The organism is Desulfoprunum sp. (assembly GCF_053613775.1).
Window position 1 is genome coordinate 57,672 of record NZ_JBSHXH010000001.1, and the last position, 56,148, is coordinate 113,819.

A 56,148-nucleotide genomic window follows, 5' to 3' on the forward strand; every position below is an offset into this window, starting at 1 on the left:
GCCGCCAGGGCGGCAGGAGCTACCGGCATCAACCTGGTCGGCATCTGCTGTACCGGCAACGAGGTGATGATGCGGCACGGCATCCCCGCCTGCACCCATTCGGTGAGCCAGGAGATGGCCATTATGACCGGGGCGGTGGACGCGATGGTCGTCGACTACCAGTGCATCATGCCCTCGGTGGTCAATGTCGCCGAGTGCACCGGCACCCGGATCATCACCACGATGGATATCGCCAAAATCACCGGCGCCACCCACGTCGACTTCAGCGAAGAGGCCGCTGCGGCCAAGGCCCATGAGATCATCGACCAGGCCATCGATCAGTTCCGGCGCCGCCGCAATACGCCGGTTGAGATCCCGGCGGTCAAGACCCCGGTGGTGGCCGGTTTTTCGGTCGAGGCGATCGTCGCCGCCCTCTCCGGAATCGATGCCGAGCAGCCCCTGAAACCGCTGGTCGACAGTATCAAGTCCGGCGCCATCCGCGGCGTCTGCCTGTTCGCCGGCTGCAACAACGTCAAGGTTCCGCAGGACCGGAACTTCGTGCGGATGGCCCGCAGACTGCTCAGGGAAAACGTGCTGGTGGTGGCCACCGGCTGCGGGGCCGGCGCCCTGATGCGCCATGGCTTCATGGATCCGGCCAATGTCGAGGCCCTGTGCGGCGACGGCCTCAAGGCGGTGCTGACCGCCGTCGGCCTGGCCAACGATCTCGGCGGGCCGCTGCCGCCGGTGCTGCACATGGGGTCCTGCGTCGACAACTCCCGGGCGGTGGCCCTGACCGTGGCGGTGGCGCAGTATCTCGGGGTGGACACCCATCAATTGCCGATCGTGGCCTCGGCGGCCGAGGCGGTATCGGAAAAGGCCGTCTCCATCGGCGTCTATGCCGTGGCCGCCGGTCTGCCCACCCATGTCGGGGTGATGCTGCCGGTCCTGGGCAGCCGGCTGGTGACCCGGGTGCTGACCGACAAGGTCAAGGATCTCACCGGCGGCTATTTCATCGTCGATCTCGACCCGGACAGTGCCGCCGACAAACTGCTGGCGGCGATCGACGAGCGGCGCCGGGGATTGGGACTGGGCTGAAGAGAGAAAGCGGTTGTTGCCCGCCTCAGGGTATCGTCTCGTGCGGGGGGTGCCGCTGTATTGCCCCCGCCCGTTGGCAAACGCCAAGCTTGAAGTTTTCTCGGGAGAGTATCATGAACCAACCGAAAGAGATCTTTGTCCGGATCGATCGCTGCATGGGTTGCCATAGCTGTGAAGTGGCCTGCGCCGTGGCCCATTCCGCCGGTCAATCGCTGTATGCCGCCCTGTCCGAAACGCCGACCCCGAAGCCGCGCCTGTATGTCGAGTGGGTGGCGCCGGATACGGCCGTTCCCATCGTCTGCCGCCACTGCGAGGATGCACCCTGCATGCACGCCTGCATTGCCGGGGCAATCAGCCGTACCCCGGGTGGGGTAGTGATGACCGACAGGGATAAATGCATCGGCTGCTGGACCTGCGTGATGGTCTGCCCCTACGGCGTGATCGGCCGCCATCTGGAGGAGCATAAGGCATATCGCTGCGATCGCTGCCCGGATCGCGAGGTCCCGGCCTGTGTCGACGCCTGTCCCGTCAAGGCCTTGGTATATCAGACCGCGACCGCTTTTTCCCGTGGCAAACGCCGTACCGCGTCCCATGAACTGCAGTCCGGACAAAAGGGGTAGTGCCCATGGAGAGCAGACGCTATGTGATTGTCGGCGGCAGTGCCGCCGGCATGGCCGCCGCCGTGGCCATCAGGGATCATGACCCCCATGGTTCGGTCCGGGTGCTGAGCGATGAGGCCGATGCCCCCTATTTCCGGCCGCTGATCCCCTTTGTGGTCAGCCGCAAGAAGAGCGTTGCCGACATGTTCCTGCAGGGACGGGGACCCTATCGGGCCCAGGGGATCGAGCTGTCGCTGGGGGTCCGGGCTGAGCGGATCGACAGCCCGGCCAGGCGCCTGGTCACCGACCACGGGGAAACGATCCCCTACGACCGGTTGCTGATCGCCACCGGCAGTCGCCCCAATATCCCGGCAGGCATCAGTGGCCTCGAGCACCAGGGGGTTTTTGCCCTGCGCACCCTCGAAGACGCCAGACAGGCGGCCCGGCGGGCCGAGGAGACGACCCGGGCGGTGATGCTGGGCGGGGGGCTGCTCAACCTCAAGGCCGCCTTCGCCCTGCTGGAACGCGGCATTGAGGTCACTCTGGTAGTCTATTCCGCCGAGGTGCTCAGCCAGCTGATGGAGCCGGCTGATGCCCTGCTGATCCGCCGGGCCCTGGATCAGGCCGGCCTGCGGATTCTTACCGGCTGCAGTGCCGGACATATCCTCGGCGGCGACCGGGGGGTGTCCGGGGTGGTCCTGGATGATGGCCGGGAACTGCCCTGCCAGATGGTCTGTATCGGCAAGGGGGTGCGGCCCAACACCGAGTGGCTCGATGCCGGTGCAATCAAGGTGGACCGGGGGGTGGTGGTGGATAAGCACACCCATGCCAGCATCCCCGATGTCTACGCCGCCGGCGACGTGGCGGTCACCTATGATCCGATCACCGGCGCGCCGATAATCACCGGCCTGTGGACCAACGCCGTGGAGATGGGCCGCTGCGCCGGCGCCAATATGGCCGGATATCCCAGCGTGTACGGCGGCACCTTCGGCGTCCTCAACGCCACCCAGGTGGCCCGCATGCCCTTCGTGTCGATGGGTATCGTCCACACCGCCGGTACCGAGTACGAAACCTGGTGCCGAGGTTCGGCCGACGCTTATCGCAAGCTGGTCTTTACGCCGGATGGCGACCGTCTGGTGGGCGCCTTGTTCGTGGGTGACATCACCAATGCCGGCCTGTACCGCCTCGTCATTCGTGAACGGATGCAGGTGGGCGGCATGAAACGGCAGTTGGTCGACCATCGTCTGCATTACGGCCATCTGCTCTGCGCCAGAGATCGCGGGTAAAAACCGGAGGGGTGTTGATCGAGGACCGGAGCCGTCCGGGGCAAGAGCGATGGCGTTTTTTGGGTCGGAGATCGGACTGCGGGAAATAAAATCCCTCTCCCCATGGGCGCCTGGCCGCGAAGGGGAGAGGGGGGCTATTGTCGGAGTCTAAAAGGTGTAGGTGAGGTTGACGCCGCCGAAGACCGTGGTGTCGACCGCCTCGTCGGGAAGGACATCGTCGTCCATCGAATCGGTGTAGTTGATACTGGCGGCCACGCCCAGGGCATCGGTGATCATGTATTTCACCGAGGAGGTCAGCAGGTAGTTGAAGAACCCGCCATCCGTCCCCCCGGCATAGCTGCCGGCAAAATCCTCGCCGGCGTAACTGACGGTGCCGCTCAGGCCCAATGTGGTCTTGGCATTGATGCCGTAGGTGTATCCCAGGCCGGCAGTGACGTAGAAATCTTCCACCTGGTCGAAATCATAGTAAACCTTGGTGGAGAGCGCGAAACCGGCCCCAAGGTCATACCCCAGACCGGCAAACAATTCGGTGGTGCTGCTGTCGGCGCCGGCAGCGGTGGCATCGGTGGTCGGGAAAATGTAGTGGATGATACCAACGCTGGTATCGACTTTGCCCAATGTAAAGGCGTAGGAACCGGTAAGATCGACCTCGGAAAACTCGTTGTCGTCCACGGCGTTGTCGTAGTCGTCAAGGTCGTAATTGGCCCAGACATTGAAGGCGAAACCATTCGCCGACACATCCATGCTGGGCTGGAGGACGAAGCCGTCGTTGAAGGTCAGGCCCCGCCAGACGTAGGCGCTGTTGGCATCGAGTGCCGCAGTGGCGGTAGCTGCCGATGCCTGGGTTGCCGCGCCGCCTGCAGCCAGGGCGACCAGGGCGGCCATGGAAAATAACCGTTTCATCTTCTCTCCTTGTGTAATGATACATGTCCAGTGTGTCGCAGCGCCGTCAACCGGGTAGTGCTCTCCTTCCTCAACAGAGTACAGGGGGAGGCCTTGACCGTCAGGGTGCTGCAATTGCGTTTCCAAGGTATTGAGCACGAATGATGCCATCTTTTCAGCGGCACCACGGTATTTATATTTTAGCAGTGAAAATAGTGGGATGAAGATTTGCGGGGCGATAGGGTGAGGTGTTTTTCGTTGTCATTTCGTTACAAAATTATCATATTTACATTTATGTTCCGACATATATGTAAATATGTTTCATAAAAAAACGCCACCGGCGGCTGTTTTGGACCCTGCCCGATCTCCGAGGAATCTGTCGGGCTCGCCACCTGCCGCCTCGCTGCTGCCGGTCGTTGAGATGATCGCCGGATTATGCTCAGGATACTGGGACAACCGGGGGCTTCATCAATGGCGAAAATCCAACTGACGGCGGGAAATCCGCCGCGCGTTCATTCATCGCCGTGGAGATCGGCGGCCATTGTTTCCAGGTATTCGGCTTGAAGAATGTCCAATTTCGCAAATTGGTCTTTCGTGTACAGCACGAATTCTCCTTCCGATGCGGCGCACAGCCTCCCCTGATCATCGAAAAGCTCGGCGGTCACGGTCGCTCTCCGCTCTCCGGTCAGCTCTTTGATGGAACCGATACCGCACAGGGCCGACTCGACATAAATCGGCCGTTGAAACTGGATGGTCATTTTTTTGGTCAATATGAATCTTTTCGTGAGGATGATCGCCGCCCAACTCATGGTCTCATCCAGAATGGTTGAAATCACGCCGCCGTGCACCAGTTTGCTCCAGCCTCGAAATCGGGAAGGGACCGTGAGTCTGGAGCGGATCTGGCTCCCGTTTGTTTCGAAGGTCATCCGCAGGCCGGAATGGTTTTCCGAACCACAGCCGAAACAATCCTTATCCAGTCTGGGAAGCGGCACCCATACGTTTTCACTGGTATTGTTTATCATAGTGATCTCAAGGTCCTGTTAACCATATCGGGGGCCCCTCGGAATTCTCTGCGCCTCAGGTATCGGAGCCGGGAGCGGCGTTGATCGGCGCCGGGATGGCCGCCATTGACGGCGACAGTATACAACGAAATCATATCGAGTTGTATCCCCGGACGTGGTGAATGGCGGTATATACTTCCCTTTTCAGGATAGACACGGCAAAATACCTCCTGGTCACGACGAGATCCCGGACCGGCGGAGTGAAACGGGCCGGAGGGAAAAAGACGATCGCCTATCCCGGCGCAGGTCTCGCCGCCGTTGGCGCTGGGGTATCTCTCTTGCAAGAGACATCGTCCATCGGCTATGATTTGAACCTCGATATGAAGGTGTGCGATATGACCTGTCGCTCGACCATCCGTTGGTCACTGGAGAAATGAATCATGATCGCACATTTCGCCGAAATTGGTCGGGCAGCCGGAACGAAATACATTCTCTACGTCCGGATCGGCAACCTGATCAACCGCCGCCTTGGATGAACGCAGAGGGTGCTGGTAACCTTTGGTCTACTCTGATGGATGTGGATCGCAGGAAGTCGAATTTTTACTCATTACTCAGGAGACTCCCATGGAAAAGAGAATTCTCGTCCCACTGGCCGAAGGCTTCGAGATGATCGAGGCGCTGAGCATCGTCGATGTCTTTCGTCGGGCCGGGGTCCAAGTCGATCTGGCGGCCGTCGCCGACAACCTCCAGGTCACCTCGTCGCACCAGGTGAAGGTCATGGCCGATGTCCGTCTTGCCGACTGCATTGGCACCGACTACGACCTCATCGTCCTCCCCGGCGGCATTCCCGGGGCCCAGAATCTGCAGCAATCGGCCATTCTCGCCGACCTCCTGAAAAAGCAGAACAGCGAAAACAAGCTCTATGGCGCGATCTGCGCCGCCCCGGCCGTGGTCCTCGAGCACCACGGCCTGCTGCAGGGCAAGAATGCCACCTGCCACCCCCGGTTTGCCGACCAGCTGCATTCACGCGCCCATGCCGGCGAGAGGGTGGTGGTTGATAAAAACTGCGTAACCTCCAAGGGGGCGGGGACCTCCATTGAATTCGCCCTCGAATTGCTCGGTCTGCTCATGGGTGAAGACAAGAAAAAGGAAGTGGCCGCCGGGATGGCGATCGAGGCGTAATCGGTTGTCGGCGACCCCGGGCAGAGGGATGAACCTCGAGGTGCTGCGGCCGGCGGCGGCAACCGGCGGCCGCAGCTGTCATACCTGGGCTGCGAGTTGTTCGGCCAGGCGGCAGAGAGCGGCCGAATTTTCCAGGCCATCGAGAAAACGCGGCGGGATGCCGGAGAGGCCGGTCTGCGCCCCGACCAGCGCCCCGGTCAGGATCGCCCGGGCCTGGTTCTGGCCGCCGCCGTTGACCGCGTGCAGCAGCGCCGATTCGAAATCGTCGTAAAACCGGGCCGCCAGGTAGTAAGCCGCCGGCAGTTGATGATAGATGGCGCAGGGCATGCCGTAGACGAGGGACACCTTCCAGGCCGGCTCGATCCGGATGTCCGGGTCGCTGGCCGCGGCCGCCATGTAGGAAGGGGTCAGCAGGGCATCGGGCGAGGCGAAGCGTCCCTCCCGCGGCGGGTCGGGGTCCCCCGGCCTGGGCGGCTGGAGGTTGTCGCTGGTGACGGCATGGAACGGCAGCTCGCCGGCCTTGACCAGATGCATCAACCTGCCCGACAGCCTGGTATCGAGCCGGTGCCCCTGCACCAGCAGACTCAACACCGCCCCATAGGCGACCGTCATCGACACCACGGTGGCATCGGCCTGGGTCAACACGGTATTGCCGGCGATGGCTGCGGCGAGTTGGCGCGGTTGCCGGGCATAGCGAACGGCAATGGCGAGGGTCCGTTCGATGGCCTCCGTGGTATCGGCATGGCCGCCGGTCTCGGTCCAGGGCAGGTGCTGCTGTACCCGCCGGCGCCAGGCCTCCCGGATCGATTGGCTGGTATAGCCGCCCGGGCCGCTCACCGGGGTGCCATCCAACTCCGGGAACAGCTCTTCTTCCAGTCTGCGGCAGAAATCGGCCTCATCATAGCCGCCGCAATCGCTCAGCGAGTTCAGCATCAGCCTCAGGATCCAGCCGGCCTGTGACAGCTGTCCGGCCTTGAGCCCGGCGTGGTAGCGGTGCGGTTGGGGGTCGGTATAGGCGGTGATCCATTCGCCGTAGTCCCGCCGCATCTCCGCCAGGTCGTAATACCAGTGCGGCCCGAGGGCCAGGGCATCGCCGATGAAGGCGCCCATGATGGCGCCGGCTGCACGATCCTGCAATGTGTTCTCGCTCATATCGTTATCCTGTGGTTGACTGGGTTGATGATCGGTTATGGGTTCCGGGGCGGCGACCGAGGCGATGGCGCCGGTCGGTTTCGGCTCCTGGAAGCGTTATCCCTTCGCCTTGGACGACGGCTTGAGCGCAATCTTCAAGATCAGGAGGACAACGGGGCTGGAGTGCATGATGAGATCGAAGACATCGACCGGTCGCACCAGTGTGCCGGCCACCAGCATCCGCATCTTCTCTACAAGATGCGGCATGGGGGTGAACGGCGCAAGCCCCAGCGTCAACGACAGGATAATGAGCAGGGATGTGGGGATCCTGTCGAGCCAGTTCATGATGCAGCCTCTTCCTGATTTTTCCACGGGTTCCCCGAATGTATCGCCACCTGATCACAGTCCAGCATCGACAGCGGGTCGATGAGGTCGACCTGGTCGGAACTGCAGATGTACTTCCAGTCCAGCCTGTCAGGCGGCACCGTCGGCGGGATCCGCATCAGGGAGATATGGACATGGGCTGGCATTCGGTTCTTCCTGCCCGTGGTATCGGCGACCGTGCCGACAACATCGCCGGCCTGGACCGTCTGCCCGATACTCACCTGCCGATGCAGTACAATATGGGCATAGACTGACAAAAATCTATGGAAATTATCGACCCCATGGTCGATGCAGACGGAATGGCCGAGGAAATCGCGGCAAACGGCAAAGGTCCGGCCCGAGGCCATGACCGGGACGGCAATCCGCGGCGAGAACCTCTGGTCCCTTCCGGCGCCATCGGTGTAATAGCAGATATCGATCCCCTCATGGGCGGTTGGCCGCAAACCGGTATCGGGCCACCATTTGTCGCGGCTGCCGAAGAGCATTCCCGGATAGAAATTGAAGTTCCTGACGCCGGCGAGGCTTTGATTGACGGTCTCGAGGAGTGCGAAATAGGGGACGGGTGTTGCGAACGGGATGGACATCGGTGATCGGCCGCAGGGGGCGTTGAGTGGCGTGTCTGGAAAAAAACAGATATGTCGTTGCTGTCGGATTGCTACCGGCATTGGACCACGTTGGCCGGATCGCCTCAAACAAAATATTGCCACCCGCATGGGAATATTGTCCAGGCGCATCGCCCGGCTGGCTGACTTCTGCCACCTGACCGGTGCCGAACCCGTGTTCTCAAGATGATGCGATCCTGTTCTCCGCCTACATCAGTACCTTGATCTTCTTGATATCTCCCGACTTGCCGAGAATCATCAGGATGTCTCCCACCTGTATTTCGTAATCGGCCGGGGGGACCAGGACGAAGCCCTTCGGGGCCGGTTTTTTGATCGCGATGATGTGGACATTGTACCTGGCCCTGAGGTTGAGGTCCTTCAGGCTGTGGTGGAGAAATTCCTGCGGCGGCTCGATCTGGATCAGATCGAAGTCGTCGGAGAGGGGGATGAAGTCGAGCATATTCGGCCGGGAGAGGGAGCGGGACACCCGGATCGCCATATCCCGTTCGGGATGAATGACTTCGGTGGCCCCGACCTTGCGCAGGATCTTCTCATGATCGGGATCGAGGGCCTTGGCCAGGATCCGTTTCACCCCCAGCTCATTGAGATAGAGGCAGATCATGATGCTGATGCTGATCCGGGTGCCGGTGGAGACGATCACCGCCTCCATCTCCTCCAGCCCCAGCGAGCGCAGGGCCTCCTTGTCGGTGGCATCGAGGACGATCGCCTCGGTGGCATAGGGGTCGATGGCCTGGACCTTGGCCCGGTCGGTATCGATCGCGATGACCTCGTTGCCCTCCTCGAACAGCGCCTTGGCCGCGTGAAAGCCGAAATTGCCCAATCCGATCACCGTAAATTTCTTCATATCGTCTCCCCGGTTTATCCAATCATCATGTTTTCTTCCGAGTATTCCTTACCCCTGGTCGCTTCGGTGCCGACCACGATATAGGAGAAGGTCAAAACACCGACCCGGCCGATGATCATGATGAGGACGATCCAGTACTTATCCCAGGTGGTGAGAAATGGGGTGATCCCCATCGACAGGCCGACAGTGGCGAAGGCCGACACCGTTTCAAACAGGTACTGCAGGGTATGGATCCTGGTCCGGCCGCCGTCGATGACGATGAACGAGTCACTGAGCAGCAGCATGAACAGCACCAGCCCGATGATGCCGATGGCAAGGAGGACCAGCGACATGCTGCGGGTCACAGTTGCCTCGGGGATGCTCTTTTTGAACATGTTGACCCGCTTCCTGTGCTGGATCCGGCTGACGGTGAAGAGGGTGAGCAGGGCCAGAGTCGTGGTCTTGACCCCACCGCCGCAGGAACCGGGCGAGGCCCCGACGAACATCAGAAAAATCATCATGACGATCGTCACCTCCCTGAGCGAGCCGATGTCGACGGTGTTGAAGCCGGCGGTCCGGCAGGTGATCGACTGGAACAGGGGAATGAGGATGTGTTGCGACAAGGACCTGTCGGCCAGGAGCGGGCTGTTGCTCTCCAGCAGGGAAAACATCACCGCCCCGCCGATGATCAGGAGCAGGGTGGTCAGCAGGACGGTCTTGCTTTGCACCGAAAGCCGCATCTTTTTCGGTGCCCGACCCGGGAACCAGGCCTGCAGATCGTAGAGGACCGGGAAACCGATACCGCCGATGACGATCAGCAGACAGATGGTCAGGTTGAGCAGCCAGGCACCACTATAGTGCACCAGGCCGTTGGGGAAAAGAGCGAACCCGGCGTTGCAGAAGGCCGAAATCGAGTGGAAGACCCCGTAATATACCGCCTTCTCCAACGGCATCTCGCCGACCCAGTGCGTTGTCAACAGGATCGCCCCGACGGTCTCGGTCGACAGGGTGAAGATGATGACGCTCCTGACAAGTTGATAGATATCCTGGCGCGGCGTATGGGTGAACAGGTCCTGCATGACCATGCGGTGGCGGACTGAAACCGAACGGCCGAGCCAGGTGAACAGGGCGACCGAGATCGTCATCACCCCGAGACCGCCGATCTGGATGAGGGCCAGGATCACGCATTGGCCGAAGGTGGTGAAACAGCTGCCGGTATCGACCACCACCAGGCCGGTGACACAGACGGCCGAGGTGACGGTGAACAGGGCGTCGATCCAGGGGATGAAGCCGTCGACGGTCGATATCCCGAGGCGGAGCAGAAGGCTGCCGGCCAGGATGAGCAGAAGGAAACTCGACAGAACCAGGGCCGCCGGATGCATCTTCAGCATGTGACTACTATGTGCCATCTCTGTTTACTCAAGGAAAAAAAGGCAGTGTCCAAGCCGGCAACATCAGGACGAGAGTGTCCTGTGGCGCCGCCATCGGAAACGCGGCAATGCTCTCAGCGGTTTGTGCCGGGGCGCCAGGTGTGGTATTTTCCGGGTATTGACGAAGGTGGCAAAAGAAAAACCGGGTCGGCCGTCCGGATAGAATCACCGGCGGCCTGGAGGCGAGTGGGCATAGCGCATCTCCAGAACAAAATCATGGGAAAGGCCTCTATGCAGATTGGAGCGCTTTCCCTTCGATGCCTACGAGGTTAGCTGTCGGGCTCGGGCCGAAGAGATTGCCCTACGCCGGTTTCCCGGTGATACGCCCCTTGGAATCGGGTCCCCCGTTCCCGTCCACCCGGACGGGATTCAGCAGACTGCAGCGCGAGCGATCATCGGCAATCGCGCCCAGTCGTCATGGCGAAGCATATATATCACTTCGGAAAAAAAGAAAACCAGTATTTGCCGACACCGACCGGCGGCGGGGGGCTACGGCAGCGGTTTGAGTTCGACCCGGCGATTGTTGGCCTTGCCCTCTTCGGTGTCGTTGGTGTCGATGGGCCTGCCCTCGCCATAGCCACGGGCGGTCATCCGTGCAGCGGCGATCCCCTTTCCTTGCAGGAATTGCATTACCGCCTGGGCGCGGCGCTGGGACAGGTCGATGTTGTAGACGGCTGACGCGGTGCTGTCGGTATGGCCTTGAATTTCAACTGACAGTTCAGGGTTGTCGCGCAGGATCTGGAGAATCCTGTCCAAAGTCGGAAAGGAACTGGCCATCAATACCGCCTTGTCGCTTTCAAATTTGATGTCCTTGAATATCCAACTGTCGGCTTTGTCGAGGAGCACGGTCGTCACGAAATCGGCCATTGCCGCACCGGTGTTGACATCGTCGGCAGTGATGGCCTGTCCGCACCGCGTAACCTGGCTGATCCCGGAGAGCAGGGTGCGGCCGGCGGCGTCGTCGCCGACCAGCACGGTATAGATGCACAGCCGGTCGCCGTACCGGGCGTTCAATTCCCTGGCCGCCGCCATCGGGGCATTGCCCATGTCCTTGCCGTCACTGACCACAACCATCGCGATTTTGCCCTCGGCGCCCTTTAGATCGTCCGCCACCGCCTGCAGCGATTTTTCCATCGGGCTGGGACCGCCGGCCGGGACAATGGTAGACAGGGCATTGGCCACGCCGGCACGTGAATAGGGGCTCAAGCCATACACCGGGACCGTGCTTGCAAGAGAATAGCTCAGCGAATGGCCGAAACTGCGCAATTCAACGTTGATTGAAAGATCGGGCATGGTTTTATTGAAACGTGACAGCATCCTGCGGCCGATATCAAATTTTTCGAAACCGTTGTAGCCTTGAGACATCGAAGACGAGGCGTCCAGGACGAGTACCAGGTTGTCGGCCTTCGGCGTCCACATCTCCTTGACCAGAGGTTGAACCTCGAAGGTCGACGGTAACGGCACGGGTTGCTGCATGGCGCAACCGCCGATTGTCAACATTATCGCCAGAAAGACTGATCGCCCTCTCGCTCGCAGTGTGCTCATAATTTCCTTTTTTCTGATTTGATCGTTGTATGATCAAGGTTGTTGTCGACAGATAGGTGCGAATAAGAAAGCATACGCAACACCCAGCCTGATCCGTTATTGTTTATCTTCAAACAACCATGAACTTGTTCGTAATGATGATAGACGCCACTAAAATATTCAGCGCATTGTACGAAGGTTCCGATTTTTCGCCTTGCGAAATCAACGCGCGAAACCTCGGATACAGGGGGCCGGAGAGAAAACATCGAGCTTCTCTCCGGGTCTAGAGGAACGGAAGTTTCAGGCATCACTCGCCATCGAGGTTTCCAGATCGATCAATTCCCTGGCCCTTTCCAGCGTACGCTCGATGCTGTCCCCACCCATCGGAAAATGATGGGAATTGCCATAGGGGTCGGTGACGTCAAAGCTGCAGAAACTCCCGGGATTCCTGTCGCAATCGACATCGATATTCCAACCGTTGTATGAGTCACACAGTCTATTGCTCATATTGCACCTCCTTCTATTGCACCTACCGAGACTATCCCGGTAGGTAGAGAATATAAGGCGTCTTCCCGGGATTTCCTCTCGGTTTTTGTTGCGACTGGTTCAGACCGAGGATGGCCTGATAACCGCTTGCAGCGCCCCCTGCGATCTGCCCCCTCTGTGCCGGTACAACAATGGCAGAGCTCGATTGCTGCCAGATCGACAGTCGATCCGGGGCAAGGTCCGATGGGGAGTATGAAATGGAGAGGATGCCGGGGATCATTGCTACCAAATGGTAACATGCTCATTTTCCTGCGTTACCTTCTAGTAACACAATGTGCCATCTGCTCTGTCTTCGTATTGAAATCAATGGAAATATTTTCAGGAACGATATTTGCTAAAGTTACAGAAACCAAGGAGTTTCTCATGTGGTTTCACTCAATCAGAGAGGAGAAAATGAAAAAATCGTGGATGCTGCTGCACTGCAGCCTGGCGACCATCGCTGCGCTGGCCCTGTTGACCTCGCCGTATCCGGCCGGCGCCGCCGGGCAGAAGGGGGAGGAAAAAAGACCGGTGATCAAGGAGGACGGTGTCGAATCGAAAAACGAAGTGTGGGGCAAACATTACCCCCGGCAGTATGCTTCGTGGAAAGAGACCGGCAAGAGTGAAAAAATCGACGACATGCTGAAGAAAAAGCCGCAGCTGCCGATTCTTTGGGCCGGATATCCCTTTTCCAAGGACTATAATGCCCCGCGCGGCCACTTCTATGCCGTCCAGGATGTGGTCAACACCCTGCGGACCGGCGCCCCGGTCAGTCCCATCACCGGGCCGCTGCCGACCGCCTGCTGGAGCTGCAAATCACCCGATGTGCCCCGGTTGATGAAGGAGGTCGGAGAGAAGGAATACTTCACCGGCAAATGGGCCAAATACGGCAGCGAGGTGGTGAACCCCATCGGCTGCGCCGACTGTCACGACAGCAAGACCGGCGACCTCGCTCTTTCCCGCCCCTACCTCAAACGTGGTCTTGCCGCCTCGGGTGTCGATGTCGCCAAGGTCAGCAAGAGTGATATGCGCTCGCTGGTCTGCGCCCAGTGCCATGTCGAGTACTACTTCAAGAAGACCGAGGAGACCGACGCCAAGGGCGGGAAGAAGGCCACGATGACCGTCACCTTCCCCTGGGACAAGGGCTTCAAGGGCGAGGATGTGGAGGCATACTACGACGCGATGAACTTCTCCGACTGGACCCATGCCATCAGCAAGGCGCCGATGCTCAAGGCCCAGCATCCCGATTACGAGCTGTTCGTCAGCGGCACCCACGGCCGACGCGGGGTGTCCTGCGCCGACTGCCATATGCCGAGCAGGACCGAGGGCGGCGTCACCTTCACCGACCATCATATCGCCAGCCCCCTCGACAATATCGCCAATACCTGCCTCAACTGCCACGACCAGAGCGAGGAGGAATTCCGCAGCCATCTCGCCGTCAAGCTCGAGCGTAAGGAGGAGCTGATGGAACTCGCCATGAACGGCCTGGCCCGGGCCCATCTCGAGGCCGGTAAGGCCTGGGAGGCGGGCGCCACCGAGGAGGAGATGAAGGACATCCTCCAGGACATCCGGCACGGCCAGTGGCGCTGGGATTATTCGATCGCCGGCCATGGCAGTTATTTCCATAACCCGGAGGAGACCCTGCGGCTGATCGCCCAGGCCAACGACCTCGCCCAGCAGGCACGGGTCAAGCTGGCGGCGGTGCTCGCCCGCCACGGGGTGATCGGCTACCAGGTCCCCGACTTCTCCACCAAGGAGAAGGCCCAGGCATTGGCCGGCATCGACATGGCGAAAGAGGTCTCGGAAAAACTGGCGTTCAAGGCCGCGCTGGTGCAGGAGTGGAACAAGGAGGCGGTGGCCAAGGGCCGTCTCAACATGGAGTCGCGCCAGGGAATGAGCGATCGTTCCTCGTATTCCAAATAAGCCGGGGGCGACTCTCCCCGTCCGGTCATCCGGTACGCCGTTCAGGGCGGGCCGGATGACTCGGGACCTCCGGGTGAAGGGCTGCAGTTCTGAAAATGCAGCCCTTCGTCTATTCCAGGCTGTACCCCTTCATCTTCTCCCACAGATTTTTCCGGCTGATGCCCAGCAGCCTGGCCGCTTCGGTCCGGCTGCCGTTGCAGTGCCGCAGGGCGGTCAGCAGGCAGTCCCTCTCGGCCACGGCCAGTCTGGCGCTGAGATTGAAACCGGCATCGAGCCGACTCGCCTTGCTGGTGATCTCCAGGGGCAGATCGGCGGGGGTGATCTCCGGTCCGCGGCAGAGCACGGCGGCCCTCTCCATCAGGTTGCGCAGTTCCCGGGTGTTGCCGGGGAAATCGTACTGCCTGAGGCAATCGATGGCCTCCTTGGTGATTCTTGCCGATTTCCAATGTAATGTATTGAACTCCTTGAGAAATGCATTGCAAAGATCGGTGATGTCCTCCTTGTGTTCCCGCAGCGGCGGCATATGCAGGGGAATGACCTGCAGGCGATAGAGGAGATCCCGGCGAAAGCGGCCGGCCTCCACCTCGTGGTGCAGGTCTTTCGAGGTGCAGGCCAGGATCCGGACGTCGACCCGGATCGTTTTGGTTCCCCCGACCCGCTCGAACCGGCTTTCCTGGAGGACCCTGAGCAGTTTGGCCTGCAGCGGCCCCGGCAGATCGCCGAGTTCGTCGAGGAGGAGGGTGCCGTTGTCGGCCAGCTCGAATTTGCCTTTGCGGCGCTGGTCGGCGCCGGTGAACGCCCCCCGCTCGTGGCCGAACAGCTCGGACTCGATCAGCCCCTCGGGGATTGCCGCGCAGTTGATCGAGACAAAGGGTTTATCGTGCCGGGGGCTGGCGCTGTGGATTGCCCTGGCCGCCAGCTCTTTGCCGGTGCCGGATTCGCCGGTGATCAGGATGGTGGCATTGGTCGGCGCCGCCTGGGCGATGAGCGCATAGACCTGCTGCATGGCCGGACTGGTGCCGAACAGTTCCCGCTCATGGTTGTGGCGGCAGGTGTCTTCGAGAATTTCGCACCGGGCCTTGATCGCCTGGTGGTTGAGGAGACGGGTGACCCGGATGACCAGGTCGTCGAGATCGAACGGCTTGAGGATATAGTCGGTTGCCCCCTGGCGCAGACAGTTGAGTGCGTCATCGACCGAGCCGTAGGCGGTCATGATGATGATGTCGGTCTCCTGGTTCTGCCGCCGCACCTTGTCCAGCAGGGACAGGCCGTCGAGGCCGGGCATGCGGATGTCCGAGATGATCAGCTGGTAATGGTTTTTCTCGAACAGGCTCATGGCCTCGAGACCGTCTCTGGCCTCATCCACCTGCCAGCCGTACTTCCGTAATCGGTCGTAAATCGAGATCCGCATGATCTCGTCGTCTTCAGCGAGGAGTATCCTTGGCATAGTCTTTACTCTCCGGTGGCCCGAAGAAGGCCGTTGATGCCGATGCGGCTCAATTCGCCATTGGGTGATCGGCCGGGTCCCTGCGAGGTGCGGTCGGTGACCGGCAGGGTAAGGGTGAACACCGACCCCAGTCCGGGTTCGCTCTCGACGGTAATTTTCCCATTCATCCGTTGCACCAGGGCGTAGGTCACGGCCAGGCCGAGCCCGGTGCCTTCACCCACGCCCTTGGTGGTGAAAAAGGGGTCGAAGATGTGCGGCATGTTCTCCTCTGTGATCCCGGTCCCGGTATCGTGGAAGATGATGAGCAGCTGCCCCGCTTCTTCATGGCAGCGGATGGCGAGTTTGCCGCCGTGCGGCATGGCCTGGATGGCATTGAGGCCGATGTTGATGATGATCTGCTTGAGGGCCTCGGCATCGAGAAGATATTCACCGGCGGCGGTGATGCTGGTGACCAGTTGAATGTTTTTCAGCTTGTAGGAGAGCAGGAGGGTGCACTCGTCGAACAGCGCCTGGAGATTGACCTTTCTGATATTGAGGGGTTCGGTCCGGCTGAAGTTGAGGAGCTGGCGCATGATCGTCTCGATCTGCCTCAGGCCCTTGTCGAGGAGGGGCAGGTAGCGTTCGACCAGTTCCCGGTCGTCGGGATTCTCGCGCATCGATTTGACGCAGTTGAGCATCCCGCCGAGCGGGTTGTTGACCTCGTGGGCGATTCCGGCGGTGAGGATGCCGAGCGAGGCCATCTTTTCGCTGAGGTGGGTCTGGGCCCTGGTCTGCAGCAGTTCGTCCCGGGACTTCTTCAGCCGGTCGCAGAACAGCACGAAGGTGTCGCTGACACTGTCCAACTCATCCCTGATCAGCGACGGCAGCAGGTACTGTTCCGGCGGATCTTCGGGAAAACTGTCCATCGCCTGCGACAACCGGCGGATCCGGTGGACGATGAGCGATTCGAACATCAGGAAGAGCGCCGCGGTGACGATCAGGATGCTGGTTATGCCGATGAACATCAGCGAATGAATGTTCCTTGCGATCAGCTCGTCCGCCCAGTCGATGGGGATGGTGATCGACAGCCCGCCGCGGATATCGCCCAGGGCGTAACCGTGCCGGGCATGGCAGCCGAGGCATGATTCGTTGACCCGCATGGGGGCGATGAAGCGGACTACTCTGCCCGTCTTCGCCTCTTCGACGTCAATTATTTCATCGGCACCTGCGGCGAAGGCCTCGAGGGCCTTTGTTTCAAAGGCATCCGGCCTGTTGTCGGGGTTGACCGGTTTCAGGCTGGTGACCCGGAATTGACCGAGCCCGCCCTTTTGGGCATAGGCCGAGAGTTCCCTGGTGATCATCGCCGGGTTGCGCAGGAAATACGATTGCCCAAGCGCATCGGTCACCACCGGCAGTTCGAGATACGGATTGGCCTCGACCCCCTGGCGTTCGAGGACAAACAGGCCGTTGTGGTCGGCCGCCCATTGCCTGGTCAGCAGGATCTGTTTGTACAGCATCCGGGCCTGCTGTTCCGCCTGTTTGAGGATCATCTTCTCGTCGAACACCGCCGTGCGGTAGAGCATGAAAAGGTAGAAGGCGGAGATGATGGCGCCGATGAACACAACGAATTTGGTGCGGAGCGAAAGCCGGGCGGTGAACGATCTGGGCATGATCTGTCTGCTCTCGGAAGAAACCTGGCCTGCTGTTGAACTACGGGAAGAACGGGCCGTGATTGTTGGTGCGGCGATACAACGGGGCGTCGCAATTTTCGCGCTAGCCCCAACCTTTTATATAAAGAATGATGGGAGTTTGGGGAAGATGGTATCTCGAAGTTGATCGGAGTTCCATGACGATACAACGCCTTGAGGGTTTTCCGGAGCGGTCTCCGGGGGGAGCGCTGTCGTTGATGTTGCGCTCCGATCTCGAAGGAGACCGACCCTCTCTGTTACCGAACGGTAGCAAAAAAGGGCGGAAAACGCTACCAAATGGTTACGTCGCGAAGGAGCGGGACCGGGTAATACCCTGATAACGGACCATAACTGATGATGGAATAGAGATTGCATTATTATCTGCAGTACCGGAATCAGGGTCGAAACAGCGGCCGAGGGCAACGCGGGATACCAAGTGGACAGCACAACCTGAGGAGGAGGGATATGGCGATCAAACGAAGAAACGTAATTCTTGCGGGACTGGTCCTGGTCCTGCTGGGGCTGATGGTGTCGGGTACGACGGCCACGGCGGCGGAAAAAGAAAAAGCAGGTCATCCCCAGCTGTCGCAGCAGGAGATGCTGATCGATTGTGCCGACTGTCACCGTGAGGCAACTCCCGAGATCGAGAAGGAATGGTTCGGGTCGGTCCACGGTATCGCCATGGTCAAATGTTATCAATGCCATGGCACCTTCGAGGAGTTTGCCGTGACCCCGACCAGAGCGACCTGCGGCACCTGCCATGCCGACATGCTGCAGAAATGTCCGCAGGACAGACCGTGCTGGGAGTGCCATGTACCCCATGCGTTCAAAGAAAAGAAATCCGACGGAAAATAAGGAGGCCATGATGGCACAGACGCGACGTGAATTTATCAGAAAGGCGGCGGCCTTGTCGGCGGCCTCCTATGTGAGCATGAATCTGCCGATCGGGCCGATCAACCTGGTTCTGGCCGATGACGGAGTGACCTGGCACCGCGGCAGTTGCCGCCTGTGCGGGGTCGGCTGCCGGGTCGAACTGGGGGTGAAGGGCGGCGTGCCGATGGGGCTGCGCGGGGTTTCCGAATCGCGCACCAACTTCGGCTATGTCTGCATGAAGGGGATGCATTTCTGGAAATGCATGCGCCATCCCGATCGCCTGACCAAACCCCTGTACCGCGACAAAAAGACCGACACGTTCCAGGAGATATCGTGGGATAAGGCGCTCGATATCGCTGCGACCAAATTCGCCGAGGCCCACAAGGCCGGCGGCGCCGCGGCGGTGGCCTATTACGGCTCGGGACAGGCGCTGACCGAGGAGACCTATTTCTTCCAGAAGATCATGCGCGGCGGGCTGCAGTCCAACAACGTCGAGGGCAATCCCCGGCTGTGCATGGCCAGTGCGGTCGGCGGCTACATGTCGTCGTTCGGGGCGGACGAGCCGATCGGCGGCTATGCCGACCTGGAAAAGGCCCACTGCTTCTTCATCGTCGGCTCCAATACCGCCGAGGCCCACCCGGTGCTGTTCCGGCGGATCATGCGGCGCAAGCTCGACAATCCCGACACGGTCAAGGTCGTCAATGTCGACCCCCGGATCTCCCAGACCTCGCGGATCGCCGACATGCATCTCCAGTTCAAGCCGGGGACCGATCTGTCGCTGCTCAATGCCATGGCCCATGTCATTATCGAAGAGAAGCTCTACGATGCAGAGTTTTTGAAGAATTACGCCACGTTCAGGAAGGGCAAGGGCGAGGCGGCGACCTTCGTCGAACTGCAGGCCCATCTGGCCAGGTATACCCCGGAAGAGGCGGCGAAGACCTGCGGCGGCACCTTCAAACCGGAGGATATCCGTACCGCGGCCCGCTGGTTTGCCGGCTCCAAGGGCACGGTCAGTCTCTGGACCATGGGGCTCAACCAGCGCAAGCAGGGGGTGTGGGCCAACAACCTGATGCACAATCTCCATATCCTCACCGGCCAGCTGATGAAGGACGGGGCCGACAGCCTGTCGCTCACCGGTCAGCCCAACGCCTGCGGCGGGGTGCGCGAGGGCGGCGGCCTGTGCCATATCCTGCCCGGGCATCGGCCGATCGAGGCGGAACCGCTGCGCCGTCAGGTGGAGGAGGCCTGGGGGATCCCCGCCGGCCGCATCCCCGCCGAGCCGGGGCTGCACACCATGGCGATGTTTTCGGCGCTCAACGAGGGCAAGATCAAGGCAATCTGGATCAACTGCACCAGCCCGGTCCAGAGCCTGCCCAACTGCAACCTGTACAACAAGGGGATGGACCGGGAGGACGTGTTCATCGTCTGCACCGATATCTTCCACACCCTCACCACCCAGAAGGCCAACCTGGTGCTGCCGGCCTCCTTTCATTTCGAGAAAACCGGGGTCTACGGCTGCACCGAACGCCGCTCCCAGCTGACCAGAAAGGCCATCGACTCGCCCGGCGAGGCCAGGCCCGAGGTGTGGATGATCAGGGAGTGGGCGGCCCGACTGGCGGTGAAGCTGAACGACCCGGTGATCGCCCAGTGCATCAAACCCTTCGTCGGTCTGGAAGAGGGGTATGCGCTGCCGAAGGCGATCTGGGATGAGTACAGCCAGAAGCTGACGGCGGGCCGCGACAGCGATCTCAGCGGCGCCACCTATGCGGTGCTGGAGCAGATGGCCGACGGAGTGCAGTGGCCGGCGCCGACGGCGGAATACGCCCTGACCGGCGGCACGGTGAAAAAGTTCGTCAAGGGCCGCGATCCGCTGGCGACCAAGCTGTCGAAGAACGATCTGCCCTATCAGTTCTACGGTGCGGCCCATGAAGACCGCACCCTGTGGATCTGGCTGCGGGACCAGGCCAACCCGGAGGAGATTCCCGATGCCGAATACCCCTTCTACCTCTCCACCGGCCGGATCATCGACCACTGGCACACGATGTCGATGACCGGGCGGGTGCCGGAGCTGCTGCGGGCCAATCCCTATGCCTTTGTCGAGGTCAACCCCAAAGATGCCGAACGGCTCGGCATCAAGCCCGGCGACATGGTGGAGGTCAGGTCGCGGCGGGGGGTGAACCTGCTGCCGGCCAAGGTCTATGAAGGGCCGATCGAGGGGATGGTCTTCGTCTACTGGCACGACCAGCATGCCGATCGGATGATCAACAAGCTGACCAAGGACGCCTTCGATCCCGGCTCGAAGGAACCGGAGTTCAAGATCTGCGCGGTGCAGGTCAAGCGGGCGTCGGGGCCGCAGCCGCTGCAGCCGTTCATCGTCTGAACCAGGCGCCCGGCCGGAAGGATGGCTCTGCCGGCCGGGCCGCCAAACCCCTATCCATCAACAGGAGCAGCTATGCCGATCAGCGGGGTCGTCATCACCAGCGGGCCGACGGACAAGGCCGAGGTCCTGCGCTCCCTGGCCGCCATCGCCGAGGTCGAGGTGTTCGGCGATGACGATCGGGGCAATATCGTTGCCGTGCTCGAAACGGCGTCGTCGGAAGACATGGAAAAACTCATCGATCGGACCAGCAAGGTCCCGGGGGTGCTCCATGTCGGCCTGACCTATCTCAACACCGAGGACGAGGCCGAACGGATGGCGCGAGGGGAGCCGGTCGCCAAGCCCTTCGGCTTTCGCCGGCCAACCGCGGAAGAGCCGTGAAACGGAGGCAATTTCTCGGATGCATGGGGGCGGGGCTGGTCTGCCTGCCCCTGTGGCCGGGAGCGGTCGGGGCGAAACTGCTGGAGTCGCCGCTTGCCACCAACCGGTTGCGGCCGCCGGGCGGGGTGCCGGAGGAGATCTTCCCGGCGAAATGCATCCGCTGCGGCCGCTGTGTCGAGGTCTGCCCCTACCGTTCGATCGTCATGCTCGACATCCGCGCCGGGATCTCCGCCGGCACGCCGCTGGTCGAGGCGGAGAAGATTCCCTGCTACCTCTGCATGAAGTGTGTCGATGTCTGTCCCACCGGCAGCCTGCGGCGCATCCGCCAGGAGGATACCCGGATGGGGCTGGCGGTGATCAACCGCTTTCATTGCGCCGCCTGGATCGGCACCACCCTCTGCCGGACCTGCTACGACAAGTGCCCCTATAGCGAAAAGGCGATCCGCCTCGACCAGCTGCGGCCGGTAATCGACGAGACGGTCTGCACCGGCTGCGGCATCTGCACCCATGCCTGCCCGGTCACCGCCCCCGACGGCGGCAAGGCGGTGAATATCGAACCGATCTTTGCCCGGAACAAGGTGACGACATGACGGGCGAAGAAACCGGCACAGCGCCGCCCGTCGCAACAGCGGCCAAACGGCCGAAGAGGCGCTACAGCCGACTGCGCTTGACCGTCCTCACCGGGGCCTTCCTGCTCATCGCCGTCAATCCTTTTGTCAACTATTACCTGCACATCGATTTCATCCAGGGCTGGTACCAGTCGCTGGGGATCGGCAGACTGTGGTTCGTCTCGCCGCTGGAAGGGCTGGAAAGCCTGCTGATCACCAAATCACCGTACCTGCCGTCGCTGGTGGGCATGCTGTTTCCGGTTTTGCTCGCCTTCTTCCTCGGCCGGGTGTTCTGTTCGTGGATCTGCCCGATCTCGTTTCTGCTCGAGCTGTTCGACCGGGCGCGCCGGCTGGTCTCGGCAAAGCCCTTCCTGCGCAACCGGCTGCTCGTGGCCAAAAGGCTGCTGTGGTTCGTGCTGATCGCCGAGTTGGTGGTCAGCCTGGTGCTCGGCGCCCCGCTGTTCGTCTTTCTCTCGCCGCCCGGACTGGTCGGCCGGGAAATCATGATGGCGGTGTTCTTCGGCACGCTGGCCCTGGAGGGGGTGGTGGTCATCGCCGTGATCCTGCTCGAGTTGCTCACCCGCCGGTTCTTCTGCCGCACCTTCTGTCCGCTCGGCGGCCTCCTGGCGTTTCTGGGGTTGAAGCGACGGCTGCGGGTCCATCTCCAGGCCGCCGACTGCACCGGTTGCGGCCGATGCAGCCGGGCCTGTCCGATGGGCCTGCAGCCGGAGGCAGGCGAAGGCCTGTCGGCCTACTGCTGGAATTGCGGGGAATGCGTGGACAACTGCCGGTTCGATGCCCTGCACTTTCGGTGGCAATAACGGAGGCCGGGCTGTTGCCGCGTCAGCGTGGCGCCCCGGTACGGGACTGTGTCAGCCCCGCACCCTCCTTTGACCCATGCCGGATCAGGCCGAATGCTGTTTCACCCAGGCCGTGTAACGGTCGATCCAGCCCTGGAGGAAGGCCTTGCCGCCCTCGCCGATATTGCCGGAGGCGTCGAACATATCATCCCGCATCTGCAGAAAGGCCTCCGGCTGGCCCATCGTCGGTACGTCCAGGTAGGCCAGGACATTGCGCAGATGCTGCTGCGCCATCGCCGTCCCGATCGTTCCGACCGATATGCCGATCACCCCGGCGGGCTTGCCGGCCCAGGTATTCTGGCCGTAGGGGCGGGAGGCGTGATCGATCGCATTTTTCAGCACCCCGGGCATGGACCGGTTGTATTCCGGGGTCACGAAGAGCAGGCCCTGCGCCGCTGCGATCTCACTCTTCAACCGCTTGACCGCTTCGGCCTGATTGCCGTCGTCATCCTGGTTGTAGAGCGGCAGATCGCCGATTTCCAGATATTTGAAGGTGAATTCCGGCGGTGCCAGACTGACGAGGGCCCGTGCCAGGGAGCGATTGAAGGAATCCTTACGAAGGCTGCCGACGACGACGGCGATTTGATACTGACTCATGTTTGTCTCCTTTACCTGTTGGGTTAATCGAGCGTGGATTCAAGCGGTGGATGTCACTTGAACCTTAAACGGTTGTGCCGGGAGTCCTGTACCGGCCCTCGGAGGGGATCTCGATATCGCTCCCGGTCATCGATGGCCGTCACTCCCGATACAAGAAACAGCGGCTGCATCCGCCTGGATTTCTGCCCGGCGATTACAAGGTATGTAAGTACGAATAGCGGAAACATCAACTCGCCACGGTGCATATGGCCGAGGTGACGGCGCGGAAAAACGCGCCTTGAGGCAGCGATATTCTGCCGGGAGTGCATATCGTATTGCTTGGGGGGCAAACATGGAGGAAATATGAAGGCCTTGATCATAAGTGCGGATAAATTCGAGGACTCTGAACTGCTGGTGCCCTATTACCGGCTGCAAGAGGCGGGGATTGAAGTCGTGGTGGCGTCGATGCGCCGGGAGGGCATCAGGGGGTTGCACGGGTATGAAATCGCCGTGGACAAGACCCTGGCCGAGGTCAATCCCGACGAGTATGCACTCCTCGTTCTGCCTGGCGGCAAGGCGCCGGCGGCGGTGAGGAAGGAGGAGAAGGCGCTGGAGATCGCCCGCAGTTTTTTCGCTGGCGGCAGACCGGTTGCCGCGATCTGCCACGGACCGCAGATCCTGATCAGCGCCGGTCTGCTGCGGGGGCGACGCGCCACCTGTTATCGCTCGATGGCCGATGAACTGATCGCGGCCGGTGCGGACTATGAGGACCGGGAGGTGGTGGTGGACGGGAATCTGGTCACGTCCCGGCATCCGGCCGATTTCCCCGCCTTCCTGCGCGCGACCATGAAACTGCTCGGACGGTAGCCGGTCGGCCGTTGTCCCGGCCGCTCCACTCGGTTGATAACGAAACGGTCAGTCAGTTGACCCCGCCGCCGTCCATCAAAAAGAGGGCCTGCATGATAAGCGGTTCGACATTTTCCTCCAGGACGATATCCTCGTCGGTCAACGGAACGGTATCGACAAACTCGAATCTGCCTTCTTCCCAGGTAATGGCCTCAAAAAACGCGTTCTTGAGCTGAGTGAAAAAAAGATCCGCGATCTGAGCGTGCTGGATATAACCGTTTTTTACCGCGATCGATCCAAGCCGCTGCCATTTTTTGGCCGTCTTCTGCTCGACCAGACAGTCCCGCAGCTGCTCGGTGGTAATGAGGCGGGATTCGAGGAGGATCCGGCCTATTTTTTTATGCCCTTCCCGGGACAAGGCATAATTGAGTCTCCCCCCGGTGAAGATGAAGATGATCGAATTTTCGGCACAGCGCATTTTCAGTTGCCCGGATAGCGAGGCAAGACCAATCGGCTGAAACAGATTGACGGCGGAGAGCAGACTGAGATCGCCATAAAAGGATCGTTTGTTGGCCATGATCATTCCAAGTAGTTTGTGTTATAGCGTATTGGCCTTCCGCTCAATACCTTCGATCTTGGAATGAGAAAAGCAATTTTCATTCCTCCTGGGAAGGAATATGCACTTATCCTTTGACTACGCGGGCTTTCACGACTGTGGAGCTGCACCCGGTCCAGACGATGATTCAATTCCCGGAAGGAAATATCCGTATTTTCGGAAAAGCGATGGGCGGTGCTAATAGCTGTTTGTTTTTCCGGAAAACGAGAGGGGTTGCTCGAAGCTGTTTCCGGAATTGAGGAGAAGAAGGTGGTGACGTCGCCGGGGTGACGGGCTGGCGACCGCATTGCTGCCTCGACGCCCAATGCGGCCGACACGACATCGGGCGTCCTGAATGAGCAGGCGTGTGCCGTTTCCGGGGGCGGCAGTCAGTGTTTGTGGTCGTGTTCTTCCTTGTCGTGGCCGGAGTGGTTGTGGTCGTGGTTCTCCATATCGCCTGCGGGGTGAGAATGGCCATGATCATGTCCTTGTCCATGGTCGTGTTCATGCTCGTGTCCATGGCTGTGGCCGTGAGCGTGTTCATGTTCGTGCGGATGCTCGTGAATGCGACCGTCATGCTCATGCGGGTGCTGATGCTGGTGATGGTGCTTGTGTTCATGCTCATGTTCGTGTGGGTGTTTTCCGTCCATATCTGCCTCCATAATATCTCGTTGGTTGTTTGCGCGGGATAGCGCCGCGTCGGCACTCGGGGTTATACTCCATATATGCATCATTGCCGACAAACGGAAGGATCACCCTAAATATGCCGGATTGGTGATTCGTCTATTACAATGTATGGATATATGAAATAATGGTTGTTGTTATGGGGAACGGCGTCGGGCTGAACCGGACGGATCCTGCTACTGTGTGGCAGGGGAAGCCCCTCCGTCCGGATCGCTCAATTGTCGTCAAAAAAAGGAGAGAACATGCAGATTATTAAAGAGTTCAAGGAATTCGCGGTGAAAGGCAATGTCGTCGACATGGCGGTGGGTATCATCATCGGCGCCGCCTTCGGCAAGATCGTGTCCTCCCTGGTCGCCGATGTCGTCACCCCGCCGATCGGCTTTCTTCTCGGCGGCGTCGATTTCTCCCATCTGGCCATCACCCTGAAGGCAGCTGCCGACGGGGCGCCGGCGGTGGTCCTCAGCTATGGCAAATTCATCCAGACGGTGGTCGATTTCACGATCGTCGCCGCGGCGATTTTCATGTTGATCAAGGGGATCAATGCCCTGAAGCGGAAGGAGGAGGCGGCCCCGGCGGCCCCGCCTGCTCCGAGCCGGGAAGAGGAGTTGCTGACCGAGATCCGTGATCTGCTGAAGGAAAGGAAATAGGCCTCATTCGCAATGCCTGCGGCCGGGGGGATGGCCTGGCGGCGAACCATGTGTTCTGCGCCAAGCCTCCGCGTCGTCCGGGTGCTGTCCCGGTCCAGCCCCTGGAGAGGCCGGACAAGAATAGTCGAATCGAGGGATTCAGTCGCCGATCGCCTCCACTCGGCAGGGCACGTAGCGATGCAGCGGGGTGCCGAGGGGGTCCCGGTGGCTGCTGTTGGTCAGCCGGTTGACATTGATGCCATATACCTCCCCATCGTAGATCAAGCCAAATCCATGGGGGATGAGCACGGTTCCCCGGCGGACGTCGTCATCCACCTCGACTTCCCCGACCTCGCTTCCGGCCGTGGTCGTCACCCGGACCTGCTGCCCGTCGCGAAGGTTCAAGGCCGCCATGTCATCGGGATGCATCGCCACCGTGCAGGCTCTGGCGCCATTGTTCCACGCCGGATCCCGCATCAGGGTGTTGGCGTTGTATTTCATATGGCGGCCGGCGTTCAGGATCAGCGGGAATTCGGCGGGCAGGCGCAGATCGTCCGCTTCCCGCACGGCGTTCAGGGCCTTGGCCGGTTCCTCCAACTCCGGGATATACACCTCGATTTTCCCCGAGGGCGTGCTGATCCCGGCCATCGGATTGGCGGTGTCGGCCGCACCGACCCACAACCCCTGCGGGTTGTCGATGACCGCCTGGAACAGGCGATCGCCCTGATCGATTCCCGGTTTGAATCCGGCCCGGGCCGCATTGTCCCGCAGGGATTTCGGTGCGGTCATCAGCATCCCCCACAGCGCCGCCTTGTTGGCGCTGTCCCACTCCGCGCCGAGGGTCCTGGCGAGGATGAACGGCATCTTCGAGCGGATGGCCGGCTCCTGCGCCGCCCATTCCATCAGCCTGGTGGCGAACAGCAGCCGACCAGCCCGCGCCGCCTCGCGAACCTCGTGCGGGATATCCGGGATCAAGCCAAGCTTGTCGGCAAGGTCGGTGAAGATCTGCGAGGCCTCCCGGCAGTCGCCCGGCGCTTCGACCAGCGGTTGCCGCATCTGGAAGTAGACCCCGGGGTAGGACCACGGGAAAAAGGTGCCGTCCCAGGATTCATAGGGGGTGCGGCAGGGCAGAACGTAATGGCCGTATCGCGCGGTTTCGCTCATGACGATGTCGCAGACGACGAGCAGGTCGAGTCTGTCGAAGGCCTGCTCGTAGGCGGTGGTGTCCGGATAGGAGCGCAGGGGATTGCAGCCGCTGACATACAGGGCCCGCAACCGTTCCGGGTGCTCGCTCAGGATCTCCTCCGGGACCACCGCCGGCGGAAAGGACCCGGCCGCCGCCGGCGGCATGTTGGTCGCCACGGTCCGCCAGGTCTTCGGATTGCGTTCGTCGGCATGGAAGCCGAGGGGCATGACCATACCGGGGATCATATTGCCGCCGCGGACCCCGAAGATGCCGCACACGGCGCCGAGGATATTCATCAGATAGGAATTGAGGGTACTGTGGCGGCCCATGTAGATGCCGAGGTCCGGATGCATGCACCACCGCCGGGTGGTCATCAGGCGACAGAGCTCGACCACCCGATCATAGTCAAGCCGGCAGACGGCAACCGCCGCCTCGATATCGAACCCGGAAAACCAGGGCCGGATCGCGGCAAGGCCTTCGACACGATGTTCCAGGTACTCCGTGTTTTCCCAGCCCCGTTGCAGGATGATCGCGATCATCGCCTTGATCAGCAGGGCGTCGGTCCCGGGCCGCAGCGCCAGGTGGATATTGGCGAGCCGCGCGGTTTCGCTCTGCCTCGGGTCGATGACCACCAGCAGTTTGTCGGGATGGGCGGCGATCCCAGTCAGCACCCGGGGGGCCTCGGGCATCTGGTGGCTCCGCATCCCGTTCCAGCCCCAGCCGACCAGCATCTCGGTTTCATGCTCATCGGGAATGGCGAGATTGTACTGCTTGCCCAGCATCCGCCCGTAGACCCACCAGGCGCCGCTGAACTCCTGGCCGGCGGAGGAGTAGAGGTATTGCGAGCCCAGCGAGCGGAGCAGGGTCAGGCCGAAGGCGGCTTCGAAATGGCCGCCCTGGGAGCTGGCGCCCATGTAGGCCAGACATCGTGAACCGTGGGTATCGACCAGATTCCGCATCCTGGCGGCGATCTCCTCCGTGGCCTGGTCCCAGGGGATGGGCTCGAACCTCTCCCCCACCCGTTTGAGGGGAGTGGTCAGGCGACCGTTCTGATACTGGTAGCTCAGGATCTTCATGCCCTTGCGGCAGGCATAGCCTTTGCTGCGGGGGTTGTCCTTGTCCGGTCTGACCTTGATCATCCGGCCGTCTTCGACAAGGATCTCCAGGCCACAATTCTGGGCACACAGAATACATCCGGTCTTGCGCCATTCTTTCATCGGTTTCCTCCTGGCATGGGTTGAAGGGACGGGCGGTTGCAGGCATGTGCCTCTACTTACCCCTTGCGGGGGCGGAACAAAAGCGGCATAAATGCCATATACCGTGCAGAAATGGCCATTCCGGCCGCAATCGAATGAGGAGATCCTCCAGTGAAGATTACCTTCCTCGCCGCGGAAGGCTGTCTGGCATCCGGAATTGCCGGCCTGTTCGACATGTTTGCCATCGCCAACATGTGGTCGGCCCATTTGTCCGGCAATCCGGAACCGCCCTTTGCCACCGAGATCGTGACCCAGGGAGGAAGGCCGGTCGTCAGCGGCGGCTGTGTGCAGATGCTGCCGCACAGATCGATGGAAGACGCCCTGGTCACCGATCTGGTGCTGATCCCGCCGTTCATTCCCCTGCCAGGCCAGGATCAGGGCGATACCGTCGAGGTGCGGCAGTGGATCATTGGCCACCACAGGCGGGACACCCCCGTCGCCGCGATGTGCACGGGTGTCTTCCTGCTCGCCGAGACCGGGCTGTTGCAGGGCAGGATCGCCACCACCAACTGGCAGTTCGCGCGGAAATTCCGGCGTCGTTTCCCCGACGTCGACCTTCGCCCGGAGTTCCTGCTGACCGAGGACAATGGCCTGATCTGCACCGGCGCCGCCACCGCCTATTACAATCTCGGGCTGCGGATTATCGGCCGCTACGGCTCGGCCGAACTGGCCTCGGCCTGCGCCAAGGCCCTGCTGCTCGACCCCAACCGCGACAGTCAGACGCCGTATTTCATGCTGCCCCGGCAACGGGAACACAATGACCATGACGTGCAGAAGGCGCAGCACTATCTCGAAGAGAATTTCTCGAAAGGCGTCGTCATCGATGAGGTTGCCCGCCATGTCCGCATCAGCCCGCGCCACTTCAAGCGGCGGTTCAAGCAGGCCACCGGCCATGCCCCGATGCAGTATCTGCAGCTGGTGCGGATCGAGGCGGCAAAGATGAAACTTGAAACGACGAGGGAGACCATCGACGAGATAACGCAGTATATCGGTTATGAGGACAGCAGCACCTTCCGGCGTCTGTTCAGGCAGCACACGCAACTTTCTCCCCGGGAGTACCGGGATAAATTTTCCTGGGTCTAGGTTCCGACAGGCGCCTGGGCGCAGTCGGGGGTGGATGAGCAGTGGCGATCCGGGAGAAAGCGAGGGCGGCAACGGATGAGAACGTCGCTCCCACCGGGCTGTACAGAGGCGATCGAGGCGGCCCTGGTGGCTGCCCCGATCCTTGTTGAGTATTCCTATTTCGTCGTGAGATCCGCCCCGGGTGCCAATCGGCGGGCAGGTCCGGAGCGTAACCTCGATCTCGGATCAGAACCGGTAGGTGAAGATGAGGGCTGCCAGATCTCCTTCGGAGCGGTCTTCGGCGCCGAATTCCATCACGTATCGGAATGTGGCGTTGGTCTTCAGCGGGGCGATGTAATAATTGACCTCCGGCCCGGCGGCAAAGACCCGGTCACGGGAATCGGTTGCCCCCTGGCCGGAATCATCGGTGACCTGCCATTGACAGTAGCCGGCCGCCCCGATCTCCCAGACCTGGGCCAGTTTCTTGCCGATCCCCCACTCGAAATGGAAATCGTCGCCGTTGGTCATGTCGGTGTCGTCGTTCTCGCCGTGAAATTCATACCGGGCCAGGATCGAGGCCGACCAGGTCTTGGGCTGATCGAGATAGTAGGTGGCGCCGGCGGTGATCATCCCGGTCCAGTAATTCAGCCCGGGCGAGGCCGGTTCGGTCTCGTCGTACTCGCCCACCGGCACGTAGGCGCCGGCCGACACCGCCGCATCGTAGCGATCGCCGTGCCACGACAGGCCGAAGGGCTCGACGGCGATATCGCCGAGACCGAACTGATCGTCGCTGAACAGGGTCATATTCCCCATGCCGAGGCTGATGTCGGTGGAGACCAGGGGAATGACGACATCGACAAAATAATCGGCGCCAAGGAGCTTGTAGTTGGTGATCCAGATGAACCGGGGGACGACGGCGAACACGTCGAGATCGAAATTGCCGAAGCCGTCGCCGTTCCTGTCCTTCAGTTCGTCGGCACTGTAGAACACGTTGTACAGCCGGAAGTAGAATCCCGGCGGCGGCAGCGATGCCGCCCGGATGCCCTCGACCCCGTTGGTGTAGTGGGTGCCGAAACCGGCCCAGGCAGTCGTGGTACAGATCGTGATGAGGACGAACAGACTTGCAGCGCATACCCTTTTCATTGCCCCTCTCCTGTTGGTTGTAGAATGATTTTCTCTTCCCTCGACGATCAGCCGGACAATGGCGCCTTGCGGCAGGATTGTCCGGCTGTTGCAACCGTTTATTCATTTTGTCCCTGCATCGGGTGGTAATGGGCCAAGGAGTACCTGATCGGGGGGCTGATACCCAACAGTTTTTCTCCATCGGTCGTTCAATTTTTTCACAACTTATGAACCACTTGCAAAAATGACGAAATTGCTGGCGGGCACCGATGGAAGAGACGTTGGTTTCGACATTTCGAGCGATTCCGAGAAATCTCGTTTTTCCCCGTTGGAGATCTCTCCCTTGCGGTCGAGATGACAGCGGGGGAAGGTCGAGATGACAGCGGGGGCAGGTCGAGATGACAGCGGGGGAAGGTCGAGATGACACGGGGGGAAGGGGCGAATTGACCCGAGGGGAAGGGGCGAATTGACACGAGGGGAAGGGGCGAATTGACCCGGGGGGAAGGGGCGAATTGACACGGGGGGTAGGGTCGAATTGACAAGGAGAGAAAGGGCGAAATGACAAGGCAGGCAGACGTTCATTTTGCAAAAGGTCCTGTTTACAGCATTTATGTGGTGACAATTTGAGTCGCCGATAGGCCCGGCACATTCCGTCGACCGGTCCCGCAGTGTCTTCGGCGAGCCCACTGTTTCGTAAGGATCGAGGATGCATCCACCGGATACCGGCCTCGGCACGAGCAGCAGGGAAAACTGGACGACAGCGGACGACGCTGATAACCTGAAGCATCGGGTTGTGGAAATATGTCCCGGCCATCATCCCGGGGGCTTGCCCAACGACGATGGGAGAGATGGCCTGATTGCTTTCCGCTCCGAATATCCGGAGAAGTGCGCATCCTTGTGCAGGATGCGTTGGCAGTCTATCACATGTGACGATGGAGGAACGCCATGGCGCTCTATCTTGTTCAACACGGCATCAGTGCCCCCAAGGAAATCGACCCGGAACGAGGTTTGACCACGCAGGGAAGGGCGGAAACCGAGCGCATCGCCCAGGTGGCGAAAGGCTATGGGATCAGAGTCGCAAAAATAGTCCACTCGGGAAAAAAACGGGCGCAGCAGACGGCAACCATTTATCACCAGGCCCTGGCCGTCGAGGTGCCTCTCGAGGCGGTCGCCGGTATCGATCCCCTGGATGATGTCCGGCCGTTCGCCGCGGGCCTCGATCCGGGATCAGGATTGCTGGTGGTCGGCCATATGCCGTTCATGCAACGCTTGGTGTCCTGGCTGACCACCGGCTCTGAGGACATGAAGGTCTACCAGTTCCAGAATTCCGGTATCGTCTGCCTGGAGGCGGAGGAGGAAACGGGCGGCAAGCTCGACTGGTTCATCAAGTGGACCCTCAATCCGAATATTTCCTGATGGCCGGGGCGATCGGCGGGGGCAGGGCAACGTATTGAGCGACCTCCCCCGACCTGGCCGGAAATGGTCGGTGCCGGGTCGGCACAGAAGAATGACTCACTCGCCTTTGGCGGGGAGCACGACGGTGAAGGTCGAGCCATTTCCCGGCTGGCTGTCGACGCGGATTTCCCCCTGGTGATGCTGGACGATCCCGTAGCAGATCGACAGGCCCAGGCCGGTCCCCTTGACCTCGGGCTTGGTCGTGTAGAAGGGCTGAAAGAGCAGATCCATCTGCTCGGGCCTGATGCCGATGCCGGTGTCGCTGATCGCCACGGCGACCCGCTGGTCTTCCCTCCGGGTGCTGATGGTGATCACCCCGCCGGACGGAGGGCAGGCATCGGCCGCGTTGGCCAGCAGGTTGAGAAAGACCTGTTCGATCTGGTCCTGAACCGCCATGATCTGCGGCAACCGTTCCGCATAGTTCAGGACTACGGCAATCCGTTTGCTGCGAAAATCGCTCTCTTGCAGCAACAACAGGGAATCGATGGATTTCTGCACATCCATCACCACCTTGCGGCCTGAGGAAGGGCGGTTGAACTCCCGGAGGCTGGAGATCAAATCCTTGATCCTTTTGCTTTCGTCGATCGCCGCGTTCAGCAGTTCCCTGTCCTCCTCCTCGAGGATCGCCCTTTTCTTCAAACCGTTCAGGATCGACATGATACCCTGCAGGGGATTGTTGAATTCGTGGGCGATGGAGGCGGATAATCTGCCGATTGCCGCCAGTTTCTCGGCATGCAGGTATTGTCGCTGCGTTTCCTGCAGTTCGCGGGTGCGCCGTTCAACCCGCCGTTCCAGATCATAATTGATCGCCTGGAGCTGTTTTTCCGATTCAAGCAGCGCCGCCTCGGCCTTCTTGCGGGCCTCGATTTCGAGGCGGAGCCGGCGGTTCGTCTGCTCCGATTCTTGATGGGCGAGGACGAGTTCGGCGGTGCGTTCCGCCACCCGCTGTTCCAGTTCGGCATGCGCCCGGCGCAGTTCCTCCAGCGCCTCCCGGCGCTCCCGCCGGATGCCGGCCTCCCGCAATTCCCGACCCAGCGCCTGCGCCAACCGCGTATAATGGCCCTTCACGATGACATCGTGAAACCCGGCCTTCATCGCCTCCACGACCTGCTCTTCGCCGATTGCTCCCGAGACCAGGAACAGGGGGATGTCCAGGCCCTTCTCCTGGATGATCCGGAGAGCATCCATCCCGGTGAACGACGGCAGGTTGTAATCGACAATGGCGACGTCCCAGTGGTCGGATTCCAGGGCGGCCTCCACTGCCTGCGGCGTGTCGACCCTCGTGCAGTCGGGGGCATACCCCCCTTTGCACACTTCCTCCACCGCCAGCAGGGCGTCGTCTTCCGAGTCTTCGATCAGCAGCAGCCGCAGATTCCTGGTTGTCATGCCGCTCTGCCCAACCCTGGGGTCTCGTTGACGAGCATCCGGTAGTGTACCGGCATGCGGATTGCCGCTGCGAATCCAACGAGCAGAAAGGTGTTTTCGTCGTTCATGAATCAGTTTCCGGAGATGTTGATGAAAGGGTAAAATAAAACGTCGCGCCGCTGCCGACCTCCGCCTCGGCCCACACCTTGCCGCCATGGCGGCTGATGATGCGGTGCACCAGGGACAGGCCGATGCCGGTGCCGGAAAAATCCCGATCCAGATGGAGCCGCTGGAAGGTGCCGAAGAGTTTGTCGGAGAAGGCTATGTCGAAGCCGGCGCCGTTATCGCGAACGAAGTAGGTTGGCGTCCCGTCGATCATATCGGAATCGAATTCGATGACCGCCGCCTCCTTTTTGCCGGTAAACTTCCAGGCGTTGCCCAGCAGGTTGTCCAGGACCACCTTGATCAGACGCTAATCGCAGTGCGCCACGAGCCCCTCGGTAATCAGAAATGTGACCTTCCTGTCGCCCTGGGACCTTCCCAGTTCCGCCGCCACATCTCTGGCCATCATCGAGAGATTGACCGTGGTTTTGTTCAGCTCCCCACTGGTCTGGCGGGAGAGTTTCAACAGATCGTCGATGAGCTGGTCCATCTTCTGCGTGGCCTTGAATATTCGCCGCAGGTAGCCCTACAACGCAACATGTCAATATAGACACAATATGCAGCATTCGTACTCCGAAGCGACCTACAGCATGCGGAACGCATGTTCATAAGTGCCGTTGTAGGGGTAGTCTACCCCCTTTTCGTCCACCAGGTCCTGATACTTTTCGATGAACAGCCGGCTGAAGCCGTCAATCGCCCGTAACTGCAGTTTTTCGATGAAACCTGCCAGCTCCCGGGTACGTTCAGCGACCCGGAACTCCAGATCCTCGTTCAGCTTTTTCAGCGTCGCCTCGCCCTGCTTGCGTTCGGTGATATCCTCGAAAACAGTGGCGAAAAAATTCCGCATCGGTCTGTAGGCGACAACCGAGTACCACACTCCAAGCCGGGCGGAGAACTGTTCGAAGCGGATCTGCCTGCCGGTGAGCGCAACCTTGCCATAGGTCCCTATCCAGTCGAAAGGGTCTTTTTCGATCCCGGGCACCGCCTGCGTTACTCTTTTGTTCGGAATTCCTTCGGCTTTCAACCCCGTAAGCTTTTCGAAACCGCTGTTGACCTCCCGAAATATATAATCAACGGGCCTTCCCGATTCATCGACGACGATTTCATGGAGGGCAAAGCCGTTGATCATGTTTTCAAACAGTGATCGGTACTTGCCTTCGCTTTCCCGCAGCGCCGCCTCGGCCTGCTTGCGCATCAAGGCCGAGCCGATGTGCGCCGCAATCCCTTCCAGGGCTTCGATCGAGTTGCGGGTGAAACATCCTTTGCGCCGGTCGTTCAACTGGATCAGGCCGACAATCCTTTCCTTGTCGCGAATGGGCACCAGCGCCACGGAGGCATAGTTGTAATGGATGCAGCGGTTGCGGGGGTGATATCGAGGGTCTGCTTCGGGGGGAAGGTCGAGAAGCGGCGCCGAATCGTTGATCCAGAAGCTGCCTCCCGGGGTGAAAATGGACTGGCCGGGTTGGTCTTGCCGGAGATGACCAGACCACAGGTGCATTCCAGCCTGACCTCGCCATCCGGGTCGCGGCAGATCCCGCCATCCTCAGTACGCTCGATCAGCGTGTTTTCATGCAGCAGGAAATCCTGGGAAAACCCTCTCTGGGCTTGAAATGGAAAGTCATCTTCACTGCGCAGGCGGATACCGACGGCATCGAATCCGGTTCGCTTTTTCAGCAGGTCGAGCACCTTCCGGATGGAATTCGATATATCTCCCGGATCGTTGAGCAGCTGCAGGATCTCCCGGTTTACTTCCCGGTATCTTTCCATGAGCTGGTGGTCGGTGCAGCCTTCCATCTCCAGATTCGGCTTATCGTCCATTACGCCAGTTTACCCTGGTGAAAAGATCTTCAAGGTCTTGTGAAAAGCCGGCGCCATCATGCAGCCAGCCTTGAAAACACTTGCCCGAGATGCTCGATCTGATTACGATACGCTGGTTTCCGCCGGTAATCAACCTCCGACCGTTGGCGTAAGGTATTTTGTTGCCAAACGGACCTGTTCGTCACCTTCTATCGGTTGTCCACTCTTTTGTCATGTCTCGGAAATTCTGTCGAAGCTGTTGTTGTGACTATGTAAATTCAACTGGTTGTGCGTGAGGATTATGAAAAGCATCGCTCTGTTCTTTGTTGTTTTCATCTTGACCGTCCAGACGGCATGGGCCGGTCGGGCCAAGATCGATACCGTCGCCAGGGATCCCTATGCATCCGCCCTGGTCATGGATGCCGAGACCGGCAAGGTGCTGTTCTCCGATCATCCGGACACCCCGGTGTTCCCGGCCTCGGTGATCAAACTGATGAACCTTCTGGTCATCCTCGACCGGATCGACCAGGGGACACTGAAATTGGAGGACATGGTCCAGGTTACCACGGAGGCGGCGAAGACCGGCGGATCACAGGTGTATCTCGATCCGAAGGAGCGCTTTACGGTCGAAGATCTCCTGTATGCCCTGGCGGTCCAATCGGCCAATGATGCGGCCGTCGCCCTGGCCGTGCATATCGCCGGCTCCAAGGAGGGGTTTGTCGCCCTGATGAACCAGAAAGCGGCGGAGTTGGGGATGAAGAACACCCACATCTACTCCGTCCATGGTCTGCCTCCGTCGGAGGGGCAACAACCGGACGTCACGACGGCGACCGACCTCGCCCTCCTCTGCCGGGCCCTGGCCAACCGTCCGGAGGCCCTCAAATACACCGGCACCAGGGAACGGGGCTTTCGGGACAATACCTTCATCATGCGCAATCACAACCATCTCCTGGGGCAGATCGATGGCTGCGACGGGTTCAAGACCGGCTATTACCAGGCCGCCGGATTTTCGATCGCGGTTACCGCCAGAAAGGGCGGGGTACGGATCATCTCCATTGTCATGGGGAGCAAGGATCGGAAGGTCCGGGACGCCAAGGCTTCGGAATTGCTGGGGAAGGGATTTGCGATGGTGCCGCCGAAACCGGAGCCCGCCGTGGCCGTGAGCAAACCGGCCCCCCCGGCTGCGACCCCGGTACAGAACGCTGCTCCTGCGCCCCCGGCCGCAGTCCCCGCGGCTCCGGAAAAACCGGTCGCCTCTTCCGGCGGCGGTTGGGGGACCTTTTTTCTGGGGTTGGGGACAGGGGTTGTTCTCTTCGGCCTGCTGGCTTTTTTCTTGCTCAGAAAACGTTCCAGAAGATAACCTGCACCGCCTCTTTTTCCCGGCGCGGCTGAGCCGGGAGTGCCGCGTCGGTCTTCACCCCGGCCACCCCCCCTCGGCGGCTGGGGCGTTTTACCCGTCCTTCAGGGCCATGCGGGCGGCGATGACGATCGGATCCCACACCCCGGCGAAGGGCGGGGCATAGCTCAGATCGAGATAGAGCAGCTCCTCCAGCGAAAAACCGGCATGAAGGGCGGTGGCCGCCGTATCGATGCGTTTGGCCGATCCCGGGCCGCCGACGATCTGTACCCCCAGCAGGCGGGCGGAACCCTTCTCCGCCAGGACCTTGACGCTGATCGGGGCCGAACCCGGGTAATAGCGGGGCAGGGTATGGGTCTCGATCATTCCGATCGAATACTCCAGCCCCAGCGCCTTGATCTCCCTCTCGTTCAGCCCGGTCCGGGCGCACTCGGTGTCCATGAACTTGGTGATCGCGGTCCCGACCACCCCGGGAAAGGCGGCGCGCCGGCCTCCCAGGTTCATGCCCGCTACCCGCCCCTGTTTGTTGGCAACGGTACCCAGGGCGATATGCACCGGCCGGCGGCTGACCAGGTGGTAGGACTGGGCGCAATCACCCGCGGCCCAGATATTGGCGGTCCCGGTCTGCTGCAGCTCGTTGACCGCGATGCTGTCTTTCGGCCCGAGCCGGATGCCGGCATCCTTTGCCAGGTCACTGTTGGGCGCGACCCCCAGCCCGAGGATGATCAGATCGGCGGGGATGGTCTGTTTGTCGGTGGTGACGGCTACGGCCAGCCCGTCCTTCTGCTCGAGGCCCTGCACCGTTTCGTTGACGCGGAGATCGATGCCGTTGTCGAGTAGTGCCCGATTGAGGCGTTGGCCCATATCCGGATCGAGGGTGGACATCACCTGGGCGCTGCGCTGGACCATGGTGACGTTCAGACCGCGCATATGCAGGGCTTCGGCCATCTCCAGACCGAGATAGCCGCCGCCGATGATGACCGCCGATCTCGGTTGCTGCTCGGCAAGCGCCCGTTTGAGCTGCGAACCGTTGACGAGGTTGTGGACATCGTAGATATTGCGGCTGTCGATGCCCTCCAGGGGAGGTCGGACCGGTTTCGCCCCGGTGGCGAGGAGCAGCTGATCGTAGTGCTCCCAGCGTTCGGTCGAGGAGGCCAGATTCTTCACCAGGACCCGCTGCTCTTTCGGATCGACGACCGTGACCTCGTGCCTGATCTGGACGTTGATATTGTGCTTTTCACGGAATGCTTCCGGCGTTCTGGCGATAAGCGCCTCTTCCCTGTCGACCAGACCGGCGACATAGTAGGGGATGCCTCAGGCCGAAAACGAGGTGTGCGGTCCGCGTTCAAAAACCGTGATGTCGGTCGCCGGCTGCAACCGGCGAACCAGCGATGCGGCGGTCATTCCCGCGGCATCGCCGCCGATGACGATGAGCATGTTGTTCCCTCGCTACCTGAATTTTGGCGATTCAAAAACAGGTCAGCCGGGACCGACGCTCAGGCACCTGTCCCGCCGCCCTTTTTTTGGCGTCAGAGTCTCTTGCAAAATGAACTGCTGCAGATCCTGTCATTTCGACCGAAGGGAGAAATCTCATGGTCTTGAAAACCGAGATTTCTCGCTATCGCTCGAAATGACAACATACATTATCTCGGCCATTCGAGATGCGAGTGGGACATGCTATGTGATTTTGTCATTTTGCAAAAGGTTCGTCATCTATTCCTTTTTCGCTACGATGAACAGTTCAAGGCTGATGATGTCGTGCACCAGATGCATGCCGAGACGCTCGAAATAGCGGTACGAACCGTAGCAGATGTCCCACAGGGTTCGGTCGATGTCGAAGGCCGCATGGACCTTGATGCTGCCGTCCGGTTGCGGGGCGGCAAGGGCCGGGAACCGGACAGGCCGCCTGAGCCCTCTTATCGTCAGTTCTCCGGTGGCGATCCCGCCGAGGGCGATCGGGAATACTTCATTCTTCACTTCCCACCCGCGTATCGCCAGCGAGGCGGTCGGGAAGCGATCGACGGCCAGGAAGTCCTCCGATTTCAAGTGGGCGATGAGCATGTCACGGTAGGCCGGGTCCTGGAGGTCGAAATCGGTCAGGGCGTGCATGTCGACGATGATGTCGGCGGCCAGTGGTCTGCCGGCGGCAACCACCAGGTTGCCCTCGATGATGGCCAACTGGCCGATATGCCGGTTGTTGAGGCTGCGCCCGATCCATTCGACCCGGCTCTTCTGGGGATCGAGGAGATATGTGCCGTCTGCCGGGGCCGTTTCGGGGAAGGCAGGTTCGGCTCCGCCCTCGACCGGCAGGCCTGCCTCGCGCCAGGCGGCAAGACCGCCGGCGAGGATCGATACCCGCGTGTATCCGGCCTGAAGCAACCGATCTCGGGCCACCTCGGCGGTTTTGGTAGCTCCGGTGGCGTCATAGACGATCAGATCGGTGTCCAGGCCGGAAACGAGTTCCGCTACCCGATCAAGAAAAATTATTTCGTAGATGCAGGCGTTCCGGGCCCCGGCAACATGGCAGGCGGCGTAATCTTCCGGCGTCATCACGTCGATGACCACGGCGCCCTCGTCCAGGCGCTGTTTCAATTCATTACATCGTATAATCTCAGTCATGGTTAGACCCTCCTTCAGTTCACTTTCGACCCGGTGCGGGTCGATCACCTACGTCCGGATACCGGATCGTGGTTCTCCGGGAGTCGGAAATTACCCCTCATTTCTGCTCGCCTGACAATCAAATATACCTTTTGCTTCTTCCTGAATATTGCCAATTATTGATGTTGGGGAAAAATCCCTTATCTTTTATCTCATTTCCAGGGTATGTTATACGAGAAATACTTTAACTCCGGAGAGGATTCAATATGAGCAGAAGAACAGTCCATCAATGGAAGGATTGGCTCCTGGAATATATCGGTGATGACCGATACGAATTAATCAACCTGCATACTCGGTCGGTTCATACGGTCGTGGCCAAGAATGCCATGGAAGCAGAGAATCACTGTCGACAGATGATGATCAAACTCAAGGAAGAAGCGGTTTGATCTGCTCTAAATTCATGTTCAAGCTGATTCAGCGTGCCTAGCATAGGAGTTGGTCGGGAAAAGTTTTCCTCTCCCGAAAACGCCAATTATCGTCATTCAGCTCTTGATTTTCGAATTGTCACGTCGTGAATATTTGTCGGTGCCAGCCTAATAGATAAATTCTAATAAAAGGTCTCCCATTGTCAAGAAGCAACTTTTCGTTTGAAAAACGCCAGAAGGAATTGGAAAGAAAGAAAAAGAAAACAGAAAAACAACAACGGAAGCGAGAAAAGAATAAACCGCAGCCGGAAGAGAGTGAGGACGGAATCGAGGATAAAATCATCGACGAGTCGGAGGGATGACAAACCGTACTCAACTCTGAACCATCATCATGTCTCCTTTTCTTGAGTAACAATAAGAGACTTCATCAAATGAATACCTATTGTATCAAAACAGTTTCATAACAATTTACTGAGAGGTAGCAATAATGGCGATTTTTTCTAAAGGTGAAAATGTCAGACACAATAAAAAATCGGAGTGGGGTATCGGAAAAGTGCTTGATGTGGACAAGTGCGGGACAATCAAGGTTATCTTTGAAGGATACAACGAAATGTCCATTGCCAAGGGGGCGAAATATCTTCTGAAAGTCAATGGGAACGGCAAAGGAGTCAAATGAGGAGTTGCCGGATGGCGATGGTGGTCCTCGCTGTCATGATCGATGATGCGATCACGAACGGGAACGGTTGTATCGGGGGCAGCTAGTAGCTGATCACCAGTGGCGCTGCTCGAAATATGATGCGATATAGGGTAAAGGTGGATTTTTGCAAACAGTAGTGAAAAAATGGTTCCGCGACAAGGACTCGGGGTTCCTCGATAATAAAGGCGGGCCCGACATTGTGGTGCGTAAGGCCGATCTTGTGGACTGTCAGTTTTTAAAGGTTGGCGTTACAGTCGAGTTCGAATGCCACATCGAAAAGCAGATGTTGGTTGCCAGGAAAGTCAGGCTGTCGAACCAAAAAAATTCCGATGGTCAAAATAATAGAAACCATGGCCCTAAGCCATTCCGATTTGGCGTCATGACGTAATCCGGGTTCACCGCATGTACTTGAACAACAGTTGTCAGTGCTGTGCGGTCTGCATTCAAAATAGCTTTGCCGGTCGGAATCCCCAAACCTGAACGACCTTCTGTCGTCGCAATCGACCTTGACGTGATCAAGGGTCGAGAAAGCTCTCTTCAGCGTTGATATGCTGCAATTCGAGGCAGCATCCGCCATCTCGAAATAAAGTCCATTTATTTCAGCATACACAACGTTGCCTCTCATGCAACCACCGTTGAGTGATGATTCATGGCCTCAGCGGTTGCCGTCCGCCCTCCCGGCAGGCAGCGGCAATTCTCTCCCGGTTGAGAGCGGTTAACCGTAACCCAGGGCGATCAGGTCGTCTTCGTCAAAGCCCATGTAGTGGGCGATCTCGTGGACAACGGTGATCTCTATCTCCTCGATCAGCTCCTCGCGGCTGCGGCAGAAGGCCTCGAGAGGTTCCCGATAGATCTGGATGGTGTCCGGATAGAGGGGGGGATCGGCCGGGCTGCGTTCGGCCAGGGGGACGCCGGTAAAAATGCCGAACAATTCGTCATCAGGGGCAAGTCCCATTTCCGCCAGCAGATCCCTGTCCGGGCGCGGCTGCACCGAGATCAGGATGTTGTCGAGATGACGGCGGAGGTCCCAGGGAATGCGGGCGATTGCCTGTTCGACAAGGCGATTGAATTCCCCCGGGCTCAATTTCGGATGGCTACGAGTCATGTTTTTGCAGAAAAATAAATTGACGGCCACGTACTGTCCCTGATTAAATGGTAACGTCGAAGGCGATAAGATCAATGGGGACAAGACCCGGGACACGGTATATCCCTGCCGGGAGCATCCTCCATTATCCCGTGTTTGGCAAGGAATTCCCGGCAATTTCCGGCGATAGGCACCGATATCGTATTGCGGTGCTCCATAGGGTTTGCCGGACAGTGCGGGGAGTTGATTTTTCCGTATTTTTCCTTATTCTCCCGAATATTGTCGGGAGATCGCCGTTTCCCTGTCCCGCCACCTATCTTGTGAAATGAGGCCAGCCCATGAGTATTCTGTTTTCACCTTTGACCCTGCGCTCAATCACCTTCCGCAACCGGATTTTCGTGTCTCCGATGTGCCAGTATTCAAGTCCCGATGGAGTGCCCGGCGACTGGCATCTCGTGCACCTCGGCAGTCGTGCCGTCGGCGGTGCGGGGCTGGTGATGGTGGAGGCCACCGCGGTGAGTCCGGAGGGGCGGATCAGCCCCGATGACAGCGGGATCTGGAATGATGCTCAGGCTCAGGCGTTCAAGGCAATTGCCCGTTTTATCAAGGAGCAGGGTGCGGTGCCGGGGATTCAGCTCGCCCATGCCGGCCGCAAGGCCTCCTGCTCGCCCCCCTGGCTGGGGGGCGGACCGTTGGGTATCGATGAACGTGGATGGCAGCCGCTGGCCCCAGGCGCCGCCGCCTTTGACGCGGGCCATCCTGTGCCGCGGGCCATGACCATGGAAGACATGGGCCAGGTCGAGCACCAGTTCCAGGCTGCAGCCCGGCGGGCGTTGGCTGCCGGGTTCGAGGTGGTGGAACTGCACATGGCGCACGGCTATCTCCTCCATGAATTTCTCTCCCCCCTCGTCAATCGGCGAGAGGATGACTACGGCGGCAATCTCGACAATCGGCTGCGTTTCCCATTGCGGGTGGCGCGGGCGGTGCGGGCGGAATGGCCGGAGCGACTGCCGGTCTTTGCCCGGATTTCAGCGACGGATTGGATGGCGGGCGGATGGGATATCGAGCAATCGGTGATCCTGGCCCGGCAGTTGAAAGAGATCGGGGTCGACCTCATCGATTGTTCCTCCGGATTTGCCGTCCCGAACGAGGCGATTCCCTTCGGCCCCGGCTTTCAGGTCCCCTTTGCGGCCAGGGTTCGGGCTGAGGCTGGAATCGCCGGCGGCGCGGTCGGCTTCATCACCGAACCGGCTCAGGCCGAACAGATCGTGGCGACCGGTCAGGCCGATGCCGTGTTCCTGGGGCGGCAGATGCTCCGCGATCCCTACTGGCCGCTGCATGCCGCCCAGGCCCTGCATGCCGATACGGCGTGGCCGATCCAGTATCTCCGGGCCAGATAGCGTCGCCTGACAATTCCACGCCATGGAAAGGGCCAGGGCGCAGGAGATTTTTTCTGGCTCCTGACCAGTTCATGATTAATAATTATAAATGAAGATGTGTCCGGTCCGGTGCAATTGATTTCAAAATCGATTGAAAAAGGAGGGATTCGATGCACTCAATGACCTACAAAGACATTATCGATGAAAAGACGGCTGAGTGGCGGAACGGCCTGAAAAAACTCGAAGACCTGGCTGCAAAGTCCACTGCTGAGACCAGGGCGATACTTGATGCGAAGATCGAGCAACTCAATTCGGCGATAGATTCGGCCACGGCGCAGCTTCGCCATCTCGATGAACATGAAACCGTCGGGAACACCGTCGAGACCAAAGACAAGATTTTGAAGATCTTCAGCTCAATCGATAAAGATTTTATCGGTCATGAGGAGAAGATCCCGTATATGCTCTGAGAATAGTCTAAGAATTGCGGCCTGATCACATGAAATAATCGCTGCGGGCAGTTGCGGCAGTCAGATGATTGCCGAGGTTCCACGAGGAGCTGCTCGAAGGGGCGTGATGCGTGTCTGTTCGTCTCATGGACACGATTGCGCCCCGAATCGATTTTGGCCCCTTGTTCCGACTCGAATTCAGACAGGATGTGCGCGGTCAAGGGGAGGCGAGTTATCGGGTGAATGGATGATACGCAGAGAAATGATCGCATATTCCAATTTGTAAAAGAAGGGCGTGTTCATTAAGTACAATAGTGTCAGCCCTTGCGTCGGGGTCGATCCCCGGCGATGTGCGATGCCTTTTCCTGTCGGCCCGATACCATTCAATGAATATTCTCCACGTCATCAGCCAGCATCCGGAAAGCACCGGCAGCGGCATCTACCTGCAGAATCTGATGCGCCAGGCGGCGGCTGCCGGCCACCGCAATTTCCTGGTTGCCGGTATTTCAGCCGACCGGGCTCCTCATCTGGAAGGAATTTCTGAGGATTGCTGCCGCGTAGTCCGCTTTTCCGGTGGCGATCTCGATTTTGCCATTCCGGGGATGAGCGATGTCATGCCGTATGCCAGTTCCCGCTTCGGTGCCCTGTCGTCTGAAGCGATCATGGACTATGAACGGGCATTCGCGGCAGTGATTGGTGCGGCCGGCCGTGATTTCCCGATCGATATCGTCCACAGTCACCACCTCTGGCTGGCAAGCGCCGTGGCCAGGCGCGTTCTTCCCGGTTTGCCGCTGGTTGTGTCCTGCCATTCGACGGATCTGCGGCAATTTGTGCAGTGCCCCCATCTCCGGGGCAGGGTGCTGGATGATTGCCGCCGAATCGATTCGATCCTGGCGCTGAGTGCGGGTCAGGCGGAGCAGATCGCAGGTCTTTATGGGGTGGACGGAAAGAAAATCGAGGTCATCGGGACCGGATTCGATGACCGGATGTTCACCTTCAGCGACAAACCGGCAACCGGGCCGGTGCAGTTGCTCTATGCCGGCAAGCTGTGCCATGCCAAGGGGGTTGACTGGCTGCTGCGGGTGTTCGCCCGTCTCGGCAGCCAGCCGGTCCATCTGCATCTGGCCGGTTCCGGGGCCGGCGGGGAGGCCAGGGAGTGTCTCGATCTGGCTGGAGGTCTGGCGCGACGGGTCACGGTCCATGGGGCGCTCAGCCAGATCGATCTGGCCCGGCTGATGCAGCGCTGCCATGTATTCGTCCTTCCTTCCTTTTATGAGGGGGTGCCGCTGGTGCTGCTGGAGGCCCTGGCCTCGGGCTGCCGGATTGTCACGACCAACCTGCCGGGCTGTCTCGAACTGCTCGATAAGGTCAGTTGCGATCTGGTCGAGTTTGTCGATCTGCCGCCGATGGCGACAATCGATCGGCCCGACCCACGGCATTGGGGGCTGCTGGAGGACCGCTTGGCGATGGCGGTCGCAGCGATGATCAGGCGGGCCGAGCAGTCCCCGACGCCTTCCCGCGATGAGGTTGAAACCATCACCGCCCGGTCGGGATGGGGGGTGGTTTTCAGGAAAATCGCCGCGGTGTATGAACGGGCAGGGGGCGGTCGCGGTCCAGGGTGATGGCGATGGCGGCGATGTCGTCGTGCAGCTTGAAGCGGGGATAGCGGCGGCAGGTCGGATCTTCCGACTGGAGGCCGCGGACATGGTCGCGGAGGGCGGGGAGGCCGCCGCGGCGGTAGAGATCGGCAAACGCCTGCCAGTCGCTCGGGGCTTTGGGCTCGGCCTTGGGTAAGGCGAGGCCGTCGGTGAATAGCAGGATGTCCGCGATGCCGTCGAGGCTGCACCGGCCATGACGGAGGAAGTCCATCGATTCCGGCTCGCCGTTGAGCACCCCGTAGCTGACATTCATCTGCAGCCGGATCCTGACGATCTGGTCGGCCAGATGGGCATGGATGGACTGCGCCGTCGTCGGGGATTCCTGCCACAGCTGCAGCGTCTCGCTGTCGATATCCGGCTCCGGGGAGAGCAGGGTGTGGCTGCCGTCGCGGTGCAGCAGCAGGATCAGGCAGTCGCCGGTAAAACAGTAGTCGAAGGAGGACTCGTTCAGCCGGATGACGGCCAGGCTGGTTGACCACAGCCGGTGCCGATGATGCAGCGGTATGCGATAGCGCTGCTGGGCTTCGCGGATCAGGCGGTTCGCCGTCGCGGCGGCCTGCGGCAGACCGCCGCCACAGTCGTGAAAGGTATCGGCGGCGATCGTCGCTGCCCGAAGCCCGCCCGTCGAGCCGTTGCTGTCGTAAAAATGTTCCAGGCTTGTTGCCCCGTCGAACACACCGAAGAGGTCCTCGGCCTGCAGGAGGACATCCTCGTTGCACTCGCCGCTGCCCTGTTCATGAAGTGTTTCTATCATGCAGGGCGGCGGTGATGCCGCTGGACAGTGGATGGCGTATTGGTCGGTTGAAAGGTACATGCCGGCTCCGGACTCGAATGATTGTTCGCCATACAGTACTAATGAATGAAGATAAGCACAAATTGCTTGTTTCGATCATCCTCCGGGTTGCTATAGCTTCGATATATACTGACGCAATGTGACCATGGGGGGGAAAGAGAGGGCCGCGATCCACCCGCTGTGTTTATCGGCAATCCTGCAGCAGAGATGATTGAAATACTACTAAATCCTGATCCGGCTGCCTGGCGCGGTTATTGCGGCCGGCATCACGCCGCGCTGTTTACCCACCTCCGGGGGTGGAGCAGCGCCCTGGCGGCGGCGTACGATCTGCCGGTATTTTTTCTGCTGGCCAGGGCCGCCGCTGCCCCGGGAGACACTGCGGGGATCCTGCCGCTGCTGCTGTTCTCGCCGCCCGGTGGAACGCGACGGCTGATCTCGCTGCCCTATACCGATGCCGCGGGCATAGTCGCCGATTCCGATGCGGTCCGGCGTCGGCTGCTTGCCGCCGCCCTGGAGCTGGCCGCGGCGACGGGGGCGGCGCATCTCGAACTGCGGCAGTACGGGCGGTTCGAGATTGTCCCTCCGCTGTCAGCCCTCACCGACTGGCAATGCACCGCCCACTCCTTCAAGATCGGACTTGATAGGCTGCTGCCGGCAACAACGGCAGAACTGTGGGACGATCTGCCGGCCAAGGTCAGGAACCAGGTGCGCAAGGCCTGGCGCTGCGGCTGTGTCGTCCGGATCGGCGGCGGGGAGCTGGTGGATGATGTTCATGGGGTTTTTTCCGATAACATGCGCGATCTCGGTTCGCCGACGCACGGGGTGGAGCTGTTCCGCCAGGTTATCGGCCAGGATGACCTCCGGGCCCGCTGCATCGTCGTCTATCACCGGGGCGTCCCGGCCGCCGGGGCGATGGTATTCGAACACGGCGGCACCCTGTTCAACCCGTGGGCCTCGTCGTTGCGGCGGCTACGGCCAATCTGCGCGAACATGCTGCTGTATTGGACGATGCTGGCTCATGGCATCCGCCAGGGCTGCCGTCGCTTCGATTTCGGCCGCTCCTCCCCCGGGACATCCACCAGCCGGTTCAAGATGCAGTGGGGCGCCGGCGCCCGGCCATTGTACTGGTATGTATTTTCGAGAAATGGGCATGAGTGGTATCCCTCCAATGAGTCCTTGGTCAGCGAGGACTGGAAAAGGATGGATCTTGCCGACTCCCGGCGCGAGGGACCGGCCATCCGGCGCTGGATCAGTCTCTGAGGGGCGGCGATGATCCTTTATCAAGATGGTGATTGCACCGTTTCCCTGCCGCTGCCGCTGTTTCTGGTGATCGAGGATGTCGGCTGGTGGCAGGGCGAGGACGGGTCGAGGCGCGGCGAGCCGTATCGCAACGGCTTCTGCCGCCGCCATTGCCTGGCCGATTACCGGGCCCTGGTCGACCTGTCGGAACGGCTGTCGATGCGGGTCGCCGTCGCCATGGTGGTCGGCGAATGGGACCGCACCAACCTCCTCAGGGATATTGCCGGAGCGACCTGGTTGGGCCGGGCCTGGGACAACCGTCGCAATCAGGGGCCGTGGCTGGCCGAAGCGGCCAGCTATCTGTGTCGCCACGAGCGCCATCTCGAATTGGCGGTCCATGGGCTCTGTCATGAATTCTGGCGGGACGGGAAGATGCAGCGTGCCGAATTTCATGACGATGACGGCCTCATGCGGTCCAGGGAGATCGTCGCCGGCCATCTCCGGGCCTATGCGGCCATCCTTCGGGACAATGGATTTTCAGGGTTTCCCCGGTTTTTCGTCCCCCCGGCGTTGCGGCACAGTTTCGGCAACGGCGATGGATCGATGCAGGCCGTGCTCAACGACTTCGGCATTACCCATGTGACAACGCGGTTTGCCAGGGCCCGGCAGTATTCTCCCCCGATCCACGACAAGCTCACCTGGGAGTGCGGAGTGGCCCTGCTCGAACGCGGCCTGTCGCCGGTGGCATGGCCCCAGGCCGCGGCGGAGCCGCAAGCACTGCCGCTCAACCCGATCGTCGCCCTGCACTGGGGCAACCTGCTGCACCCCGATCCCGCCCGGAACGGCGAGATCATCGCGCGCTGGGCGCAGCGGATCGTCGCCGAAGCCGCCGACATCGGGAGGATTATGGCCATCGATGTCGATGATTGCTGGCGCCAGGCCGCCGTCTGTTATCTCGCCCGGTTCCGTTTCGGTCAGCGAATGGTGGGCATCGATCTCCGCGACCTGCCGTCGCTCCCCTCGCTCAATGGCCCATTCTCCCTGAAGATCCGGGCAGTGCCGCCGGTCGGGTGGCGCTGCAGCGGGGCCCGGATCATCGGCCGTGGTACCGACAACGGCGGGATCACCACGGTGCGGCTGCAGCCCGAACCCGGTCATTCGGAGATCCGCATCGATATCGTCTGACGAATCGCAATCCCGGCCGATTCCGCCGGGTATCGGCGTCGCCCCGGACAGTCGCGTCTCATTGCATCCCCCCGGACTCGTATTTCCACGCAATTATCAGTTCCAATGCCGGATCGAACTGGCTACAATCGTTTTTGCAGGGTATTCTCTTGTCCTTTCACCTGGTCGAACGGAGAGTTGCTGCCGGCACCCAGCAGGTGCCGGTCCATGATATGATTACCCAAAAGGAGAGATCAATGCGTGAAGTGGTCCTTGTCGGTGCGTGTCGTACGGCGGTTGGCAAATTCGGTGGGTCCTTGAAGGATGTTCCGGCGGTCGAACTGGGGGCCATGGTGATCAAGGCGGCGCTGGATCGGGCCGGTATCAGGCCGGAAATGGTTGACGAGGGTATCCTCGGATGCGTCCTGACCGGGGCGCTGGGGCAGAATCCGGCCCGGCAGGCGATGCTCAGGGCCGGAATTCCCCAGGAAGTACCCGCCGTCACCATCAACAAGGTCTGCGGCAGCGGACTCAAATCGGTGATCATGGCAGCTCAGGCCGTCCAGTGCGGCGACGCCGACATCGTTGTCGCCGGCGGCATGGAAAACATGAGCGCCACGGCCTATGCCCTGCCGCAGGCCCGTTTCGGGTACCGGATGAATACCCCGGCCAACGGCATCATCGACATGATGGTGCATGACGGCCTGCACTGCGCCATGAGTAATTGCCACATGGGGATCACCGCCGAAAATATCTGCGAAAACTGGAATCTGTCACGGGCGGAACTCGATCGTTTCTCGGTCGAATCCCAGAAAAAGGCCGAGGCGGCGATCACCAGCGGCCGCTTCAAGGATGAAATCGTGCCGGTGTTGACCCCGAGACGGAAGGGCGATCCCTTCGTGTTCGACACCGATGAACAGTATTCGCCCGGTTCGTCACTGGACAAGGTCGGCCGATTGCGGCCGGCGTTCAAGACCGACGGCCTGGTGACCGCGGCCAATGCCTCCGGCATCAACGATGGCGCGGCGATCATCATCGTCATGGCCGCCGACAAGGCCAGGGAACTGGGGGTGACGCCGATGGCCAGGCTGACGGGCTATGCCTCCGCCGGGGTCGATCCGAAAATCATGGGCATCGGGCCGGCGGCCGCCTCCCCCAAGGCCCTGGCCAAGGCGGGCAAAAGGCTCGAAGAGATCGAACTGATCGAGGCCAATGAGGCCTTTGCCTCGCAGAGCCTTGCGGTTGCCAGGGAGCTGCAGTTCGACATGAGCAAGGTCAACGTTAATGGCGGGGCCATCGCCCTCGGCCATCCGATCGGGGCCTCCGGGGCTCGGATTCTGGTGTCGCTGCTCCATGAGATGATCAAACGGGATGCCGGCAGCGGCCTGGCCACCTTGTGCATCGGCGGCGGGATGGGGATCGCCGTGGTGGTGGAAAGATAGGCGGCGGGGCGATGATCGCCGGGAAGGATTGCCCCGCTCCCGACCCCTCCGGTCGTACCGGGATGAACCCGCCGGGCTGTCGCCAGGCCGGAGGCGGCGGGTTCATCCCCCCTCTGTCCCCGCCCCGGTCGCCGATGGGCGAAGCCTCCGCCGTCCCGCTCGTCATGTCACCCGACAGTATCTTCATCCCGAAGACCAGCCCGCTTCGGACCCACGCATAATGCTCCGTCTTCTCTTCCTCTCATTGCCCCATGCCGATCTCCAAACTGACCGTTGACGACCTGCGCCTCACCGTCGATCCCGACACGCTGGGATTTGCCGACACCTCGGAATTACTCGACCAGGCGCTGTCCTGGATCGGTCAGGAGCGGGCGGAAATCGCCGTCCGCTTCGGCCTCGGGATGGAACAGGCCGATTACAACCTGTTTGTCCTGGGCGAGGCCGGCAGCGGCCGGTCGTCGCTGCTGCGCCAGGCCATGGAGGTCGCCGCCGCCACCCGCGCCACCCCGCCGGACCTCTGTTACCTGTACAACTTCGATGCCCCGGAACGTCCCCGCGCCCTCCGCCTGCCGACCGGCCAGGGTCGTCTGCTCCGGCAGAACATGGCGCGGATGATGAACGCCCTGTTGGCGGATATCCCGCAGCAACTGGACGGCCCGCACTTCAAGGTCGAGAGCGAGCGGATCGCCAAATCCTACAAGGAGGAGGAGTCCAAGGCCTACGCCGAACTCGATGCCTTTGGCGAGGCCCGGAATTTCACGATGCACCGCGAGTCCGGCCACATGCTGTTCACGTTGCGCGGCAAGGAAGGGCATGGAATGACCGAAGATGAGATGCTGGCCCTGCCGAAGGAGCAACGCGCCGAGATCGACCGGGCCGAGCAGGAACTGATCGACGAGATCAACCGTTATCTGGAAAAGACCCGGCCGCTGGAGCAGGTGATGAACGATTCGCTTGCGGCGTTGCGCCGCAAGGTGGCCAAGCCGCTGCTCGACCGCGAATTGCGGAAGATTCGCACCGCCCTGAAGAACAAGGACCAGGACGCCGCCGGACTCGACACCTATCTCCGCCAGGTCAGGGATGACATCCTCGACAACCTGGAACTGTTCAAGGCCGCCGAGACCGATGACGAGCTGCGCAAGGAGATGTTGAACAAACTGTTGTCCCGTTGCCGGGTCAACCTGGTCGTCGACAACGACGGTCTGGGCGGGGCGCCGGTGATCGTCGAGGACAACCCGCTGTTCCGTTCGCTGTTCGGCAGTATCGAATACCAATCCGAGAATGACGTGCTGGTGACCGATTTTTCCCGGATTCGCGCCGGCAGCCTGCACAAGGCCCATGGCGGCTTCCTGATGCTGCATCTCCGCGACCTGCTGGCGGACGGACTGGTGTGGGAGAAGCTGCGTCGTTTCCTCCGCAGCGGTCGTCTCCAGATCGAGGAACCGGGGACTGCCTTCGCGCCGATTGCCGCGGTCTCGCTCGCACCCGAGACGGTTGATGTCGATGTCAAGATCATCCTGATCGGTTCGCGTGACCTGTATTATGAGCTGCAGGAGGGCGACCTCGAATTTGCCCGCCGTTTCCGGGTCAAGGTCGATTTTGCCGAGCGCTTCGCGGCAAGTGCTGCCACCCGCCACGCCTCGGCGATTTTCGTCGCCCACACCTGCAGGCTGCTGGGGCTGCCCCATTTCTCCGCGGGCGCGGTGGCCCGGCTGCTGGAGCAGGGGCATCGCGAGGCCGAGGACCGGTCCCGCCAGAGTGCGATATTCGGCCATACCGAGGCGCTGATCCTGGAAAGCGCGGCGCTGTGCCGGGGTCGGGCCGGCGGCCTGGTGGCGGCGGTCGACGTCGACCTGGCCCTCGCCGCACGTCGGCTGCGCCACGACTATCCCGAACAGCAGTTGCGGGAATCGATCGCCGAGGGCGATGTCCTCATCGCCCTGCAGGGCGAATCGGTCGGCCGGTTGAACGGTCTGACCGTCGTTGACCTCGGTGATCACCGCTTCGGCTTTCCGGTGCGCGTCTCCGCCCGGACCTATGCCGGCGAGGAAGGGCTGATCAACATCGAACGGGAGGTCAACCTGTCCGGCCCGATTCACGATAAGGGCGTCCTTATTCTCCATCACTATCTCGCCGGGCTCTTTGCCCCCAACGCCCCCCTGGCATTCAACGCCTCCATCGTCTTCGAGCAGGAGTACAGCGGTATCGAAGGCGATTCGGCCTCCTGTGCCGAATTGTACGCCTTGCTCTCATCCCTGTCCGGTCTGCCGCTCAAGCAGGGCATCGCGGTCACCGGGGCCCTCAACCAGCACGGCGAGGTGCTGCCGGTCGGCGGCATCAACGAGAAGATCGAAGGGTATTTCGATATCTGTGCCGCTGCCGGACTGGACGGCGGTCAGGGAGTGCTGATCCCGGCTCGCAACCGCCGCCACCTGATGCTCGATCATCGGGTGGTCGAGGCGGCGGCGCAGGGCCTGTTCCATATTCACACGGTCGAGCACGTGACCGATGGGCTCGAACTCCTCACCGGAGTGCCTGCGGGTCGCATCAACGCCAATGGCGTGTATACGCGCGGCAGTGTGCTGAGCCTGGCCCAGAGCACCCTGCAGGCCTACCGCCGGGCCTGTCAGGCAACGGAGCACAAAAAGAAGTATTGAGAGCGGCATGGAGGCGGGGTGGCGCGGTCACTCTACCACGTCGCCAGGGGCTCGATCGCGGCACCCGGAATCATCGCCTTCCAGGAAAGCGACATCGCCGGAAACGGAATGTTCCTTCCAGGGTGCAGACCGTCCCTTATCGCTTACGGCAGTTGAACCCATCGGCTGATTACCACGCGACACAGTTCGGGCCATATGCCGACACTCCGTCTCAAGTATTCTCGGCAATGTTCGATTGCTGATCGATATGGTGCCGAAAAGAGGAGGGATGGGAAAAAAAATGCAAATTTCGTACTGAAAGAGTAGTCTGCGGGATGTGGATTTCATGGGCCTCGCACAGGAAGGCAAGCTTTGCCGATCGCCGACCCTGATGACGGCCAGGTATGGATACGGTATGAAGGATCAATACAAGACCAGAAAGGTGCTGATTGCTGAAAATGATGACCTGAGGCGGCGGATTCTGGAGTTGGAGCAGACATCGGCTGACGAAGGGAACCGAAGATCTGAACGGACGCGACATCGATCGTCCGATTCCGGTTCGAGTTATCAGGCACTGTTCAGATATTCAAACGATGCGATACTCCTGACCCAGCCGGACGGCACCATCCTCGACGCCAATCCCGCTGCCTGTGAGATGTTTGGCCGCACCCTGGAAGAGATCCGCAGTCTCGGGCGCAATGGCCTGGTCGATCGGACGGACCCGCGATTGCACGAGGCCCTGAGCGATCGGGCCCGGAAATTTGCCGCGCGGGCCGAAATCACAATGCTTCGTGCCGGCGGCGATAAATTCCCGGCGGAAATCACTTCCGCCGTATTCATTGATCAAAACGGTCAGCAGAAGACCAGCATGATCATCCGCGACATAACCGAGAAACGCAGGGCGGAACAGGATTACCGAACATTCTTCCGCCAGATGGCGGACGGCTTTGTCGTGCAGGAGATCCTGCGCGACGGCGAGGGAATGCCGAGGGATTACCGCATCATCTCGGTCAATCCGGCGTTCGCGCGGATGACCGGCCTGCAGGCCGAAAAGATTATCGGCAGGACGGTCGTCGAGGTGCTGCCGGACTCCGAGTGGCACTGGCCTGAGACCCTGGGCAAGGTTGCCTTGAGCGGAAAACCAGCAGTCTTTGAACATTATCAGCAGTTGCTGGACAAGTACTTTGTGGTCACCGTCTTTCAACCCTTGCCCGACCAGATTGCCTGCATTTTCACCGATATCACCGACCGCAAGCGGGCCGAAGAGGAATTGCACAATCACAGCACCTATAACCGGTCGCTGATCGAGGCCAATCTCGACCCTCTCGTCACCATAGATCCCTCCTGCAAAATCACCGATGTCAATTCCGCGACCGAGCAGGTGACCGGGTATCATCGCCAAGAAATGATCGGTACCGATTTCTCCGATTATTTCACCGAGCCGGAGAAGGCCCGACAAGTGTATCAACAGGTGTTCAAGGAAGGCATGGTCAGGGACTATCCGCTTGAGATCCTGCACATGGATGGACGCATAACCTTGGTACTCTACAACGCCACGGTGTACCACGATGGTTCCGGCAGGATCCGTGGCGTCTTCGCCTCCGCCCGTGACGTCACCGGTCGGAAGAAAGCGGAGGAGGAAAAAGCGAAGCTGGAGGCGGTCAACCGACAACTCCGGAAGTCAGCGAGTCTCGGCCGCATGGCGGGAGCCATCGCCCACCACTTCAACAACAAGTTGCATGTGGTGATGGGCCACCTCGAACTCGCCAGAGTGAATCTGGCTCGAGGGGATATGTGTTCCAACAATCTCAATGTCGCCATGACGGCAGCCGATGAGGCGGCGGAAATGAGCAAGATGATGCTCACCTACCTGGGTCGGGTGCCCGGCGACCAGACGTTGCTGGACCTTGCCGCGATCTGCAGGACCGGTCTGACCGTGCTTCAGGAAAGCATGCCGAAAAATGTGTTCCTGGAAACCGACCTGCAGTCAGTCGGGCCGGTGGTCCTGGCAAATGCGAAACAACTCCGCCAGATTTTTACCAACCTTGTTACCAATGCCTGGGAATCAGCCGAAGAAAATAGAGCGTTGGTGATCCGTCTGGCCACCCGAACGGTCCCGGTCGACGCGATCCCCCTGGCTCACCGGTTCCCCATCGCCTGGCAGCCGGAAGCCGGCACCTATGCCTGCCTGGAGGTGCTGGACAACGGTTGCGGGATATCGGAAACTGATCTCCAGGAGCTGTTCGCCCCGTTTTTTTCGACGAAATTTACCGGTCGAGGTCTGGGGTTATCCATGGTCCTGGGCCTCGTGCAGGCGCGCAGCGGAGTTGTCACGGTCGAGAGTTCACTCGGTCGAGGGAGTGCCTTTCGCGTCTTCCTGCCGGTCGCAGCGGAGGGAGGTGCCGAACGGGCAGGGGATACGACCTCGGCCATGGCCGGCCGGCCGGCCGGTAAGATACTGCTGGTGGATGACGACGAAATCATCGTCGATATAACCAGCATGATGCTCGTGAGGCTTGGATTTACAGTGCTCAGCGCCGGTGACGGCATCGAGGCGGTGGAGATGTACCGCCAGCATCGGCCGGGTATCTGCCTGGTGCTGAGCGATGTCTACATGCCGAAGATGAACGGCTGGGAGACCCTGAGCGCTCTGCGCCGGATCGATCCCGACATTCCCGTGATCCTGATCAGCGGGTACAGCGAAGAGCAGGTGATGGAGGGCGACCATCCCGATCTCCCTCAGGCCTTTCTTGGAAAACCATACAGTTTCGAAGTACTCAAGGATGCCATTCGTCGCGCGCTCCAGGATACTTCCGGATATGAGTCCTATCGTGGCCTTCTCGAACAGACCGGCACCTGACCAGGGAACCGGCGGGACACCGGTGAGCGGAAAGGATACCGACACATCGGGGATCTGACCATCAACCGATTTTTTGTCATGCAGTTTTCACCGCGGCAGCAGCCATCTCGCACCCAGGGACAAAACCGGAGAGCGATGCGGTACACGCAAGAGGAGATAGTATGGAATGGAATGTAGAGGAGGTTGTCTTTCTTCATCCTCCCGACGTATATACCGGATCGTTCGACAATGCCAAAATGCAGGCCCGGCATGAACGGCAGATGCAGGACAAGTTCGAACAGATCAAAAATGCCATACAGCGGGAAACCGATCCCCTCAAGGCGATGAAAATCCTGCATGTCAGGGACCACCTTCAATTTTTTCGTAACAATCTGGTGCAGTTTCGCCAGGCCGGCAGGCTTGAGGAAGCGGTGCTTGTCCTGTATGGCAGGTTCAACAGTCCTTTCTCTTCAGGCGGTGATGCCGGGGTGTGGAACGAGCTGTTTGCCGTCTGCGATCCTGGACGGCTGCATGCCCTCGGCGAACCTGTCGGTTTTGCTTCCGCCACTGTCTACGGGGGATCGGTCTCGGGTATCAAGAGAAGTCTCAGTTGGACGCCTGACCGGCAAAGAGCGGAGGGGTTCGCGGAACGCTGGAAGGACCATTCAATGGGTGGCGGCGAACTGTGCGAGGTGGATATCGTCAAGGCCGATGTCATGGTGTACCTCGGGCATCGGCATGAAGATGAGGTCATCCTCAAGCCGGCGTTCATCAACGTGGCGGAGATCCGTCCTTTCCGTAGGAGCGGAATGTGACCTGCGGTCATCCTGGGGTGTTGCCAAAGGGGCGCGGTCCGGAATCCAGGCGGTATGTGTTGAAAAAATCAATTCTCTTCGCGCCCCATCAGGTTTGCGGTTGTAAAACTTGTCATAATTCTTGACCATTCCGTGCCTGTTTGTCATGCAGCCCCCCTTTTTCAATGGGATCTTGCAATTTCTCCACTATCGAATACAATATTGTAAACGGCATCGTCTTTTTTCCGGTCTTCCGGACTTTCGA

The 56,148-nt window shown here is 60.3% G+C and carries 54 protein-coding genes and 1 riboswitch (1 of these 55 cut by a window edge); of the genes, 30 read left to right on the forward strand and 24 right to left on the reverse strand.

Features of this window, described 5'->3' with window-relative positions; translation table 11 throughout:
* The 3 genes from cooS to ACWGKN_RS00255 all read left to right on the forward strand — a co-directional run.
* Positions 1-1,074, forward strand: the 3' portion of a protein-coding gene (gene cooS / locus ACWGKN_RS00245; RefSeq protein ID WP_452094457.1) for an anaerobic carbon-monoxide dehydrogenase catalytic subunit. Its footprint begins 846 nt before the window's first position; 1,074 of the gene's 1,920 nt are visible here — the last part of the coding sequence; its start codon lies off the left edge, out of view; it ends in the stop codon at positions 1,072-1,074.
* Positions 1,075-1,187: 113 nt separating this feature from the next.
* The gene (locus ACWGKN_RS00250) at positions 1,188-1,694 is read left to right on the forward strand and encodes a 4Fe-4S dicluster domain-containing protein (RefSeq protein WP_452094458.1); all 507 of its coding nucleotides are present in this window, start codon (positions 1,188-1,190) and stop codon (positions 1,692-1,694) included.
* Positions 1,695-1,699: 5 nt separating this feature from the next.
* Positions 1,700-2,959 (forward strand): NAD(P)/FAD-dependent oxidoreductase, encoded by a 1,260-nt coding sequence (locus ACWGKN_RS00255; RefSeq protein ID WP_452094459.1) that lies wholly within the window; start codon positions 1,700-1,702, stop codon positions 2,957-2,959.
* A gap of 147 nt (positions 2,960-3,106) precedes the next feature.
* Here the strand turns inward: ACWGKN_RS00255 and ACWGKN_RS00260 are convergent, their stop codons facing one another.
* Together ACWGKN_RS00260 and ACWGKN_RS00265 are read right to left on the reverse strand one after the other, a co-directional pair.
* Positions 3,107-3,862, reverse strand: a complete 756-nt coding sequence (locus ACWGKN_RS00260; RefSeq protein ID WP_452094460.1) for an MltA-interacting MipA family protein — start codon at positions 3,860-3,862, stop codon at positions 3,107-3,109.
* 491 nt (positions 3,863-4,353) lie between these two features.
* Positions 4,354-4,863 (reverse strand): PaaI family thioesterase, encoded by a 510-nt coding sequence (locus ACWGKN_RS00265; protein WP_035233833.1) that lies wholly within the window; start codon positions 4,861-4,863, stop codon positions 4,354-4,356.
* A gap of 239 nt (positions 4,864-5,102) precedes the next feature.
* On the opposite strand from ACWGKN_RS00265, the gene ACWGKN_RS00270 reads away from it, so the two are divergent.
* Both ACWGKN_RS00270 and ACWGKN_RS00275 read left to right on the forward strand, forming a co-directional pair.
* Complete coding sequence (locus ACWGKN_RS00270) at positions 5,103-5,279, forward strand: hypothetical protein (protein ID WP_452094461.1); 177 nt, start codon at positions 5,103-5,105, stop codon at positions 5,277-5,279.
* Positions 5,280-5,466: 187 nt separating this feature from the next.
* The gene (locus ACWGKN_RS00275; protein WP_035233828.1) at positions 5,467-6,024 is read left to right on the forward strand and encodes a DJ-1 family glyoxalase III; all 558 of its coding nucleotides are present in this window, start codon (positions 5,467-5,469) and stop codon (positions 6,022-6,024) included.
* A 78-nt stretch (positions 6,025-6,102) separates the two neighbouring features.
* Here the strand turns inward: ACWGKN_RS00275 and ACWGKN_RS00280 are convergent, their stop codons facing one another.
* The 7 genes from ACWGKN_RS00280 to ACWGKN_RS00310 all read right to left on the reverse strand — a co-directional run bounded on the left by ACWGKN_RS00280 (position 6,103) and on the right by ACWGKN_RS00310 (position 12,446).
* Positions 6,103-7,176, reverse strand: coding sequence for an ADP-ribosylglycohydrolase family protein (locus tag ACWGKN_RS00280; protein WP_035233824.1), 1,074 nt, complete (start codon positions 7,174-7,176; stop codon positions 6,103-6,105).
* Between the two features lie 96 nt (positions 7,177-7,272).
* Entirely contained in the window at positions 7,273-7,500 is a 228-nt protein-coding gene (locus tag ACWGKN_RS00285; protein WP_035233822.1) for a hypothetical protein, read from the reverse strand.
* The gene (locus ACWGKN_RS00290; RefSeq protein WP_035233816.1) at positions 7,497-8,123 is read right to left on the reverse strand and encodes a M23 family metallopeptidase; all 627 of its coding nucleotides are present in this window, start codon (positions 8,121-8,123) and stop codon (positions 7,497-7,499) included. The genes ACWGKN_RS00285 and ACWGKN_RS00290 overlap by 4 nt, the downstream gene beginning before the upstream one ends.
* 226 nt (positions 8,124-8,349) lie before the next feature.
* Positions 8,350-9,006 carry a potassium channel family protein gene (locus ACWGKN_RS00295; RefSeq protein WP_035233814.1) on the reverse strand — a complete coding sequence of 219 codons (657 nt, stop codon included), beginning with the start codon at positions 9,004-9,006 and terminating at the stop codon, positions 8,350-8,352.
* Between the two features lie 14 nt (positions 9,007-9,020).
* Entirely contained in the window at positions 9,021-10,394 is a 1,374-nt protein-coding gene (locus ACWGKN_RS00300; protein ID WP_452094462.1) for a TrkH family potassium uptake protein, read from the reverse strand.
* Positions 10,395-10,658: 264 nt separating this feature from the next.
* Positions 10,659-10,800, reverse strand: a riboswitch (cyclic di-AMP (ydaO/yuaA leader).
* Positions 10,801-10,904: 104 nt separating this feature from the next.
* Positions 10,905-11,960 carry an OmpA family protein gene (locus tag ACWGKN_RS00305; protein ID WP_452094463.1) on the reverse strand — a complete coding sequence of 352 codons (1,056 nt, stop codon included), beginning with the start codon at positions 11,958-11,960 and terminating at the stop codon, positions 10,905-10,907.
* 279 nt (positions 11,961-12,239) lie between these two features.
* The gene (locus tag ACWGKN_RS00310) at positions 12,240-12,446 is read right to left on the reverse strand and encodes a hypothetical protein (RefSeq protein ID WP_424254458.1); all 207 of its coding nucleotides are present in this window, start codon (positions 12,444-12,446) and stop codon (positions 12,240-12,242) included.
* Between the two features lie 432 nt (positions 12,447-12,878).
* Here ACWGKN_RS00310 and nrfA point away from each other — a divergent pair, with 432 nt between their 5' ends.
* Complete coding sequence (nrfA, locus tag ACWGKN_RS00315; protein WP_452094464.1) at positions 12,879-14,387, forward strand: ammonia-forming cytochrome c nitrite reductase; 1,509 nt, start codon at positions 12,879-12,881, stop codon at positions 14,385-14,387.
* Positions 14,388-14,496: 109 nt separating this feature from the next.
* Here the strand turns inward: nrfA and ACWGKN_RS00320 are convergent, their stop codons facing one another.
* Both ACWGKN_RS00320 and ACWGKN_RS00325 read right to left on the reverse strand, forming a co-directional pair.
* Entirely contained in the window at positions 14,497-15,834 is a 1,338-nt protein-coding gene (locus tag ACWGKN_RS00320; protein WP_452094465.1) for a sigma-54-dependent transcriptional regulator, read from the reverse strand.
* 5 nt (positions 15,835-15,839) lie between these two features.
* On the reverse strand, positions 15,840-17,483 hold the full coding sequence (locus ACWGKN_RS00325; RefSeq protein ID WP_452094466.1) for an ATP-binding protein: 1,644 nt from the start codon (positions 17,481-17,483) through the stop codon (positions 15,840-15,842).
* 483 nt (positions 17,484-17,966) lie between these two features.
* Here ACWGKN_RS00325 and ACWGKN_RS00330 point away from each other — a divergent pair, with 483 nt between their 5' ends.
* The 5 genes from ACWGKN_RS00330 (at position 17,967) to ACWGKN_RS00350 (ending at position 22,561) form a co-directional block, all read left to right on the forward strand.
* Positions 17,967-18,356 (forward strand): cytochrome c3 family protein, encoded by a 390-nt coding sequence (locus ACWGKN_RS00330; RefSeq protein WP_452094467.1) that lies wholly within the window; start codon positions 17,967-17,969, stop codon positions 18,354-18,356.
* 7 nt (positions 18,357-18,363) lie between these two features.
* Positions 18,364-20,754, forward strand: coding sequence for a molybdopterin oxidoreductase family protein (locus ACWGKN_RS00335; protein ID WP_452094468.1), 2,391 nt, complete (start codon positions 18,364-18,366; stop codon positions 20,752-20,754).
* Between the two features lie 72 nt (positions 20,755-20,826).
* Positions 20,827-21,132, forward strand: a complete 306-nt coding sequence (locus ACWGKN_RS00340; RefSeq protein ID WP_035231834.1) for a chaperone NapD — start codon at positions 20,827-20,829, stop codon at positions 21,130-21,132.
* Complete coding sequence (locus ACWGKN_RS00345) at positions 21,129-21,722, forward strand: 4Fe-4S dicluster domain-containing protein (protein WP_452094469.1); 594 nt, start codon at positions 21,129-21,131, stop codon at positions 21,720-21,722. Before ACWGKN_RS00340 ends, ACWGKN_RS00345 begins: the two co-directional genes overlap by 4 nt.
* A complete protein-coding gene (locus ACWGKN_RS00350; RefSeq protein ID WP_452094470.1) occupies positions 21,719-22,561 on the forward strand; it encodes a 4Fe-4S binding protein in 843 nt (280 codons plus the stop codon). Before ACWGKN_RS00345 ends, ACWGKN_RS00350 begins: the two co-directional genes overlap by 4 nt.
* An 84-nt stretch (positions 22,562-22,645) precedes the next feature.
* Here ACWGKN_RS00350 and ACWGKN_RS00355 read toward each other — a convergent pair whose 3' ends face one another.
* The gene (locus tag ACWGKN_RS00355; RefSeq protein WP_452094471.1) at positions 22,646-23,197 is read right to left on the reverse strand and encodes an NADPH-dependent FMN reductase; all 552 of its coding nucleotides are present in this window, start codon (positions 23,195-23,197) and stop codon (positions 22,646-22,648) included.
* Between the two features lie 342 nt (positions 23,198-23,539).
* On the opposite strand from ACWGKN_RS00355, the gene ACWGKN_RS00360 reads away from it, so the two are divergent.
* Positions 23,540-24,043 (forward strand): type 1 glutamine amidotransferase domain-containing protein, encoded by a 504-nt coding sequence (locus ACWGKN_RS00360; RefSeq protein WP_035231845.1) that lies wholly within the window; start codon positions 23,540-23,542, stop codon positions 24,041-24,043.
* A gap of 52 nt (positions 24,044-24,095) precedes the next feature.
* Here the strand turns inward: ACWGKN_RS00360 and ACWGKN_RS00365 are convergent, their stop codons facing one another.
* Both ACWGKN_RS00365 and ACWGKN_RS00370 read right to left on the reverse strand, forming a co-directional pair.
* Complete coding sequence (locus ACWGKN_RS00365) at positions 24,096-24,599, reverse strand: DUF4388 domain-containing protein (protein WP_424254438.1); 504 nt, start codon at positions 24,597-24,599, stop codon at positions 24,096-24,098.
* A gap of 2 nt (positions 24,600-24,601) precedes the next feature.
* Positions 24,602-24,955, reverse strand: a complete 354-nt coding sequence (locus ACWGKN_RS00370) for a hypothetical protein (RefSeq protein ID WP_424254436.1) — start codon at positions 24,953-24,955, stop codon at positions 24,602-24,604.
* A 54-nt stretch (positions 24,956-25,009) separates the two neighbouring features.
* On the opposite strand from ACWGKN_RS00370, the gene ACWGKN_RS00375 reads away from it, so the two are divergent.
* Together ACWGKN_RS00375 and mscL are read left to right on the forward strand one after the other, a co-directional pair.
* Entirely contained in the window at positions 25,010-25,309 is a 300-nt protein-coding gene (locus tag ACWGKN_RS00375) for a hypothetical protein (protein ID WP_035231848.1), read from the forward strand.
* Positions 25,310-25,543: 234 nt separating this feature from the next.
* Complete coding sequence (mscL, locus tag ACWGKN_RS00380; RefSeq protein WP_035231850.1) at positions 25,544-25,948, forward strand: large-conductance mechanosensitive channel protein MscL; 405 nt, start codon at positions 25,544-25,546, stop codon at positions 25,946-25,948.
* Positions 25,949-26,086: 138 nt separating this feature from the next.
* Here mscL and ACWGKN_RS00385 read toward each other — a convergent pair whose 3' ends face one another.
* The gene (locus ACWGKN_RS00385; RefSeq protein ID WP_452094472.1) at positions 26,087-28,330 is read right to left on the reverse strand and encodes a molybdopterin-containing oxidoreductase family protein; all 2,244 of its coding nucleotides are present in this window, start codon (positions 28,328-28,330) and stop codon (positions 26,087-26,089) included.
* A gap of 150 nt (positions 28,331-28,480) precedes the next feature.
* On the opposite strand from ACWGKN_RS00385, the gene ACWGKN_RS00390 reads away from it, so the two are divergent.
* Positions 28,481-29,452: a GlxA family transcriptional regulator gene (locus ACWGKN_RS00390; RefSeq protein WP_424254433.1), complete on the forward strand. Its 972-nt coding sequence runs from the start codon at positions 28,481-28,483 to the stop codon at positions 29,450-29,452.
* 225 nt (positions 29,453-29,677) lie between these two features.
* Here ACWGKN_RS00390 and ACWGKN_RS00395 read toward each other — a convergent pair whose 3' ends face one another.
* On the reverse strand, positions 29,678-30,574 hold the full coding sequence (locus tag ACWGKN_RS00395; protein WP_452094473.1) for a SphA family protein: 897 nt from the start codon (positions 30,572-30,574) through the stop codon (positions 29,678-29,680).
* Between the two features lie 924 nt (positions 30,575-31,498).
* Between ACWGKN_RS00395 and sixA the strand changes: the two genes are divergently transcribed.
* Complete coding sequence (gene sixA / locus ACWGKN_RS00400) at positions 31,499-31,969, forward strand: phosphohistidine phosphatase SixA (protein ID WP_452094474.1); 471 nt, start codon at positions 31,499-31,501, stop codon at positions 31,967-31,969.
* 96 nt (positions 31,970-32,065) lie between these two features.
* Here the strand turns inward: sixA and ACWGKN_RS00405 are convergent, their stop codons facing one another.
* The 4 genes from ACWGKN_RS00405 to ACWGKN_RS00420 form a co-directional block, all read right to left on the reverse strand.
* Positions 32,066-33,394: an ATP-binding protein gene (locus ACWGKN_RS00405; protein ID WP_452094475.1), complete on the reverse strand. Its 1,329-nt coding sequence runs from the start codon at positions 33,392-33,394 to the stop codon at positions 32,066-32,068.
* A 103-nt stretch (positions 33,395-33,497) separates the two neighbouring features.
* Complete coding sequence (locus ACWGKN_RS00410; protein WP_452094476.1) at positions 33,498-33,833, reverse strand: sensor histidine kinase; 336 nt, start codon at positions 33,831-33,833, stop codon at positions 33,498-33,500.
* 12 nt (positions 33,834-33,845) lie between these two features.
* Entirely contained in the window at positions 33,846-34,025 is a 180-nt protein-coding gene (locus ACWGKN_RS00415; RefSeq protein ID WP_052159969.1) for a hypothetical protein, read from the reverse strand.
* Positions 34,026-34,118: 93 nt separating this feature from the next.
* Complete coding sequence (locus ACWGKN_RS00420; protein ID WP_452094477.1) at positions 34,119-35,033, reverse strand: GAF domain-containing protein; 915 nt, start codon at positions 35,031-35,033, stop codon at positions 34,119-34,121.
* Positions 35,034-35,104: 71 nt separating this feature from the next.
* On the opposite strand from ACWGKN_RS00420, the gene ACWGKN_RS00425 reads away from it, so the two are divergent.
* Complete coding sequence (locus ACWGKN_RS00425) at positions 35,105-35,374, forward strand: hypothetical protein (RefSeq protein ID WP_424256245.1); 270 nt, start codon at positions 35,105-35,107, stop codon at positions 35,372-35,374.
* A gap of 259 nt (positions 35,375-35,633) precedes the next feature.
* Entirely contained in the window at positions 35,634-36,692 is a 1,059-nt protein-coding gene (locus tag ACWGKN_RS00430) for a D-alanyl-D-alanine carboxypeptidase family protein (protein ID WP_035229828.1), read from the forward strand.
* A 90-nt stretch (positions 36,693-36,782) separates the two neighbouring features.
* Here the strand turns inward: ACWGKN_RS00430 and ACWGKN_RS00435 are convergent, their stop codons facing one another.
* Both ACWGKN_RS00435 and ACWGKN_RS00440 read right to left on the reverse strand, forming a co-directional pair.
* Complete coding sequence (locus ACWGKN_RS00435) at positions 36,783-38,126, reverse strand: FAD-dependent oxidoreductase (RefSeq protein WP_424256246.1); 1,344 nt, start codon at positions 38,124-38,126, stop codon at positions 36,783-36,785.
* Positions 38,127-38,402: 276 nt separating this feature from the next.
* Positions 38,403-39,308: a YceI family protein gene (locus ACWGKN_RS00440; RefSeq protein ID WP_052159971.1), complete on the reverse strand. Its 906-nt coding sequence runs from the start codon at positions 39,306-39,308 to the stop codon at positions 38,403-38,405.
* A gap of 245 nt (positions 39,309-39,553) precedes the next feature.
* Here ACWGKN_RS00440 and ACWGKN_RS00445 point away from each other — a divergent pair, with 245 nt between their 5' ends.
* From ACWGKN_RS00445 to ACWGKN_RS00455, 3 genes are all read left to right on the forward strand, one after another.
* Positions 39,554-39,733 (forward strand): hypothetical protein, encoded by a 180-nt coding sequence (locus ACWGKN_RS00445; protein ID WP_035229833.1) that lies wholly within the window; start codon positions 39,554-39,556, stop codon positions 39,731-39,733.
* 466 nt (positions 39,734-40,199) lie between these two features.
* Positions 40,200-40,388 (forward strand): DUF3553 domain-containing protein, encoded by a 189-nt coding sequence (locus tag ACWGKN_RS00450; RefSeq protein WP_035229835.1) that lies wholly within the window; start codon positions 40,200-40,202, stop codon positions 40,386-40,388.
* A 157-nt stretch (positions 40,389-40,545) separates the two neighbouring features.
* Complete coding sequence (locus ACWGKN_RS00455) at positions 40,546-40,797, forward strand: hypothetical protein (RefSeq protein WP_452094478.1); 252 nt, start codon at positions 40,546-40,548, stop codon at positions 40,795-40,797.
* A gap of 327 nt (positions 40,798-41,124) precedes the next feature.
* Here the strand turns inward: ACWGKN_RS00455 and ACWGKN_RS00460 are convergent, their stop codons facing one another.
* The gene (locus tag ACWGKN_RS00460; RefSeq protein WP_035229879.1) at positions 41,125-41,514 is read right to left on the reverse strand and encodes a metallopeptidase family protein; all 390 of its coding nucleotides are present in this window, start codon (positions 41,512-41,514) and stop codon (positions 41,125-41,127) included.
* A gap of 317 nt (positions 41,515-41,831) precedes the next feature.
* On the opposite strand from ACWGKN_RS00460, the gene ACWGKN_RS00465 reads away from it, so the two are divergent.
* The 3 genes from ACWGKN_RS00465 (at position 41,832) to ACWGKN_RS00475 (ending at position 44,940) form a co-directional block, all read left to right on the forward strand.
* Positions 41,832-42,893 (forward strand): NADH:flavin oxidoreductase/NADH oxidase, encoded by a 1,062-nt coding sequence (locus tag ACWGKN_RS00465; protein WP_035229838.1) that lies wholly within the window; start codon positions 41,832-41,834, stop codon positions 42,891-42,893.
* A gap of 149 nt (positions 42,894-43,042) precedes the next feature.
* Positions 43,043-43,339 (forward strand): hypothetical protein, encoded by a 297-nt coding sequence (locus tag ACWGKN_RS00470; RefSeq protein WP_452094479.1) that lies wholly within the window; start codon positions 43,043-43,045, stop codon positions 43,337-43,339.
* 365 nt (positions 43,340-43,704) lie between these two features.
* Positions 43,705-44,940, forward strand: coding sequence for a glycosyltransferase family 4 protein (locus ACWGKN_RS00475; RefSeq protein ID WP_452094480.1), 1,236 nt, complete (start codon positions 43,705-43,707; stop codon positions 44,938-44,940).
* On the opposite strand, the gene ACWGKN_RS00480 is transcribed toward ACWGKN_RS00475, so the two are convergent.
* On the reverse strand, positions 44,885-45,790 hold the full coding sequence (locus ACWGKN_RS00480) for a protein phosphatase 2C domain-containing protein (protein WP_424256248.1): 906 nt from the start codon (positions 45,788-45,790) through the stop codon (positions 44,885-44,887). The genes ACWGKN_RS00475 and ACWGKN_RS00480 overlap by 56 nt on opposite strands.
* 186 nt (positions 45,791-45,976) lie before the next feature.
* On the opposite strand from ACWGKN_RS00480, the gene ACWGKN_RS00485 reads away from it, so the two are divergent.
* From ACWGKN_RS00485 to ACWGKN_RS00510, 6 genes are all read left to right on the forward strand, one after another.
* Positions 45,977-47,029, forward strand: coding sequence for a GNAT family N-acetyltransferase (locus ACWGKN_RS00485; protein ID WP_035229845.1), 1,053 nt, complete (start codon positions 45,977-45,979; stop codon positions 47,027-47,029).
* Positions 47,030-47,038: 9 nt separating this feature from the next.
* Entirely contained in the window at positions 47,039-48,193 is a 1,155-nt protein-coding gene (locus tag ACWGKN_RS00490; protein ID WP_424256249.1) for a polysaccharide deacetylase family protein, read from the forward strand.
* A gap of 236 nt (positions 48,194-48,429) precedes the next feature.
* A complete protein-coding gene (locus ACWGKN_RS00495) occupies positions 48,430-49,614 on the forward strand; it encodes an acetyl-CoA C-acetyltransferase (RefSeq protein WP_035229850.1) in 1,185 nt (394 codons plus the stop codon).
* A 251-nt stretch (positions 49,615-49,865) separates the two neighbouring features.
* Positions 49,866-52,271, forward strand: a complete 2,406-nt coding sequence (locus ACWGKN_RS00500) for a Lon protease family protein (protein WP_424256250.1) — start codon at positions 49,866-49,868, stop codon at positions 52,269-52,271.
* 394 nt (positions 52,272-52,665) lie between these two features.
* Positions 52,666-55,110, forward strand: a complete 2,445-nt coding sequence (locus tag ACWGKN_RS00505) for a PAS domain-containing hybrid sensor histidine kinase/response regulator (RefSeq protein ID WP_424256251.1) — start codon at positions 52,666-52,668, stop codon at positions 55,108-55,110.
* A 161-nt stretch (positions 55,111-55,271) separates the two neighbouring features.
* The gene (locus ACWGKN_RS00510; protein WP_452094481.1) at positions 55,272-55,904 is read left to right on the forward strand and encodes a hypothetical protein; all 633 of its coding nucleotides are present in this window, start codon (positions 55,272-55,274) and stop codon (positions 55,902-55,904) included.
* The last annotated feature ends 244 nt before the right edge of the window (positions 55,905-56,148 follow it).

Excerpts from the sequence above, each read along its gene's own strand:
- ACWGKN_RS00250 (WP_452094458.1), top strand. The coding sequence starts at position 1,188 with ATGAACCAACCGAAAGAGATCTTTGTCCGGATCGATCGCTGCATGGGT.
- ACWGKN_RS00255 (WP_452094459.1), top strand. The coding sequence starts at position 1,700 with ATGGAGAGCAGACGCTATGTGATTGTCGGCGGCAGTGCCGCCGGCATG.
- ACWGKN_RS00260 (WP_452094460.1), bottom strand. The coding sequence starts at position 3,862 with ATGAAACGGTTATTTTCCATGGCCGCCCTGGTCGCCCTGGCTGCAGGC.
- ACWGKN_RS00265 (WP_035233833.1), bottom strand. The coding sequence starts at position 4,863 with ATGATAAACAATACCAGTGAAAACGTATGGGTGCCGCTTCCCAGACTG.
- ACWGKN_RS00275 (WP_035233828.1), top strand. The coding sequence starts at position 5,467 with ATGGAAAAGAGAATTCTCGTCCCACTGGCCGAAGGCTTCGAGATGATC.
- ACWGKN_RS00280 (WP_035233824.1), bottom strand. The coding sequence starts at position 7,176 with ATGAGCGAGAACACATTGCAGGATCGTGCAGCCGGCGCCATCATGGGC.
- ACWGKN_RS00285 (WP_035233822.1), bottom strand. The coding sequence starts at position 7,500 with ATGAACTGGCTCGACAGGATCCCCACATCCCTGCTCATTATCCTGTCG.
- ACWGKN_RS00290 (WP_035233816.1), bottom strand. The coding sequence starts at position 8,123 with ATGTCCATCCCGTTCGCAACACCCGTCCCCTATTTCGCACTCCTCGAG.
- ACWGKN_RS00295 (WP_035233814.1), bottom strand. The coding sequence starts at position 9,006 with ATGAAGAAATTTACGGTGATCGGATTGGGCAATTTCGGCTTTCACGCG.
- ACWGKN_RS00300 (WP_452094462.1), bottom strand. The coding sequence starts at position 10,394 with ATGGCACATAGTAGTCACATGCTGAAGATGCATCCGGCGGCCCTGGTT.
- ACWGKN_RS00305 (WP_452094463.1), bottom strand. The coding sequence starts at position 11,960 with ATGAGCACACTGCGAGCGAGAGGGCGATCAGTCTTTCTGGCGATAATG.
- ACWGKN_RS00310 (WP_424254458.1), bottom strand. The coding sequence starts at position 12,446 with ATGAGCAATAGACTGTGTGACTCATACAACGGTTGGAATATCGATGTC.
- nrfA (WP_452094464.1), top strand. The coding sequence starts at position 12,879 with ATGAAAAAATCGTGGATGCTGCTGCACTGCAGCCTGGCGACCATCGCT.
- ACWGKN_RS00320 (WP_452094465.1), bottom strand. The coding sequence starts at position 15,834 with ATGCCAAGGATACTCCTCGCTGAAGACGACGAGATCATGCGGATCTCG.
- ACWGKN_RS00325 (WP_452094466.1), bottom strand. The coding sequence starts at position 17,483 with ATGCCCAGATCGTTCACCGCCCGGCTTTCGCTCCGCACCAAATTCGTT.
- ACWGKN_RS00330 (WP_452094467.1), top strand. The coding sequence starts at position 17,967 with ATGGCGATCAAACGAAGAAACGTAATTCTTGCGGGACTGGTCCTGGTC.
- ACWGKN_RS00335 (WP_452094468.1), top strand. The coding sequence starts at position 18,364 with ATGATGGCACAGACGCGACGTGAATTTATCAGAAAGGCGGCGGCCTTG.
- ACWGKN_RS00340 (WP_035231834.1), top strand. The coding sequence starts at position 20,827 with ATGCCGATCAGCGGGGTCGTCATCACCAGCGGGCCGACGGACAAGGCC.
- ACWGKN_RS00350 (WP_452094470.1), top strand. The coding sequence starts at position 21,719 with ATGACGGGCGAAGAAACCGGCACAGCGCCGCCCGTCGCAACAGCGGCC.
- ACWGKN_RS00355 (WP_452094471.1), bottom strand. The coding sequence starts at position 23,197 with ATGAGTCAGTATCAAATCGCCGTCGTCGTCGGCAGCCTTCGTAAGGAT.
- ACWGKN_RS00360 (WP_035231845.1), top strand. The coding sequence starts at position 23,540 with ATGAAGGCCTTGATCATAAGTGCGGATAAATTCGAGGACTCTGAACTG.
- ACWGKN_RS00365 (WP_424254438.1), bottom strand. The coding sequence starts at position 24,599 with ATGGCCAACAAACGATCCTTTTATGGCGATCTCAGTCTGCTCTCCGCC.
- mscL (WP_035231850.1), top strand. The coding sequence starts at position 25,544 with ATGCAGATTATTAAAGAGTTCAAGGAATTCGCGGTGAAAGGCAATGTC.
- ACWGKN_RS00385 (WP_452094472.1), bottom strand. The coding sequence starts at position 28,330 with ATGAAAGAATGGCGCAAGACCGGATGTATTCTGTGTGCCCAGAATTGT.
- ACWGKN_RS00395 (WP_452094473.1), bottom strand. The coding sequence starts at position 30,574 with ATGAAAAGGGTATGCGCTGCAAGTCTGTTCGTCCTCATCACGATCTGT.
- sixA (WP_452094474.1), top strand. The coding sequence starts at position 31,499 with ATGGCGCTCTATCTTGTTCAACACGGCATCAGTGCCCCCAAGGAAATC.
- ACWGKN_RS00405 (WP_452094475.1), bottom strand. The coding sequence starts at position 33,394 with ATGACAACCAGGAATCTGCGGCTGCTGCTGATCGAAGACTCGGAAGAC.
- ACWGKN_RS00415 (WP_052159969.1), bottom strand. The coding sequence starts at position 34,025 with ATGGACCAGCTCATCGACGATCTGTTGAAACTCTCCCGCCAGACCAGT.
- ACWGKN_RS00420 (WP_452094477.1), bottom strand. The coding sequence starts at position 35,033 with ATGCACCTGTGGTCTGGTCATCTCCGGCAAGACCAACCCGGCCAGTCC.
- ACWGKN_RS00425 (WP_424256245.1), top strand. The coding sequence starts at position 35,105 with ATGCAGCAGGAAATCCTGGGAAAACCCTCTCTGGGCTTGAAATGGAAA.
- ACWGKN_RS00430 (WP_035229828.1), top strand. The coding sequence starts at position 35,634 with ATGAAAAGCATCGCTCTGTTCTTTGTTGTTTTCATCTTGACCGTCCAG.
- ACWGKN_RS00440 (WP_052159971.1), bottom strand. The coding sequence starts at position 39,308 with ATGACTGAGATTATACGATGTAATGAATTGAAACAGCGCCTGGACGAG.
- ACWGKN_RS00445 (WP_035229833.1), top strand. The coding sequence starts at position 39,554 with ATGAGCAGAAGAACAGTCCATCAATGGAAGGATTGGCTCCTGGAATAT.
- ACWGKN_RS00450 (WP_035229835.1), top strand. The coding sequence starts at position 40,200 with ATGGCGATTTTTTCTAAAGGTGAAAATGTCAGACACAATAAAAAATCG.
- ACWGKN_RS00460 (WP_035229879.1), bottom strand. The coding sequence starts at position 41,514 with ATGACTCGTAGCCATCCGAAATTGAGCCCGGGGGAATTCAATCGCCTT.
- ACWGKN_RS00465 (WP_035229838.1), top strand. The coding sequence starts at position 41,832 with ATGAGTATTCTGTTTTCACCTTTGACCCTGCGCTCAATCACCTTCCGC.
- ACWGKN_RS00470 (WP_452094479.1), top strand. The coding sequence starts at position 43,043 with ATGCACTCAATGACCTACAAAGACATTATCGATGAAAAGACGGCTGAG.
- ACWGKN_RS00475 (WP_452094480.1), top strand. The coding sequence starts at position 43,705 with ATGAATATTCTCCACGTCATCAGCCAGCATCCGGAAAGCACCGGCAGC.
- ACWGKN_RS00480 (WP_424256248.1), bottom strand. The coding sequence starts at position 45,790 with ATGTACCTTTCAACCGACCAATACGCCATCCACTGTCCAGCGGCATCA.
- ACWGKN_RS00485 (WP_035229845.1), top strand. The coding sequence starts at position 45,977 with ATGATTGAAATACTACTAAATCCTGATCCGGCTGCCTGGCGCGGTTAT.
- ACWGKN_RS00490 (WP_424256249.1), top strand. The coding sequence starts at position 47,039 with ATGATCCTTTATCAAGATGGTGATTGCACCGTTTCCCTGCCGCTGCCG.
- ACWGKN_RS00495 (WP_035229850.1), top strand. The coding sequence starts at position 48,430 with ATGCGTGAAGTGGTCCTTGTCGGTGCGTGTCGTACGGCGGTTGGCAAA.
- ACWGKN_RS00500 (WP_424256250.1), top strand. The coding sequence starts at position 49,866 with ATGCCGATCTCCAAACTGACCGTTGACGACCTGCGCCTCACCGTCGAT.
- ACWGKN_RS00505 (WP_424256251.1), top strand. The coding sequence starts at position 52,666 with ATGAAGGATCAATACAAGACCAGAAAGGTGCTGATTGCTGAAAATGAT.
- ACWGKN_RS00510 (WP_452094481.1), top strand. The coding sequence starts at position 55,272 with ATGGAATGGAATGTAGAGGAGGTTGTCTTTCTTCATCCTCCCGACGTA.